Here is a 54660-nt window from a genome sequence, read left to right on the forward strand (position 1 = left end):
ATGGCCGGGTTCTTGGCGACGACCGTGTTGGGGCCGAAGTCGTCGTCGGTGAAGTTGGCCGGGTTCTTGGCGACGACCGTGTTGGGGCCGAAGTCGTCGTCGGTGAAGTTGGCCGGGTTCTTGGCGACGACCGTGTTGGGGCCGAAGTCGTCGTCGGTGAAGTTGGCCGGGTTCTTGGCGACGACCGTGCCCGGACCGAATGTGGTACTCATGGAAGAACCCCTCATTTGATTTCCGCTTTTGCGACTGACTGTCTGCCCGGCGTAGTCGACCGAGCTGTTGGCCTTCCCTCACGTGGCAGTCGGCGGTCACCTCCTGTAGTCAGGAATCTGCGGGTGTCCCCACCGGGTCGGCGAGGCCGTACCCCACCAGTTCGGCGGGAAGTATCAGGTGCACGATCTGACGGTCGTGCAGGCTTTCCACGAGTTCCTTGACGAAACCGTGGGTGAACTGGGGCAGCAGCGCACCGGCGTCCAGCACCGTGCGGGGGCCCTTAGTCAGTTCCGCCAGGAGCGGGTGCTCGCTCAGGTCGAAAGCCCTGGCGCGCTTGGGCTGCCGCCAGTCGCGCTGGAGTAGCAGGGTGGTGGGCCGGGGCGCCGGATCGACGCCGTAGTCGTCGTCCTCCTTCGCCAGACGCAGCATGTCGTAGCGGAAGTCGACGACCGCGTAGGGCTTGCGCAGCAGCATCGTGCTGCTGGCCCGCGCCGGCCCTTGCGGCTCCTGCGGCCACACCTTGGGCGTTTCGGCCAGCTCGCAGACGTAGGCGCAGAAGCGGAGGATGTCCACGAGGTGCTCCGGCAGCGACTTGTCGATAATGTATTCGAAGGCGAAGTCGCTGAACCGTCGCAGCTCTTCCATCCGCCCGAACTGACCTATCGACACCGCCTGGTGGTACGTCGCGAAGAAGCGGCCGCGCGGTGTGTAACGGAACAGCGCGTTGAGGAAGAGCCCGAATTCCGCTTCTCGGCGGACGATGCGCTGCTTGACGACGAGGGTGGCGACGCCCTCCAGGTAGTTTGGGTCGATGGCCGCGAACTGGGCCTTCTCCTCGCCGGTCAGGCCGAGTTCGGAGGCGGCCCGGTCCAGGCCCTCCGGCATTACGACGGCCCGGCGGAACTCGGCGTCGCGTACCGACCGGGTCAACAGTTGCTGCAGTCCGGCCAGGCTCATCGGACGGCCTCCTCTTCCGCTGCCCGGGATCCCATCAGGTCGCGGATCCACTCCAGCCGTTCCTTGGTGCGCTTGGGCGAAGGACGGGAGGGGGTGCCGCTGGCCTCGATTTCGAGGATGACGGCCGCAGGCCGGAAGTCCTTGTCCTTGAAGAGGCTCTCCAGGGCGGAGAAAACCCACTTCTCGTTCTCCCGGAAGCGGGCGTACTCGGGTTCGGCGAGCTCCTTCTCGTTGGGGAGCGGGAGGTGCACCTGCCAGACGTGGTCCAGCGGTATGCGGCTCAGTTCGCTGTCCCAGTCGACGGGGTGGTAGTCGTTGGAGATCACCAGGTTGGAGAGGCTGAGCAGGATGCCGGCGTCGGCCCCGACCGCGATGTCGGCCACCTGCTGGCACATGGTGCGCGGCCCGATCTGGTTGAACAGCATCGGCTGGTTCTCCACGATCAGCGGATACGGCGATGCTTCGTTGGCGGCGCGCAGATTGTCGATGAAAACCTGGGTCTGCTCGTCGGTCCCCAGCGGCTGCATGAACGTTCCCGAATAGGTGTCGCGGGTGCCCACCATGCCAACGTGCTCGCCGATCCAACGGCAGTTGGAGACTTCGGCCATCCGCTGGAGCCGCTGGACGGTGTCCGCCGGCGGCTCCTCGACCGAACCGAGCATGTACTCGTAGCTGTGCAGGGTCGAGGGCAGACCGGCGGTGGCGGCGTTGATCTCGCCGATGAAGTCGGGGTCGGTGGCGAAGTGGGCGGCGAGGTACTCGATCATGTCGACCGGGGCGTCGATCTCCATGAGGTGTTCGAAGTACTTCTGGTGGGCCGGTGTGCAGTGGTGTAGGTAGCCTGCCCCGATGGTCGCCGGCCGCCGGGGCCCTCGTACCTGGTCAGCGTTGGTCATGGTCCGCCTCCGGCAGAGCGTCGGTGAGGAGTAGGTGGTCGGTGATCCGGTCGCGGATCAGCTCGTTGGACGGGCCCATTAGGGCGGTGGCCCTGGCGTCCCTGAGCCGGCGTTCCAAGGGGAACGAGGCCAGGAATCCGCGCGATCCGACGGTGTGCAGCAGGCCGGCGGTGATCTCCTCGGCCGCCGCGGAGGCCTGCAACTTGAACTTGCTGGAGGTCACGGGGGACGCCCCGGGCCCGCTTGTTGCCACGGCGAGGGCCGCGTAGGCGTAGCTCGTCTCGACGCGCACCAGGGTGTCGGCCAGAGCGGCGCGAACGTGGTCGGCGCCGGTGCGGGGCTGTGTCTCCGGCAGCCGTCCAGTGGCCATCAGGCAGGCGTCCTCGAAGGCGCCGGCCGCCGCGCCCAGGGCAAGCAGCCCGGGGTTGAGGCACACCTCGTGGTTGCGGCCCATCAGCTCCTTGCCGCTACCCGGCTCGCCGACCAGGTCGGTCCTCGTGAGTCCGACTCCGCGCAGTTCCACAGAGGCCGTTCCGGACGCTCGCAGGCCGAGGAGCGGATAGGGAGCGGAGATCCGGAGGTTCGGGTCCTTGGGATCGACGCGGACGAACGTGGGGCCCTGGTGCTCGCCGTCGAGGTGGGTGTCCGCGAGGACGTGCACCACTCCGGCAGAGGCCAGGCCCGTGCAGAAGGTCTTGTCGCCGTACAGCTCCAGCGTCGACCCGTCGCCGACGGACACCAGCCGAGTCTGGAGGTTCCCCTTATTCTTGGTCGTCGCCTTCTCGGTCCAGGCGCTGGCACCGAGAAGGGAGCCGGTGGCGAACCCGTGCAGATCGTCGCCGCGCCACTCGTCGGCACCGAAGGCGAGGGTCCGGCGCACCACCTGGAAGTGGAACATCAGCACGGCGGCGGTGGACGCGCATGCCTGAGCCACCCTTTCGACGACGAGGCAGGCCGCCCCGTCGCCGTAACCGAGCCCGCCGTATTCCACGGGCACCTGGATTCCGAGTGCTCCGAGTTCGTCGAGCGCGGCAAGCGAGCGCAGGGGTGGATTTCCGGTGGTGTCCGCCTGGGCGGCCTCGGCGGCGATCACGCCGTCCGTGATGCCGTCCAGGAGACGGAACCAGTCCTTGGAGCTTTCCGGAAGTCCGCCTAGGCATGCCGCGACGAATGTATCCCGATATGTCTGGTGAGAAAATTTCACGCGACCCTCTCCAGGTGCAGAAAGTCCACAAATGAGCCGTGCCGGAAACATCCTGAGACGCCTTGGAAGATACCGCCTCTAAAACGGCCGCGTCTCGTAAGTAGCACAGGGTAGAGACATTTTAATATCGGCGCGTCCGGCCGCCTCGCCGACAGTCACAGTCAACTTTACAGAAGCACACAAAAGAGATTGCACGCTGAAATGAAACCCTCAGTAAACTCTTATCTTATCCACCCTCTCGGGCGCCGATTCTACCGATGTGCATTATGTTCACACTCCATCAATCCGTCCGTCAACCTCTAGCTGACACACAATCTGGGGGTGTAAGGCTGAAACTTGATCTTGGTCCGACCTTAAAATATCAGCCATGATAACCGCCTAGCCGTTCCTACACAGACCATCTTTTCAGGGAAATAAATAAAGCGGTTCCGGGTAAACGGCCTCGACCCTCCGGGGGCGCAGCTTCCCAGGGGTGTTGCAGAGTCTCGTGGTCTTGTAGATGTACTGGTCACGCGATGCCCGGGATGCGACGGGGCAAGTGAAGAGTAGTAGAGCGTAGTGAAGGCCGACGCCCTTGTCATGGCGCCGTCGGTGCGGAGTGTGTTGATTGCCAGGTTGCGCCGTATTGCCATGCCTACCGGGAACATGGCCGGTTCGGAGCTTTGAGGCGTCCTCGCGAAGCGTGTTCTCGCGGACGAAGCACAGGCAGTTTTCGACGGCCCCCTGTGACCTGGCGAGTTGCCGGAGGCGCTGGAGCGAGGCCTGTTGCTAGTGTCCTAAGTCGATAGTTCGCGGGCGGGCGTGGCCGCACGGCACCTGGGCGCTCATCCTGACGGCGAGTCGCGGCCATCGCGAAGAACATCGACTTGGTCGTGCTGCCAAAGCCTTCCCCAGCCCGTGAACAGCCCCTGACGGACGACTTGTAGGAGAACATCCGTGTCACACGTATACATCTCAGCCCTTCTAAAGCCGCAAGTCGACCGAAACCGCAGGTAGACGCGACCCTTGGAAGTGGAGACGGATCATCTCCGCCGCTGCGAACGTTACGGGGCGAGCGGTCGGTATTGCAATACCAATGGCCATGGCGCCGTTCCAGCGCACCATATGGCCGGTTCGCAACATTGAAAGGCAGACATAACGAGATGCACGGTAATCCACACACAGAGCCGACTCCGCGGGCACTGCAGAAGCGATCGATAGAGACACGAAACCGGATCATTCACGCAGCAGCGCAGATCTTTGACGAGAAGGGGTACGCCGCCGCGTCGATCAGCATGATTTTGGACCGCGCACAGCTCACAAAAGGTGCCCTTTACCACCATTTCAACGCAAAAGAACAGATTGCGGAAGCCCTGCTGGAAGTCCAGGTGCCGATGAGCAGGGTCAGGCCTCAAGAGTCCAAGTGGCAGGAGACGATTGATACCTCGTTCATCTACGCCCGGCTCCTGCAGACCCATCCGGAAGCCAGGGCGGGAGTCCGACTGTCCATCGATGGAGGCGTGCCATCTGACCTGGATGTTTACGGCCCTACGCGCCAGTGGATCGAGCTGGCGTCCTACCTGATGACACAGGTTGACGCCATGGGTCACTTGTCTGCTGACTGGACAGCAAGCTCCGCCGCCGAGCTGATTCAGTCCAGTTTCGTTGGGGCCCAGCTGACCTCTCTACAGATCACGGGGCCCCTTCGTAGCGACTTGACCGAACGGATCGAGAGTATGTGGAAGGCCCTGCTCCCTGGCATGGCGACGATGAGTGCACTGAAGAGGGGCCTCGATTACGAAGCGGACCGCTGGACCCGCATTCCCTGGGAGGAGCCGTCCGCTGGCTGAGAGCTCATGCACACAACTGAGGCCTCCCACGGCATCACTCAGCGGCGCAGGTGCTCGCGCTCTCCACATGAAACCCACACGGTCGCTAGCTCAACCAGTCCGAACACCCCGTTTAAAGTAGAACTCGGTAGTGTCAGCACCGCGTAGAAGGAGTGGCCGCGAGAGGCCCGCTAACAAACGAGCACCTTGCCCCTCTGGCCTGCCGGACAGGTACGGACACCGGGCCTAGTCCACGCTGACCAGGGAGACGTCCACCTCACCCCGCGCGGCCGCCTGCACGATCAGCCCTTCGAGCAGGGCCTCGAAGACGCCGGCGTCCCGCCACTGGCGGAAGCGGTTGTGCACGGTGGACTACGCACCGAACTCGGCCAGCATCTCAGACTACTGTGCTCCCTAGCGGAACTTCCAGATCACACCCCCGAACCGCTTCCGCAGCCGCGCAGGATACGGGCCGTACTCACCGACCGGCAGGTACGGCTCAACGTACTCCCACTCCAAGTCCGTCAGTTGCGCCCGTGTCATGCATTACGGACTACCGGACCCGCCCGCTCAACGAGGGCGAAACGCACATATTGATCACGACTCGATACACGCCCTAGCTCTTACGGGAACTTCACGGCCCGCAGTGGTCAAACAGGCCGTGCTCCCCGTTTAATGTAGAGCGCGGGAAGCGTGCGCGTCACATGGTGGAAGGGCGCGGCAAAGCGCTGACGACTGTCCCTGCGCCAGCAGAGCCTGTCCGCCGGCACGGGGCCGGCGGACAGAGTGTCAGGTCCCTGTACGCCTCGGTGTGCAGGCAGCACCAAACCCCGCCTCACAGGGACGCACGCGCTCCCCACCGCACGCACACCACGCTCAATCCGTACTCCACACACGCATCAGGAGTGAGAAGCCGTGATCTCGAACGCAGAAGCAATGGAAGCGGTCGACTCCGACCTCATCGCTTCCGGGATAGACGACCTGCTTTCAGGCAAGCCGCTGGACGGCACGCTGGCCATGAGCCAGCCCATATCCCCCGATCGCACCTACTTCACAGACATTGTGAACAAAGTCGAGTCGCAAGTCGGACCCCCCGACCTGTATGCCGGAGGAGCCGCAGGAGTCCTCGTCCGCTGGCGCCATGGGCCAAATACGCTCACGGTGACTCAGGAGCAGCAAGTGACGATGTCACTCCGGTCGTCTGCATCTCTCGACGCTGCCGAAGCCACTGCCTTCCGCAGCGGAGTAGGCACGAGGCCCGGCCAGTCGCCTAGCTACCTCGAGCTGCCCTACCTGTGGCAGGTTGTTCGACGAGGGCCTGCACTGGAGCAGCCCAGTGTTCCGCCTACGAGCGACTGGGACCAGCTTGAACAGTCACTGCGGTGCTTGTTGGAGCTCTGGGTTGAACAGACCAAGCTCTTGCACGAAGCAGGCTGGTGCGACGAAGTTGCGTTCGACGTGACCGAGCAGGTGAGCGGAGACCGTATTCTGGGCCTGCTGCAGAACGCAGAAGACGGGCTTGCTCTTTTCCTTCACGACGATCGGGCAACGACTGCCAAGCCTGAGCCGGACGCCGTGGAAGCCCGAGGGTGGCAGCACAGGGTCCATCAGCTCCAAGCATGGATTGCTTCCTTCGAACCCGGCCCGGACACAGCTGAAACCACAGCAGGCATCATCGTCCGTGAGCTGCGCCTGCGTGCTGCTGCTCCATTGAGTGTCTCCTTGACTGCCCTGAGCAGCAACGGCGAGAATCGGTTGCAGTTGCCTGGCGTACCGCTGAAGAACTGACCTCTCATCCGCTCCAGCGAGCGAGGGCCGGCCACCGAATCTAAGGTTTTCACGCACGAGCAACAGTGTGGGGCCAGCTCCACGGCGAAAGGCTCACCCCCAGGATCCATTAACAGGGACCACTCGTTCATCGTTCTGCCGGGCAGGTACTGGCATGGTCAGTCCCTCGACTGCCGCGTCAGGACGCGGCAGCAGCTGCCCTGTTCTGATCGAGGAGACGTTCAGCACGGTGTGGGGAGGTGTCCAGGCGAGACAGTACGCCGGACACTGCGATGTTGGGGAGAACCATCTCGAAGAGGGCCGAAATCTCGCGGACGAGGTCGGGAGGCTCGGCACTCGACTCCCGCACTACCTGGACTCCTGTCCAGGACCCGACCAGCAGCCGTGATATGGCGACCGGGTCAACGCTCGGAAGCAACTCGCCTCGCACCTTCGCCTCGGTGAGGAGATCGGCTCCATAGGCGATCCAGTCCGGCCAGCGAGTACCGAAGAGGCGGCGCGCCTGCACGTCGACCGACAGTCGTATCGAGGCGCTGAGCAGGGGTTCTCTCGGAAGTCGATAGGCCAGCAGGAGGGCCGTGTCCACCCATTCCTGCAGCTTGAAGGTTTGAGGGGTGACCCCGTCCGAGGTCACTGCCTCATCGAGGACCCCCCGTGCCAACGCTTCCTTCGACGTGAAATGGAAGTAGAGCGCACCCCGCGTATGCCCGGCTCGCTCAAGGATCGCAGAAATCGTGGCGGCGTCGTAACCGTGCTCGTCGAAGACTTCGGCAGCCGCTTCCAGGAATACCCAGCGTGTGCGGATCGCCCGTTGCTGCTGTACCAACTCGCGCTCCCCCTGACCTCACCCGACGGCCATTCTAAAAGATCGTGAATCGGTACCATATCAGCGCGCCACAGCCCAGCTTGAGCCATGTCCGGGGGGATCTGGCCCGAAGTACCCGTTATCCCACAGGGCCCGCACGTGGTCGGGACTGCTGCACGAGTAGGTGACCAGCTCGCCGGCCAGGCGCACGGCCACGTCACCGAAGTCGACCTCCGCTTCGTGGCCGGGCAGATGTGTCTGCGGGACGAATGCTTCCAGCGGCGCTTTGCCGGACTCGACCAAGATCTCGGGCTTCCGGCTGGCGACGTAGTAGCGCACCACCCCGTAGGGACATCCGCCCTGTGCTCCTCGACCAGCCGGTGGAAGATCCGGGTGACCGTGTGCCGCTGCTTGCGCGGCGCGTCCAGATCCGCCCGCAGGATCTCGTCGATCACCAGCTTGTACGAGTCCAACGTGGTGGCTCGTGGAGGCAGCTTCTTGCGGGGCTCCGGCCAGGACGAGTCCAACGCCTTCCGGACGGTCCGCCAGGTCACGCCGTGCTTGCGCTCAAGCTCCCGCATCGACATGCCGCCGCGATGGTCACGCCGGATCGCCGCGTACAGCTCGACCTTCGACATCTGCGGCATGACCAGGACCTTTCACCAGGAGCACCCCGATGCTGCCCTGGCAAGAACCCCAGTGCCTCCCAAACTCATCAACATCACCCGACCGTGGTTCTGGGCGCCTCCCAAGCCCGTCGACAAGTGACGTCCCTACTGCTCGATAAAGCCAAGCGCCGGTTGCCAACGTGCAGGTGTGCACGGCGTGGCATAGGTCCCGGTCGTCGGCCGTCTCGACGGTGCGCACCATGCCGGCGATGCCCTGAGCCCACGGGGACTGTGCCAGCAGGTCGGTCCCAGCGAGCTCAGCCTCTCGGTGCTCCTCACGGATGTGCTCAATCACCTCGGTGTGGTTTGGCATGGCCTGTTTCAGGGCTTCCAGCAACTCCTCGATCCCAAGGTCGGCGGCACCGCCGAGCAGCACCCGGGCGCCGGGGGCCATCAGGGCCGGGTGGAAGACGTTCGGAAGAGCGCCCGGCGAGCGGGGCAGTTCGAGCCCGGCTTCGGCAGCGTGGGCGCGCAGAGTCTCGTCCAGGTCCCGCCGCGGCAAACGTCGATTCCTCAGCATTCTCGTGGCCGCGGCCTGTCTGGCCTTGAACGCCCGGTCGGAGTTCCCGGTGGGGATCTTGTCGACGCCCGCTCGCGCCAGCGGCCGCTTCAGACTCACGTTCAGGGCTGACCGCAGCCGCTGGGCGCTGTCAGGGGTGGCATCGGCTGCCCACAAGTGCCACCCGATCCACCCCATGCCGCGGCCCTGCCGCGCGGTGATCGCCAAGCGCAGAGCCCGACGCAGGATGTGGGGCTGGATGGTGGAGGAGTCCGGCTCGAACCAGGCCGAGGGACTGGGAAGCCAGCTGTTTTGTTGCCAGCGCTCCACTTGCGTCGGGGTGGCCTTGAGCCCGTGTTCCTTGAGGGCTCGGACCAGGGCAAGGTGGGCGGTGGACGGCTTCGTGCGGGCCATGGTCAGTTCCTCCGGTCCTGGCTGCAGACGGTCAGGGCGGAGTACAGGGCGACGGCGGTTCCAATCGCACTCGCCCAGGCCTCGCTCTGCGCGGCTGCGACGGCCGCAACCGTCACCAAGAGCAGCATGGGCAAGCGCGGGCCGGCGCCTCCGCCGGCGTTGGTGTTCACGTACGTGGTCCCTTTCGCGAGGTCTGCTGCCGGGTATGCCCGGCAGTGCAGCCCGACCGTGTGGATCCGGGGCGGTGCCGCACCTCTAGGAGCTCACGACGCCTCTCGCGAGATGCAGGAAACTTCGCGGGGTTATCGTCAGTCACGGCGCTTCCGCGCCATTGAGCAGGGGTGACGCCAGCCAGGCCGGAGTGCTGCGGAAGCGCGAAAACTGCACGGAGATATAGCCCCACCCCCGAGTCCACTGCTACCTGGGGCGACAAAGGCCATGGTCCGTATCGCCCATCGCAGTATCAACTCCGCCGAACCGCCTCCGTCGGCACGACCGCCCATCGAGTGGACTGGGGCATAGCTGGGCCGCTTTCGCCAGCTCCGCTGCCGCTACGAACGCTGGAACCGTCTAGATCACCGAGCGCGAGTCACGCGGCGGGGCAGCAGATTCCGCAAGAGTTCGGCGGTTTCTGCCTCGAGGCCAAGCAGATGGGCGATGCGGGCCGGGCCTCAGCGGCGCAGGATGCGGACCTTGATGTTGCGGCGTTCGGTGCGGGTCGGGGTCCTGCGAGGGCTGTGGTGCGGGCGGGAGGAGAGGTCCGTCATCCCGGCCTCGCCCAGAGCCCGGCAGCGGCCGGCCCACGCCGGGTTGTCGTCTGTGCCTACGACGCCCCACGGATGGCTGTCCAACCGCCACGGTTGAAGGACTCGTCACCTGGGGCAACGATCGGTGGCTTCTCGTTGCTGCCCGCCTGTTGGTACGCACGCTGCGTGGCGGCGGACGACAGCTTCCAGTCGCTGTCCTCCCAGATCGCGGCAACCAGTGACCGCGTGTAGGTGCCGCGCTCCTTCGCCGTCTCCCCCGACTTCGTGGTCGCGCGCGACAGCAGCCAGGCGCTCACCTCGCTCCCCGACTCCTTCACGACCTGGAAGCCGATCACGTGGCTGCGTACGTAGGCCCCGCCCGGAAGGGCGCTTCCGGCGGGCAGGCCCATGTCTGTGCGGATCTTCTTGTCCGTCTGGATCGCCTGGAGCTCGATCTTCTCGGCGTTGACGTCACTGTGGTCGGCCTGGGCCATGTAGGACTCGTAGATGCCCAGCTGCACGTCCACCGCGGTGCGGCCCGCCTTGACCGTGGTGTTGCTCGTCGCGGCCAGCATCGCGACGGCGCCCTCGGTGCTCTGCGGGAAGCCCACCTGGTTGCCGCGCGTATCCATCCGCTCGTTGCGGGGCAGAGCCGCCCACCGCGAGGGCTCGGTCCAGTCGGACGGTGCTTTGGACGTAGGGGCGGCCGTGGTACTGGGGCGGGCGCTGTACTCAGCCCCGCCGTTCCCCTCCGGCCCGGCGTCGTCGGTGACGCCGCAAGCCGCCAGAGACAGCGTGAGAATGGCGAAGCTGCCAACCCCCCATGCCGAAGCCCAGCGCGGCCTTGTCCTGCTCATCGTTGCCATAAGAACGTCCTTAGCTCTCGTGCAGTTGTAAATGGTCAGTCGCCCGTTCACGAATCAACGCCTACCTCGCACAGCCCCGCAGTCTCCTCGGCCGCCACCCCATCGCACCCACCTCATGAGGTTTGTCAGCGAGCGCGAGTCACGGGGCGGGGCAGCAGATTCCGCAAGAGTTCGGCGGTTTCTGCTTCCATATCGACGCCGCCGAGCAGCTGCTCGTTGATGCGGGCGAGGTGAGTTGCAGCTTCACGCAGCGAGTCCAGGTCACCAGCGGCGTGGTGGGCGAGGAAGAGCTGACGGTGCAGCATCTCGCTTTCCTCGGCCGCGAGGAGGCCTCGGCGGGCGGCCCACAGGGCGCCAGGGATGTCGTTGGCTTCCCGCCGGCGGGTGGACAGCTCGTACGCGACGTCTACGAGTGCGGAGACCATCTCCTGGATGACGGGCTCGGCCCAGGCGTAGCGCTGGGGGGCGATGCCGGTGAAGGGGCGGCCGCGGACGAGTGCCAGTGCGCGGCGGAGCGCGAGGTCGCCGTCTTCGTCATGGCGGGCAAGGCCGGTGCGGGCGAAGTGCTGGAACTGGGTCCAGTCGCAGGTAACGGCAGGGCTGAGTCGGTATCGGCTGTCGCCGGTGTCCTGGACGCGCGGGAGGTGGGCGTTGCCGTCGTGGTCCTTGCCGAGCCACGAGCGGGTGCGGGAGATGACGGCGTTGCGCATCTGCTTGTTGACCAGGCGTCCGGGCCAGAGGGCGTCGTCCACTGCGTGGTGGTCGGCGGCGGGGTTGAGGGCGAGGTAGGCAACGAGTTCGGTGCCGATGCTGCGACGGTTGGAGTCGATTCGGCCGGTGGCGCCCTCGATGCCGATGGGGCCCAGGAGCAGCACGGCAGGCGCTGCGGGGTTGGGCGAAGGTTCGTCGATGTCCTCTGGAGCGGCGGGCTCGGTCGTGTCCTGGTGTTCGTGCGGCGGCGTGGGAGTGCTGTCCGGCTCGGCTTCAGCTGCCGGTGCGGGGATGGTGACGTGGACGGCGGCTGGGGTGGGGGCTGCGCATGGCGATGCGAGAGCGAGGGCGACGTTGCCTGGGTCAGCTGCTGGTCCGGTGTTCGGCTTCTGCTCGGCGGCAGGTTGGGGAGCTTCGCCGTCTTCAGCGAGGATCTCGGCAAGTGAGGGCCCGCTCTCCGCAGGAGCCGTCGCTGGGTCGGCCGTGCTGGGTGACCTCGGCTCGGCGGGGCCGCTCGGGGTGTCGGGTGCAGCGTTCGTGTGGTCGCTGTGGTCACCGAGGGCGTCCTCCTCTGCGTATTCCTGGGGGAGGCCGTCTTCGTCCGGCTGTGCGCCTGCGGTGCTGGTGGTGGTCCCTTCGGGATCGTCCTCGTGCTGCTTCTCTTCGCGCAGGTCGTCGATGGGTGTCCAGTCCTGGGCGGGGACGTCGGCGTCGCTCGCGGCGATCCGCAGCAGTTCGATCGCGTCGGCGAAGTGCTCGTCGCTCAGGCCCTGCAGTTTGATGGGGAGGTTGGATCCGGGCAGCACGATGGTTTGGTCTGTCCCGCCGCAGTCCATCGTCCAGGCGTGGTCCGGTGTTGTGGTGGTGCTGGAGGTGATGACCGCGCTGGCTGCTCGGGGAGCGTGGGTGAGGGTGTCGAAGAGTGAGGTGAGGGCTGGGTCATCGTCGGGGAGTTCTGTGGCCAGCAGGATGTGCGGGGTCCAGGCTCCGCCGGCGTCGTCCATCCGTCGGGCCGCGCGCAGGCTGCTCGCGCCTACGGCTGCCAGGGCGCGGCGCTGATCGGCGGTGTGGCTGACAAGTTCGGCGGTGGCGGCGGTGAGGTCGTGGATGCGGGCGACTCGTTCGGGGGCGGCGTGGTCCAGGCCGGGGGCGGTCTCGGCGAGGGCGGTGACTTCGATGTGGTCGGGCAAGGGGGTGCTGGCGAGCTCGACGGCGATGGCCTGCAGGACTTCGCGGGCGGCGTCCGGGTCGCCTGCCAGGTGCAGGATGCCGATGTGTTCGAGGTCGATCAGGACCAGGTGGCCGGAGACGTCCCAGCCGATGGAGACCAGGGCCGGGTACGGGGCGTCGGCATCTTTGAGGGTGTCCTCGTCTGCGAGGTCAGGGCTGCTCGCGGGGCAGATCCATAGGTCCTGGCGGCCGGCGGCTGCGTGGAAGGGCTTCATGGGGGCGGTGTCACCGCTCAGGTGTAGTTCGACCTTCGTTTCGTGCAGTACGACCGCTTCGAGGGTGGGGAGCTCACGGCCTGCTGCGGTCAGGTTGAGGGCGAGTGTGCGCAGGGTGGTGCTGAGGAGGTCGAAGCCGGTGGGGTGCTGGGCGGCGCGCAGTCCTTGTTCGGTCGCGGCGGCGCGGCCTTGTGGCATGGGGATGCGTCGGCCGGGGCGGCGGCGGCGCTGCTGGAGGATGCGGCGGGTGGTCAGGGTTCCGACCAGGGCGGCGGCCAGGGCGCCGGCGCCCATCCACACGGCGGCCGGGGCCAGGGCCTGGTCTCCGTTGTCGCGTTCTGGGGCGTGCTCGCTGCTGCTGTCCTGTGCCCCGGGTGCTGGTGCGGGGTTGCTTTGGGCCGGGGAGGGTGGCGTTGTGGCAGCGGGGGCCGGTGCGGGAGCTGAGGGGTGCGCCTCGAGGTTGCCGTCGGCTTCCTTGTCCGGTGTGTCGTCCGAGGGTGCTGCGGGGCTGTCGGCTCCGGGGTCCGTCGCTGTGTCCGGCGTGGTGCGGTCGTTGGTGCTCTTGTCGGGGGTTGTCGGCTTGTCCGGCTGGCCGGCGGCCTGGGGCAGGTCCAGTTCTTGGCCGGGGAAGATGAGGTTCGGGTTGTCGAACGTCTTTCCGTCCGGGGTGGATTCCCCCTTGTTCGCCGCGAAGATGGCCGGCCAGCTGTCCGGGTCGCCGTGGTCGTCGGCGATCGACCAGAGACTGTCACCTGAGCGGACCGTAACGCTCTTCTCCTGGACTTCGCCGGCCTTTGCCCCGGAGCGGGACTCGTCGGGGCCGTCGTTCTGTGCTGCGTGGTCGGTGCCGGCCGGGCTTTCGTTCGCTGTCGGTGTGGTGCTCGCCGCAGGTTCGATGGGCCGGGCGTCGGCTGGCAGCTTGACGACTGCGCCCTTGGGGAGGAACTGGTCGCCTGCGGCCAGCTGCGGGATGTCGGGGTTGAGGGCGGCGATGTCCTTCCAGCGTGTGCCATCGCCGAGGTACTCCTCGGCCAGGTCCCATGGCAGTTCGGTCGCTGTGGCGACCGTGTGCTCGGGCCAGTCCGCTGCCTCGGAGGCCTTGGTGCTCGGTGTCGCGGCCGAGGGCGTCTCGCCGGTCGTCTGTACGGCGGTGGCCGCGACGGCGGGCGCCACGGTGGCGGCTGATGCTGCGGTGGGGGCAAGCAGCACGATGCCGCCGATCAGGAAGCTGGCCAGGGACTGGAGTCCGCCCAGGCCTTTGATGCGTGGTGCGGAGCGTCGGCGCAGGACGGCGACGATTTCGAGCAGGGTGGAGAAGGTGAAGGCGGCCCAGCCGGCCCAGCCGAGGCAGGTGAGGACGACCAGGAACAGGGATCCGTCGTCCTGCTGCATCAGCAGCTCGGTTCCCCCGGTCAGCTCGGTGGGCTGGTGGCCCACGGCCAGCAGCAGGTACGGGACGCCAGCGACCAGGGCTACCAGGAGGGCCAGGCCGAGCAGAGCGCCGAGGGCGCGCAGGGGGGCGGGGGTGCGGTGGGCCATGGGGTGGCTCAGCCTCCAGCTTGGGTCTGCAGGTGTGCTTGCGCGGTGCCGTTGACGGTGATGGTGCTTTTCCCGATGAACTGCGCAAAGTAGGTCTGGTAGGTGTCGGTCACGGTGACGGTGAGCGTTTGTCCGCCGTCGGTGATCTGAACGTCGCCCTGGACGCCGGCTGCGGTGAGGTAGTCCTGGGCCGCGCCGACTGCGGCTGCGGGGTCGATGGTGATGGCGGTGCCTTCGATGGCTTGGGCGGGGTCGATCTGCTGGCCGGCGGTGCGGGCGGCTTCTTGTGCCACGGAGGTGCTGCGGTTGGCCGTGTTGAGTGCCCCGCCGCCGTCGACGAGCAGGCCCATGACCATGAGGATCGCGATGCAGGACAGTGCGAAGAAGAGGGACATCGAGCCCCTGTCATCGTCTGTTCGGCGCCGGGCGATGAAGGTGCGCAGTCGTGTCACTGTCGGCCCCGGTAGGTGTCGAGCGGGCTGGTCCAGGAGGCGCGGAGGGTCTTCGCTCCGGGCAGTCCTGGCAGGCCGATGTCGGAGAGGTCCGCGGTGCACGCGATGGAGGCTTGGACGTTGGCCTCCACGCCGATGTCGAGGGAGTAGCCGGCCGTGTCGATGGTGACGTTGGAGGCCCGGCAGGTGATGCCTTCGCCTTGGAGGCTGCGTTCTGCGGCGGCTCGGGCGGCGGACTGTGCGCTGCCGGCGTCTCGCTCGAGCGACGCTGCGCGGGCGGCTGCGCGGGCGGCGGAGTCGACGGCGCCTTCCGCGTCGGTCACCCGGCCGAAGGCAAGCATGAGCAGGAGCAGGGCAATGCCGACGGGGGCGAGCACGGCGGTCTCGATGGAGTAGCTTCCGCGGTCTCGTCGCCGGGCTTTCGTGGTACGTGGTGGGGTCATGGGGTGGTCCAGCGTTCGATGGGTGCTTCGGCGTGCTGGGTCACGGACAGTTCCAGGCCGGGGACGAGGGTGGCGACGCTGCCGCGGACGGTAATCCGGACTTCGTCGGCGCTGCTGCCGGAGGAGGAGACGCTGGCCCCGTGGACGCTGCCGCCGAAGCGGGCGAGGTAGTCCTGGGCCTGGGCGACTCCGTCGCTGGGGCTGGAGGCGAATTGCCGTCCTGATTCGACGCCTTGCCGGGCGGCTGACTGGGCGACTTTGCGTGCGTGGAAGTACAGGCCGACCTGCAGGGCGGTGAAGACGAGGGCGAGGATGACGACGGCGAGGACCGCGAACTCCACGCTGGCGAACCCGCGGTCGTGCCGCCGTGTACGGCGTCGCCATACCGTGCGGAGGTTCACTGTCGTTTCCTCATTTCGAACGTCCTGAAGGCGTGGGTGGCCGAGGTTCAGCGAGCCGAAGCGGTCGGCGGCTCGCCGTTCTGCGCTTGCTGGATGCGCTGGACGACCATGTTCGCCAGTTTCTGCATGCGCTCGGCGGGGATGTTGGTGCCTTCCGCCCACGTGTATTCGATCTTGGCGGTGACGGATCCTTCGCGAACGTTGATGCCCTTGCCGCTCCACGTCGGCGTCTGCTCGGAGGCCTCGATCTCGAACCCGTCAATCTCGTCGCCCGGCGGGTTCTCGCCGACTTCGTCCGGGGTCCCCTCTCCTTCGAAGAGCTGTGCCGCGGTGTCGCTGTCGGGGAAGGAGATGAGCCGGATCGTCAGTTCCTGGTCTTCGAGGTTCGTGAAGCCGGCCAGCCCGACAGCCACTGCCTTCGCGCACCAGGGGTCCGGCCATCGTTCGGACTGGCAGATCGTGGCGTCCAGGGTGTCCCAGGCCTTCCTGGTGCGGGGCTCGTTCAGGTCGGCGGGGACGCTGAGCTGGTTGGGCAGGGCGGCCTCGAGATCGGCGGTGTGCAGCGGGGCGTGCTGCGAGGCCGGTCCGCCACCCGCCTGCGTCGACGGGGCCGGCTCTGCTCCTAAGCTCACGGGAGCACTGCCGCTGCCGCACCCGGTGGCCGCTGTGGCGGTCAGCGCGGCCGCGGCGAGAGGGCCGGCCAGTCGTGCGGCGCCGGATCGTGCGGTGCGAGGCATCTGAGGTGTCCTGTTCGTGGGTTCATCGGCGGGCTGGATGAGGTCGGGGTCAGCCGCCCTTGATGATGCCGATCTTCTCGTCGAGCTTGCTGCGCATGGCGACGACCAGGAGGCCGGCGCCGACGAGGAGGGCACCGGTGATGACGGCGATCTCCGTGCTGGTGGCGCCGGCGTCGCGGCGTGCCTGCAGGTGGGCGTAGCGGGCGCGGATCCACACGGTCAGGGTCTGGATGTCCATGGGTGTCTCCTGGTGTCTTTCAGCTGCCGAGGATGGTGGCGGTGATGGGGATCATGACGAAGGTGAGCATGAGGACCACGCCGAAGGTGACGGGCAGGACCATCGCCTCGCTGGCTTCGTTGGCTTTGGCTTTGGCGTCGCTGAGCATGGCGATGCGCAGCTGGCGAGCCTGGGCCTGCAGGGTGGTGTAGACGGCGGCGCCGTCCCCGGCCAGGGCCAGGGTGTCGGCGGGCCGGCCGAGTTCGGGAATGTCGAGCTCTTCGCCGAGTTGGCGCAGGGCGTCCCAGACGGTGACGCCGGCGAGGTCGGCCTGGTGGAAGACCTGGCGCATACGGACGAAGATCCAGCCGTCGCCGACGTCGGCGGTCTGGGTGAGGGCCTGGGCGGCGCCGGAGTTGGCGACGCGGGCCAGTGCGACGCGCTCCAGATATGAGGCGGCGGCGTGGCGCACGATGAGGCGGGCTGCGGCTGCGTCCCGGGCGACGTCCTTGCCAGGCCAGAACCAGAACACGGCGGCCAGCGCGAGCGAGAGGAGGGCCGGGACGGTGTACGGGAAGGCGACGCCGGCCAGGGCGAGCAGGCCTTGGACCAGCTGGGGCAGGAGCAGTCCGTACAGGGCGAGCAGGACGCGTTTGCCGAGATGTTCGGCCGGGCTGATGCGCAGAAGGTTGAGGTCTTTGACGGGCAGGGTGATGCGGCTACCGAACTCGCCGAGCAGGCGGGCACCGACGCGTTCCTGCAGCGACCCCGTTGTCGCCGGGGTGCCGGTCGCGGAGAAGGCGGGGGCGGCTGTGGTGGTGTCGAGGCGGTCAAGGGCGCTGGCCAGGTCTGGTTTCGCGGGCCAGGCTGCCCGGACGCCGAGACCGATGAGGGCGCCGGCGGCCGCGGCGGGCAGCACGGCCTCCATGGGGATCATCGGGGGTCTCCGAGGGGGGTGAGGTGGGCGGGCAGCGGGTCCAGGAGCCGCGGGTCCGGTTGGGTGCGGGCGATGTTGCGCAGCCACATCAGGGTCCGGGCGAACAGGGCTCCGATGCCGGCGAGGACGAGCTGGCCGATCCCGGACTGGTACCAGCCGGACCAGGCGTCGTTGAGCATGCAGCCGATGACGACGACGCAGATGACCATGGACACCATGCGGGAGGACTTGCGGACCTTGGCCCGGTCGGCCTCGATGTCGCGGGCGTCAGCGGCCTGCTGGTGGATGGTGATGGCGAGGGCTTCCAGGGCGTCGGCGAGGCCGGGCCCCTTGTAGACGGCGTGGCTCTGGAAGAGGAGCACGACGTGGTCGGAGACTCCGTCGGCGAGTTCGTCCGCGAACAGGGCGAACGCGTCGTGGGCTTCTGTGCCGTCGCTGAGCCGGTCGGCCAGGGCCCGGACGTTCGCCGCGATGGGGGCGGGGGCGTGCTTGGCTGATGCGCGGATCGTCTGGGCGAGGCTGATGCCGGCGGTGTGGACGCCGGCCAGGTGGTTGAGCCACTGGGCGAGCGCTTCGAGGCGCTCGATTCGCAGGGACGCGGCTGTTCCCGGGTTGAGGATGTAGGGGACGCCGATGACGGCAGCTCCGGCGAGGAGGCCGTGCACGGGCCACCCGGTCCATGCCCAGACCAGAAGGGTGACGATGCCTGCGGTTGCGACCAGGTAGCGCCAGCGCTCGCGCCATTTGGCCGGCAGCTCGGCCTGGGCCCGTCGGATACGGGCCGTGATCCGCGAGGGCGGTTTGGTGGCATCGCGGACCCGGCCGCGCAGTTCGCGGACTGCGCTGAGGACGGCGAGGATCGCGAGGATGGTGCAGCAGGCGGCGACCAGGGCCAGTTGGGAGGTGGTCATGTGGTGCTCACTGTCTGCAGGGGCGGCCCCCACCAGCCGTGCGGGTTGTCGGTCAGCCATGAGCGGTGGAAGTGGCCGGTGCGCTCGAGGTCGTCGATGAAGCCCGGCATGTTCTTGTAGATGGCGCGCGGCTCTCCGCTGTGCGGGCCGAAGATCTCGGTGGTGACGGGGCGGCCGCCTTCGCCGACGACGTCGTGGACCTCGTAGATGTGGGAGGTGTAGCGGTGCTTGCGGCCGCCGCGGCCGGACTCGTTGAGGTAGGTGATGTAGACGACGACGTCGATGCTGGAGGCGATGAGGTGGTTGGCCGCTTCGGTGGCCATGCCTGCCTCCGTGCACAGCTGGACCAGGCGGGAGATGATCCCGTGCGCGCGCCTCACGTGGAGGGTGCACATGGATCCGGAGCCGCCGGCGGACATGGCCTGCAGCATGGGGAGGATCTCGGTGGAGCGGACCTCGCCGACGATGACGCGCGAGGCGTTGTAGCGCAGCGCGGTGGGGAACATGTCGCTGATGGTGACTTCGCCGGCGAGCTTGTCGCCGTGGCGTTCGCCGTTGGACTGCCGGGCTTCGAACCCGAAGGTGAGGGGCCCGGGCTTGGGTCCGGGCTCGTCCAGGTAGAGCTCCCGGTCGGATTCGAGGGTGACGAGCCGCTCGTCGGTCGGGATCTCCCGCCCGAGGGCCCGGAGCAGGGTCGTCTTCCCGGATCCCATGTCGCCGACGACCAGGATGTTCATGCGGGCGCGAACGCACGCGATAAGGAAGGGCTCCAGGAGCGGGTTGAGGGTGCCCCACTGCACGAGTTCCTTGATACCGGTGTCCCTCACCCGGTGCTTTCGGATGACGACGGAGGGCCTGCTGGTCAGTGTGGACGCGGTGACGCGGGATCCGTCGGGCATGCGGAAGCCGACCATGGGGGTGGCCTGGGTCAGGGCGCGTTCGCCGTGCCCGGAGAGCCGGGCCATCCGGTTGACCCAGGCGACGAGGTCCTCGTGGGAGTCGGCGACGCGGTCGACGGTGCGCCGGGGCCGGTCGTAGTACTCCACGTGGGCGGTGAGCCCGTCGACCATGACGTCCTCGACGCCGTCCTCGTCCAGCAGGGCCTGCAGCCGGCCGCCGCGGTACATCGCGTTGAAGACGGCGCCGCCGATCGCGGCTTCCTGCTCGGCGGTGAGCGGGGTGTTGCCGTGGGCGTGCTTCGCCGACCACTCCGCAACGGCTGCGGTGACCAGGGACCGGGCGAGGGCCCGGCGGTCGCTCTCCTCCATGAGTTTGTCGGGGTCACGGGTGCTGAGCGTCCGGGACACCTCGGCCTGGAGGGCTTCGATCACCTCCCATTCGACGGGGAGGTCGCCGGGCAGACCGGCCAGGCGTGGCACGGCCGTGGGGCTTGCGACGGCTGACGGCGCCGCCGGGCGTTCGGGCTCGGCCGGTGCGCCGGGTCGCTGAGCGAGGCGTCCGGCCAGCAGGGTGGTGAGCTCCTCGCGGCCCAGGGCGGGGTGTCCGTTCGCACCGGGCCGCTGGTGGGTGTCAGCCACGGTTTCCCCCTCCGCGCTGTTCGGCCAGCCGTTGCAGCACCCCGGCCAGCTGAGGGTTGGCCTGCCGGGCCGGGAACTCCTGCTGGATGCGCCGGCGTGAGGAGGCCGCCTCGATCTGCTCAGTGCCTGTACGGGCATGGCGCAGCAGAGGGCTGCGCCCGTATCCGCGCGGCGGGCGGCCCCCGTGTGCGAGGTAGCCAGCTGTGTCCGGGTCCCAGGGCAGCGCCGCCAAGACGGGCACCTTGAGTGCCTCGGCGACCTGGTGGGCCCGGTAGGAGCCGTCCTCGATGAGGAGGAGCCCCAGGGCGTCGGCCCCGGATCCTCGTTCCTGCAGTTCGGTGCGCAGGGGGTCGATGACGTGCCGGGCCAGGGTGAGGGACTGCTCGGTGCTGCGGACGACGAGGAGGACCAGGTCGGCACGGTGGATCAGCGGCGCGGGAGTGAGGGTGGGGTGCAGGTGTCCGGATTCCAGGGCCAGGCGGCCGGCGTCGATGAGGACGTCGTATCCGGCGTCGGCGGACAGGACGTGCAGGACCTCGGACAGGGAGGGCCAGGTCCGGCTGAGTGCCGCGGCCTGGGCTGGATCGGTCAGGCCGGGCAGCAGCTTGCGGTGCCCGGCCTTGTCCATCGGCCACAGGTGGTTGGCGAAGGCGTTGGCCAGGGCGTCCGGTCCGGTGCGCTCGGCGGCAGCGAGGTGGTAGAGGCCGTAGCCGGCTCCGACCTCGCCGTTGAGGAATCCGGCGCGGACGGTGCCGCCGGCCGGATCACATTCGGCGAGCAGTGAGGGCCGCTTCGAGGCGAGAGCGAGGGCCAGGGCCGAGGCGGTGACGCCGCAGGACTTGGCGGACAGGAGTGCGGTGACGGGCATGGTCAGCTGCTCCGTGGTTCCCGGACCAGCGCAATGCGTCCGATGGACGCACGCGTCGCCAGCAGAGGGCCGTCGGTGGGGGCGACGGCGAGGTTGACGACGACCGTTCCGGAGGCGTCCGGCCGGGACACCGAGACGACCGCGCCCTTGATCGTGGACGGGGGTGCCTCGGCATCGGTTGGGTCGGTCTGCTCTCCCTGCGCGGGTGTGGTGACGGCGAGGACCTTGTCTCCGGCGGAGAGGGTGCCGGCCGGGGCCTGGCCGCGTTTCACCTGTACTCCGACCTGCTGCTTGTCGTCACCAAGGCCGGTGCCTGCGGCGAGCTGGGAGGAGGTCAGCAGCCCGCCCTGGCGCAGGTCGACGGCGGTCCGTTTGCCGACCATCGCGGACCGGTCCGCAGCGGGTACCGGCGTCAGCCGTGCGTCGGCGGAGACTTCGGCGACGGTGAGGTCTGCGGGGGTCAGGGCCTGTCCGGCTGGCACGTCCCGGGCGATGGCGAGCACTTTGGTTCGATCGCCTGCGGAGGTGACTGCGGCGGCGGCCGCGAGTCCGGCGACCGCGGCCAGCACGATGCACAGAGCTGCGACAGACCAGCGGCGCTCACGCTTGACGGGGGGTGCCGTCGTGATGGGAATGTCGGGGCGAGAGGGGCTGGTGGGGCGGGGCACCGTCGGCGCGGCGGCTGGAGACTCCATGGGGTGGTGTTGCCTCTCGAATCACTTCGGGTGGATCGGTGACGCGTCAGTTGAGGACCTGGACCTCGGCGACGGTGATGTCTACTGCACCGTCCCGGATTTCGGTGAGCTGACCGGTCGGACCGCTGGTGGCCTCCCAGTCGATCGTCCAGGTCGACGTCGCGGTGACGTGGAACTTGCCGGACGGCGTAGCCGATGAAGGCCGTTCGTAGCGGTGACCGCAGTCCGGGGACGGCTTCTTCCCGAACTCGGCGCGGTAGGGCGTGCCTGCTGTCGTACAGGTGACGGTCTTGCCATCGCCCATGGTCCATACGATCCTGCTGACCTTGGCGGTAGCTGTGACGGTGACGCCCCCGGCGGAAGCACTGGCCACGTTCGGGCCGTACGTCTCGGGGCCCTTCTCGGTCCACATGTAGACCGGCATCCCGACGACGCCTTTGCCACCTGGTTTGGGTGTGATTCCGATCGCCGGGGCGCGCAGCAGCATCTTGTCGACGGCCTGCTGGGCCAGAACGGCAGGGTCGACAACTGGAGCCGTGGGCGGGTCGGCCGCCCAGACCATGCGGCTGAAGGCGGCGTCGCTGGTTGCTGGGTCTTCTTCGAAAGAGCAGATCTCCTCGTAGACGGCGCCGTCTCCGGGCTCATGTCCCTCCCAGTCCAAGCTGCCTGCAGGCGGCTGCGGGTCGGCGAGCTTGTAGACGCAGTGCCACGGGTTCTCCGTGTCGCCTTCGGCGCCGGAATCTGCACCGCCGGCTTCGCCTCCCGATCCGTTCCCGTCTCCTTTGGCGGGCTCTGCAGATCCAGGCGCTTGCGGAACACCGACACCGGCGCAGGTCCACTTTCCGCAGGGCTTCACTCCCGTACTGGGCTCAGAATCGGCGTAAGCAGGGACGGAAGTGAGCAGCGCGAGAGCAGCGAGGCCGAGCGGCCAGGCGAAGGCATGTCGGACGGTCAGCATGCCTTGTCCGTGGGATCGTCGCGGATGACCTTCCACCCGTCAGGCCAACGCTCGACCGTGGTGCTGACCACGAACTTCGTCAGACGGCCCGCGGGCAGATCGGCAGGCTTCTTAGTCTCGACGTTGATCACGTTCCACCGGCTGATGTCCAAGCAGCTCGACAAACTCGCGTTAGGGATCTTGCGGTCCATGTCGAGTTTGGTGACCGTCGGGCTCCCCACCGACACCTCGCCAGTATGAATCAGCTTCCGCGCATGGGTGCTCTTCGCGTCAGCTTCAGCCGAGCTCAGTGCCTGGGACGCGGCAAACGACTTGAGGTTGGCTGACTTGCCGCTGCTGTCGGCGTACAGCCTCTCCATCTCCTGCCAGTAGCTCAGGTATACGGCAACGGCTTCCTTCTTAGCGGCCTCCGCAGGGTCTGCCGGCGTGGCCGACTGGCTAACCGACGGCGTCAAAGAGGGCTTTGGATCGGCCGCATCCGAATCACCGGAACCACAGGCAGAGAGTCCCACCATCGTGCAGGCTGCGAGCAGCAGAAGAACTTGCCGGGAAGGATTCCGGTCGCGAAGCCTCGCCTGGTTCGGTCGTACTCGTGATGCCACCTGGTCTCCCCCTGCATATGCCACAGTGCCTCCCGGCCTGCCCGCTGCCAGGTACACCGTGAGGAGTCAGACCCGCTCCCCCAAAACAAACCTGGCGGTCCGCTCCCATACATTACGCAAAGCTTCGCCAACAACCCAGCCCGTTAGGGGCGTTCAATATGACCAAACGGAACGCATAGCAGACGTTCCTGGGCATATTAGGGAACGCGTAGCCTTGGATTCTTCACTGAAACTGATGACTGCACGGCCTACATGCTGCGGCGGTTTCATATTGTCGACTCATCGGCACTCTAAGTTGACGGCGAATCAGGCGGCGGGCTCTGCCTTCTATCAAAAGTCTGAGCGGCCGCTTATTCCCGGGTCAGATCAGCGCAGAACCGCTGAGGCCCCCGGTACGGCCACCAGCCACCGATCGGCGCCCTGGCGCCGGCTGTACAACCGCCGCCGCCAGCTGCTGTTCTCTGGGGCGAGAGAGTGGGACAAGGTGCAGATGCTCCTGGGCCAGTCCCATCCGTCTTCCGCTGTGCCGTACCTGATCCCGAACCGCGACCGACGGCGTGAAGCGATCCAGCGGGTGCCCTCACCGCGCGCCATGCGCGGGCAAAGGGAGCAGTGATGGGCCTCCGCTCTGGTTGCCCCCGTGCAGGTGGAGGACGCCCGCACCCGGCAGATCATCGATGCCCTGGACCCCGAGTTCCTCCAGCTCGTGCGGTGGGACTGGGACCTGCGGGCGATCTTCTACCCGAAGAGCCACCCGGTGCTGGGCGTGCCGGACTGCGTCGTGAACGGCTGCGTGCGCGGCGCCCGGTTCGGCCAGCCTCGGTGCATGGGATGCGAGGCGACCTGGAAGCAGTCGGGGCTGAGCGTCGAGGACTTCATCAAGGTCGTCAAAGGGCGCATGCTCGGCGCGTGCCAGCAGCCATGCCAAGTGCCCGAGTGCCCGAGTGCCAACGCCCATGGAAGTCATCGAGCGTGGCGCTGTGCGAGGCGCACCACCGCCAGCCGGTGGACACGCTCAAGCTGCCGCTGGAGGAGTTCGTGCGCCACCCCGCCATCAAGCCCCGCGAGAGCCTGGGCGAGTGCGAGTGCGAGTGCGAGGTCGAGGTCTGTTACCGGCAGCGCAGCGGCCGGCGTTGGCAACGGCTCCGCCACAGGAGCCGCGGCAACCTGGACATGTGCCATCCTCGGTCTCTTCGACGGGAAACGCCTCGGCCGCTCGAACGCAGACGGCCTGCGCCCGGCAGGTGGAGCAGCGCACCCGCCGTGGGTCCGGCGGGGTGCACGTTCACCGATTCGCCCATCACTGAGGGATGATGTCGTCGATGGTGCCTAGGCGGTCCTGTGTGGCCCATCCCCTCAGCAGCTTCTGGATGATGTACCGCGCGAGCAGCTGGTACTCCTGTGGACAGCGCTCCGTCTCGCCCAGGGCCAGTAGCGCAGTGGCGTGGGAGTGCAGGGCGAGCAGCTCTGCGACCACCGGCGGGAACGGGGCGACGATGTCATCGACCTCCCGACAGGCGCGATTTTCCGGGAAGGCGGCCGAAGCGCCGGATCGTGGCTGTTGGCTTCCGCTGCTGATAGGCAGGGTCATGCCGCTTCCTCCCGTTCAGGCCGCGACGCTGACGGGCCGCAGCCACGCGTCGGTTGTCTGGGGCGATCCGAGGACCGGCGTGAAGATCTTCGCGAAGGGTCCCTGTTCCTGGAGCTGGGACAGGGTCGTCGCCCCTGCCCGCAGACCCGTGTTGGTGAGTGTCGGGTCATTGGCGGCAAGACTGCGCAGGTCCGCGATACGCCTGTCCAACCGTGCCGGGGATGCGCCCGTGAAGACCATCAGCAGTCGCGGGAAGGCCGGATAGCGGTACCGCCACGCCGGGACGCTGGGCCTGTGTCCTCGGATTCCTCGGCCGGCAGCCGGCTGTGGCGTGTAGGCGTGGTAGGCCGCGTAGGCGTGGAGCTTCTGTGCCACGCGCGCGATGGTCATCTGGGTGCGGTCGACCTCGATGAAGAATGTGAGCAGCGCGCGCTGCTTCGCTTTGCTGTCGGTGTGGACGTAGCTGAGGACGGCGTCGGGAATGAGGCAGAGTTCCTCGCCCGGCCGGGCCTCGGCGCGGTAGTAGTGGGCGGTCTCCGGTGACCAGTCCAGGGGTCCGCACTCGTGGTCCTGGCGGCGGGCCCAGTCGACGAACGCCAGGCCGGTTTCGACGGTTGCCAGGGTGTGCTCCTGGAGGGGGCCGAGGGCTGCTTCCGGGCTCATGCGGTAGGGGCGCTGCGGGAGCAGGCCTGCTGATTCGACGGCTGTGGCTCCCTTCTCGGTGAGCCACCAGAGCAGTTCGGTCTGTCCGGACTGCCGTCGGCCGACCATCTCGGCGAGGCCCGCGGACCGCAGGCTGTGCAGCTGGCGCCGGAGGTACTCCGTACGCGTGTGGTGGGGGGTGATGAGGTGATGCAGCTGCCGGGTTGAGACCAGGCGGTGCTGGTAGAGCACTTGTGCGGCCTGCTGGGCGATCGGTCCCAGCCCGGTGGGCGCGGTCTGCGGGTACGGCATCAGTGGCCCTTCTGGTCAGTCGATGACAGTGGTGGGGTCGGTGTCGCCGGAGACGGCCAGGGGGCGCCCGGTGTGATGGGCGAGCACCTGGGCGTCCAGTTCCTCGAGCGCGGCGAGGATCTCGGCGACGGGGCGGCGCTGCAGGTTCTCGTCGATCGCCGCGTCGAGTTCGGGCACGCCTGCCGGGTTGTCGTAGTGGGAGAAGAGCTCTTCGACCGGCAGGCCTCGGACGCGGAAGGGTTTGGTCGGGGTGCCGTGGAGGTTGATCGACATCACGTAGTGGTACTTCGGGAGCTCGGTGATGGTCTCCGGGGTGACGTTGCCGTTCCACCGGCGCGCGACAAAGGCGGCCTCGTCGTAGTCGGCCGCGCAGGTGGAGAGCATCGACTGGTTCTGCAGCAGGGCCTGGCGCGTGATGGCGGAGAGGCGCAGCGCCATCTGCGTCATGCCGATGAAGCGGACTTCGTACTTGCGCAGCTGCTCGGCGATGGCGGCCAGGAAGCCTTTGCTGGAGGAATCCAGGGCGGTGAGTTCGTCACCCCAGGCCCAGAAGGTGGCGCGCTGCTCGCGTGCGGTGTCCTGGCGGGAGAGGCCTGCGCGGTGTAGGTCGTGGATGAGCAGGCAGGAGACGAGGGCGTCGGACTCCGATCCGGACGGGCAGACGAAGACGATTCGGTTGGTGTCCATCGCGGTGCGGATGTCGTAGGCGGAGCGGGGGCTGCCGAAAAACGCCTGCAGCGATGGGGAGGTGTCGAGCCGGTCGATGGCGTAGGTGACGGTCGGCACGGCGTCCTTGGCAAGCCTGGGAAACGTCGTCTCCCAGTAATCGCGCACCCGTCGTGGCAGCTGCGGGAGCAGCTGCTCCCGCCACTCGTCGTCCGTCAGCCACGTGCGGAGCTGGAACAGGGTGCACTGGGAGTCCGGCTGGCCGGCTCTGACCGCCTGGTAGTTGAGCAGGGCCAGGGCCTGGGCTCCGCGGGCCAGGATGGTGCGGGCGCGCGGGGCATTGTCGCCCCAGTCCTGCGCCGCGGCGATGCCTTCGGTGACGGAGCGCACGATGTTCTGAATCGCGCTTTCCTTGCGGCCTTCCATGGACAGTGGGTTCCAGGACACCACCATCTGGTCGGGTTCGGACTGTGCCAGGTTGATCTCCCACACGCGGGAGGCGATGTCGGGGTGGGCGAGGTAGGGCTTGGCTCGCATCCACGCCTCACCATGAGGGTCCAGGAACCACGTGCCATATCCGGAGTGGGCCAGCGCGATGCACTGCACCAGGGCAGCCTCGGTCTTTCCGTGGCCGGACTTCCCCAGCTGGAGTCCGAAGAGCAGGTCCTTGACGCGGGCGGCGCCGATGCGCTCGCGGCCGTCGGAGTAGGTGACGGCGCCGAGCGGGACCAGATCGCGCTGGCCGGTGTAGACCGGCAGGTCAGCCGGCGCGGGCGGGACGAGTCCGCCGGACCGCACCACGTTGGAGGCGCGGCACTTCACCGTGGGCGGCTTGAGGAAGCCGGCCAGTTCCGGAACGGTGAGCCACTGGCGCCGGCGGGGGGCGAACGCGCCGGTGAAGAAGCGGCGGTCGAAGTGGGCCTTGCGCCACGGTGTGCGCGGCCGTCGGGCTTTGAGGTAGTTCTCACCGGTGGTGACCGAGAACGCGGCCAGCAGCTGGTTCATGCGTGCCAGCGCCAGCTGGGGGTGGGCCGCCTCCGTACGCAGGAGCAGCTGCACGGCGAAGACGGCACCGGCGGCCGGATCGAACTTGCCGACTCCCTCGCGCAGGTCGGTCATGCGGGGAATCCGTTCCCCGCGGCCGCCGCCGGCGGTCTTCCCGCCGGACCAGGCGGCGGAGACGGAAGTGAACGCTCCTCCCCCGCCGAGCCCGCCGGTGAGCCGCTCGCCGTAGGCGGAGGGGCCTCGCCGCTTGGAGCGCGCGAGGAGACGGCGCCGGCGCCGGGCGAGTTGCCGTTCGCGGACCGGCACCAGGTCCAGGACAACGTCGGCACGCTCTCCCGCCTCGGTGCGTACCGACCCCATGGCGGCGGCGAGCTGCTGCAGCGGGTCGGGATTGAGCCCGAGGGCCGATAGGGACTTCTGATCGCTCATCGCCAGGGCAAGTTCGACCCGCTGCACGTATCGGCCCGGTGACGGCGCCGGTTCAGTGATGGAGGGCTCGTGCTTGGTCAGGACCGCGGTGACGCTCATGTTTCTCCTCATAGGGTGAGGCTCATGCCTGCTGCTCACGCGGGGCGTCGAACCGGACCGGCTGGATGTCGGGCCGGGCCCGGTAGGCGCGGACCTCCACCTCGGCGAAGCCGGGCATGCCCAGCACGGCGGCCGCGGTGGTCGGGCCCTCGAGGAAGCAGCGCATCCGGCCTGCCTCCGCGCTGTAACGCAGCCGCGCGGCCGAGCCGCGGGCGGGGACTCCTTGGGCGGAGTGGTGTACTCGTCCCAGGTGTCGCGCCCAGCGGCCCACTTCACCTTCGCTCGGGTCGAAAGTAGTGGTGGGCACCACTTCCACGGTGACCCTGTCCGCAAGGGCTCTGCGTACGCGGTGGTCACGCCGCAGTGCCCAGGCGGCCCAGGCGGCCAGTGCGATCAGAGAGCAAGCGAGGACGTAGGGAGTCGCTTCGTCGGCCCGGGCCGCCATGTCAGCGAAGAGCTGAGCGGCATCCGCCGAAACGGCCGACCCTTCTGGCAGACGGAACGCTGCATGGTCTTGCACGGCCGCCTCCTGGTCTGGGTGAAGGGAACCTCCCTCCACCCAGGCCAAGTCCTGCCGGTGGTCCGGTTCAGACACTCACGCGGGGCCTTTGCCTGCTCTTTACCTTACCTAAATGGCGGACCTCCAGCTCCCCGCTGGTCACGTCTCCCCGCACTGGCTGGACGGTGAAGCGGCCACCCGCACTCGGTGGCGGACCTTGGTGGTCGTGCGACGTGAAAGTCTGATGTGACGTCGCTGGTAGGGCCGGTCGTATTGCAGAGACCTCTATGTGCAAGTTCCGTCCGGTACGCGCGCGCGACTACAGGCCTGGGGACGGCCCCAGACGCCGCCAGCGCCTAGGGCGCGCTGGACCGCCCTTTCTGGGGGGCCGCTTTGGCGGCGCCCCCCAGACCCCCCTTGCGCCCCTGCGCCTGTCCTGCGCAACCTTCCGCTTCGCTCCAGGCCGCGCACCAGTCGGGCGCAGGGCGCCCTCCTTGAACAGTTGCAACAGCTTGAGGTGCCCGAGCTGAGAACGCGCTTGGCGCAAGAGGTACTCAAGAGCGGACAGTGCACCCCAGTGGGACTTGCCCAGTACTTGATGCGGTCGTGAGTGCGGAGATGTGGGTTCCGGCAGCAGTGGAGGGGCCGTTTGACGTGCCGTCCTGATGGCAGTAACTCACTGCCTACTGCTTCACCTGACGGTACTGGTCAGCTACCTCAGAGCCTGACGTGTGTGTAGCCACCGGACACCCAAAGCGTTTGGTGGGGACTGTCGCCAACTTTTTTTGTACTTAGAGGAACGCGCGAGCTTTGCGCCTCTGACCTGCGGAAATGTTCGAAATTTGATGCAACATGAGACGACTCATGATGCAACAGGGGCCCGCTCATCATGCAATTGGAGACGCTTCATAGTGCAACAGCAGACACCTCACTGTTCCCTACAGTGACAGTAAATGGAGGCGTGAGGGGCGGCGCGGACTGTTGCCCTGGGGAACAGTGACATGCAAAGATCGACACGTCACTGTTCCCCAGGGAAAAGGTCAGGGCTTGCTGCAATGCCAGCAAAACCCGCAACCGTGCGACGCTTCGCCGACAGTGCGACGGGAGAAGTCAAGGAGTACGTCGACCTAGACGACGACCGTCGCCCCGCCTACAACTTTCCGGGAGGCTTCACTGCCATAAGCAACCGCATCGGCCTGCAAATCCTGTCGAAGGAGTCAGGCCTGACACCGTCCGACCGGGACGTCCTGGCACTACATGTGCACGGCCCAGAAAAACGGGGCGACGTGCTCCGTTGGCCCCGCGCGAAGATGGCCGAGTACGTCGGTATCAGCGCTCGAACCGTCGCGACCGCGATCAAGCGCCTGACCAAGGCCGGCCTGTTGATCGAGGCCGAGCGGCACGGGCGGGTCATCTACTACAAGGTCAGTCCGCACCACGCCTCGCGCGGGGGCGGCGACCAGCAGCGTGAAGACGCGGCAGGATACCGACTGCCTGTTGTCCCAGGTCTACCCGAACGGAAAGGTCGAACGGCATGAGCGTTCCAGTCGTTCCTGACGGTATTGACCCCAAGGTGTTGGGCAAGATGTTGAGCCTCCCTCATCCGCAGATGCGGATAGTGCTCTTCTACCTCATGACCAAGAAGGACCCGGACTTCAACGATGCCGTGGTCATGACCGGGGAGAAGATCGCAGCGGCGATCGGTATGAACCGTCCGCTGCTGTCGAGGACGATCCCCCGCCTTCTGGAAGCGGGCTGGCTTCGAGAAGCCTCCCGCCACGGAAATGTCCGGTATTACGGCCTTGGTCCCGAAGCTGAGGGACCGAGGCGGAGCAACGTGGTACCGCTGAGGCGGTCCGCGTAGCGGCCTGGGGCACGGTCTGATGGAGGACTGTGCCCCAGGGCAACAGCTTGATGCAGAGTGCTGCAGGCCAGCTTGCGCGTGGGAAACAGCACTCTTCGTCCTTGATCCGCGCTCAGCATCTGATCACCCTCGGTGGCTGGCGAGCGATGTAGTGGACTGCCTTCTCCACAGTTGCTTCGATCAAGGGCAGTGGGTCTTCTTCTTTGAAGTCGAACCATTCGCCGCGGACTCTCTTGGCTGCGAAGGCGTGATGGAGGTAGTTCTCCACGAGGGACCCGCCCCACCAGTTTCCCAGCAATCGCAGTTCCAGCGGGCAGCCGATCTGGAAGGCGGCGACCCTGCCAGCCGGGTTGGAGCTGGCTCCGATCTTGACCATGCAGGTGCCGATCGCGGTGATGGCGTAGACGTTGGTGGCGACACCTACCGCGATACGAGGAAGGTCGGGGTTGGGGCCGGCGGTCTTCAAGGTCAGGCCCTTCTTCTAACTTGGCAGGACGGCACACCATATTGCGTGTCGCGCAGCGTATGGACTAGGTCCCGGACGGTCGCCCCACCCAGGCGACGTGGTCGGCGGCGACAACCAGCTGCTCGTGGAGGCGACCGCGTAGAACGCCGACGCGGGTGCGGCCCTCCAGGACCTGAAGGCCGCTGTCCGGCGGATTCAACAGCTGGCGGTCGACGAGGAGCGGCGCGCGCAGCCACGTCCCGTGCTCTTCCCAGTGTCGGCCCACGTCCGAGGGCTGCTGCCCGACCCAAAGCACAGGGTCGGCGGCCTTCTCCTCGATGCAACCTGCGTCGGACTCGCCGGTCGGCATGATGCGGAAATCCCCAGACGGGACCGACTCCAACTGCCAGGTGATGCCGCACAGATCGAGGTCGCTGTAGTCGGCCAGAAAATGGGCACCGTGGTCGAAGAGGAATTGCTCAATAACGTCGTCCGGCCAGTTCAGTGGGGCCAGCGCCGGGTCGGCACGGAACTGGCCGTAGGTGTAGCTGAGGCCGCCAGCCCGACGGCGGGCAAACAGCGGGCTGAGGTTGCTGAGCTTCATACCGTCAGGTCTACAGGAGATCCCCGGCACGGTTTCCCCGCTTTCCGCCTCGCGACGTTGAAGGTAGTGGCGGAGAGGACCGCAGCATCGGGCGGCCACGCGGGGGGTTCACAGGTGGAGGGCCTCGTCGTGAACGCTTCGCAGCCGCTGTCGCAGAGTGAGGTCGGTGACGAGGGCAAGCGCGCGGGTGTGGTCCTCGGTCGTGGTGGCGAGCAGACCGCGCTGCTGTTCCAAGTAGGCGGTCAGGAAGTCGTGGGTGGGTCCGTCGGTGTCCGGGAGAATGCGGGCGGTATAGATCATGGTGAGGGGGAAGGCCCAGCAGGCGTGGAGGAAGCCGAAGGCCGGGCGTGAGGTCTTCCTCCACGGGGAGTAGAACATCGTCTTCTCGCTGATCTTGCAGGCGGTGGCGTTCAGAGCGTCGTTGAGCCAGTTGTGCCCGGCTTCGTGGATGAGGTCGCGAGCCAGAACTGCTGGGTCGCCGACGTGGTCGCAGAAGACGGTGCCGGGAAGTCTGGTGATCGACCAGCTGATGAGGGTGTCGCCGAGGTTCTTGCGCCGCAACAGGCAGGCGACCACGGCGTGGTCGGCCAAGAGGCTAGCGAACCCGGCCCGGGCGCCCGCGGCGTACGCGATGGCGGCCAGTTCCTGCTCGTCGCTGGAGGCGACGGCGGTGGCGGGGCCCAGGAGGTAGTACGGGGTCTCCGACAGCGGGGAGCGGAGCATGCCGTCCGGGTCCGGGGAGACCACGATACGCGGCCCCACGACGGTGGGAATGGTCAGCACCGAGGCGTTCGCATCGGGGTGGGCGCGGTACCAGTCGAAGGCGGCGGTGTCTCCCGCGCGCGCGGCGGTCTCGGCGCCCTCGAGGGCGTGGTGGGCCAGGCAGTAGACGGTGGCTGTACTTCGCGCGGGCGCGCTGCCGGCCTCCAGGACGGTATGGATCCGGCTGGCCCGGTCCCGGTGCAGTTCCTGGGTTGGGGCGAGGGTGAAGTCGATGACGGGCACGAGCACGGGGAGGTCCTTCCGACGGAGCTGGGCCTGGGGCCGGGCCCGTCGGGCCCGGCCCCAGGTGGTGCTCACCAGCGGTTCACCGCCGGTGCGTTGGCGACGCTCAGGCGTCGTTGCCCGTGGCGGGCTCGGCCGCCTCGGTGGTGGTCCAGCCCTCGGCGGAGACGCTGGAGGTGTGGGCGGTGGCGCGGACGGTCTCGTCCTCGCCGCGCAGCTCGTCTACGGCGTCGAGGAACTTGTCGATCCGGGTTTCGTCCATGGTGCTTGTCCTTTCCGATCGCGGATGGTGGGCCGTGCACGTGTGGGGCTTGGGGGTGCGGGGGTGATCGAGCACTGGGCACCGGCCTCTCCCTCCTCACGGGGTGGTGTCGGCGGCCGCGCGGTGGGGCGCGGTGGTCGGTGCGGCCGCGCGCTGCAGGCCGTCGCGCAGCTCGCTCATCTCGGGCCGGTCCTTTGGCTCGGGGGCGAGGGCCGCGGACAGCAGGGGGCGCAGTACGGCCGGGGCGGTCTGCAGGTGGGAGTGGCCGTGCCGGGGGATGTCCGCGCAGAGGTAGCGGTAGGTGAGGACCGCGAGGCTGAAGACGTCGGCGGCCGGGGTGGCCGTGCTGTAGGAGGTCGCGTATTCGGGGGGCCAGTGGACCTCGGGGCCGCGGGCGGTCGGCCCGCGGGGGGTGTCGAGGCGGCGTGCGGCGCCAAGGTCGGTGATCAGGCCGCGGCCGTCGTGGATGAGGACGTTCTCCTGGTAGACGTCGCGGTGCGCGATACCGCGCTCATGCAGGGCTACCAGGCCGTCGGCGACGTCGGCCAGCACCCGCAGGCCGGCCGCCTGGCTGCCGCCGGCCGTCAGGAGAGGGCGGAAGCTGCCGCCGACGCAGTGGGGCATCGTGTACCAGTCGAACCGGTCGGTGCTGCCCTCTTCCAGCAACGGCACGATGTGGGCGGCGCCGGTAGCGGTGCGCGCGACAGCGATCTCGTGCCGGAAGTCCTCTCGCGTGAGGGCGCGTTCGGCCTCGGTCATCTCCGCGTACCAGTAGAAGCCATAGGCGGCCGACCGGGCCTCCTCGTCGAGTTCGGCCAGGACGTGGTTGCTGCCGAACCCGGCCTTGAGGACCACCGGGGCGGCGCCGTCGCGGTGGGCGAGGGCCAGGGTGCTGGCGCGGGTGAAGGCGAGCAGGTCCTGGACGTGCCAGCCGGCGTCGCCGAGCTGGTCTAGGGCCCAGGCGGCGGGGTGCATCGGGTGCAGGTGCATGACGGGGACGCTCCTTACGTTCACGCCGCTGTCCGGGCGGCTTCGCGCAGCCGTTCCAGGCACGCCGCGGCGAGCAGATCGAGGTCGGTTTCGGTGGCGCACGGGTGGCGCAGTACGGGCAGACCGGTGATATCCGTCCAGGCCGTGGCGGCCTGTTCGTAGAGGCCGGCGAGACGGACGGCGGTCGCCGGGTCTTCCACGAACCGGCGCGCTGTCGGGCGGCGGGCCAGCCTGGCCTGGCACAGGTCGGGCCCAGTGGTCACCAGGACGGTGAGGTTCGCCTGGGCGGGGCGTACCTCGGCCAGGGAGCGCACGTAGTGGTCGACGGGCCGGTGGTGCAGCAGGGCGAGCAGGCAGGCGGTCGACAGGGTGAGCCGGTCGGCGACAAGCGTGCCCGCGCTCAGTGCCTGTTTCTGATCCCCGCTTCTGAGTAGCCTTGGGCCCTACGCTGGCGTGGTGTCCGAGGGCGCCGGGCGGGCCGAGGAGAGGAACTGTCGGGCTTGTGGCGAACGGCTGAGGCCGGGTGCCCGGCCTGACGCCTTGTTCTGTTCCTCAGCATGTCGCGCCAGGCAGTGGCGTACGGACCGGCAGTTGCGCAAGCGCCTGGCGGCCGTGCAGGACGGGGTCGGCGAGGCCGAGTGTCCCGAGTGCGGGGCCCGGTGGGTGGCCGGCGTCGACCGAAAGGCGACCGCCCTGTTCTGCTCGGGCCGGTGCAAGGTGAGGGCCTGGCGGCGCCGGAAGGAAACGTTCGGCGAACGGTCACAGTGACCGCATCGCGAACGCATCCTGAGCCCAATTTCGGTCAGCAAACGGTCATTTGCGGTCGTTCATTGTGATCAGCACATTTATGGTCTGACTCTCGGAGTTGAGCGGGTCGTGTTCACGTCACGGACGTCAGCTCCGTGCCCTGGCCCGCATGGATGGTGAAGAACGCCATGCCCGAGGAGATCGACAACGTCGGAAATGTAAGCCAGTCCCGCTACGAGCAGATCGTGGCCGAGCTGCGGCAAGTCGTCGAACAGCAGACCCAGGGCCAGTTCACGATCGGTGATCGCGCTCTGGAGATCGAGCCGGTCAGGCCCCGCGGTGGCATCGCGGATGCGGAGTGGACGGTGAGGGAGTCCCTGATCCGGCTGGCCGAGGACATCGGCTTGACGTTCAACACGGTGAAGAACGCCAGGTGGATCGCGTCGCGCTGGCCGAAGGAACGTCGTCAGGCAGGTGTCTCGTTCACGGTTCACCGCATTCTGGGAAAGATCGAGGGCGAGGAAGAGCGGTTCGCTGCGATCGAGAGCCCTCCGGCAGGCAAGACGCGGTGGTCGCCGGATGAGGCCAAGCGGCGGGTGGGGTGGACGGTCGACAGCCCGGAGACCTCGCAGGAGAAGATCACCGCGATCCACCATCTGGCCCGGGATGAGGAGGTCGCCGCGTCGGTGACCACCGAATTCCTCAAGCGTCCGCAGGTGGCGGCCAAAGTCTCCCAGGAGAACAAGGTCCGGGTGGTGGAGGAGTTCACCCGTGACGAGACGGTCGCGGCGAGTGCGGCGACCAGTCTGCTGAGGCGGCCTGACGTCGCGTTCAAGGCGATGAGCGACGACACCGCCCGTCTCCAGGTCAACCATGCCCAGGTCGAGCGTTCCCGGCAAGCCCGAGACCAGTTCGAGGACACCAGTCCGGTCGCTCCGGCGGTCCGTCATATCGACCGGACGGTGGAGTTCCTGGACCTGGTCACCGCCTGCCACTCGTTCGTCGCCGCGGCTGGCCGGGCAGTCCCGGGCCTGCGTGATCGCACGCTCGGCGAGGACGAGCGCACGATCGTGCACGAGAACGTCGCGAAGGTACGGGCGACGCTGGACTGGATCGAGACCGCGGTCGACACGGGCAAGGTCGACATGGACGGCGAGCTGGCCCGTCTGCTGAAGGGCGAGTAGGCATGCCCCGCGCCTCACGGCGCCGGGGCGACGCCGCCAAGCGGCATGCGGACACCCTGCGGTTCGTGCTGTTCGAGGCCCGGCCCGCCGGGTTGCTGTTCCACCAGCTGACACGGGCTTCCGGACTGTCTGACAGCCAGGTCAGATCCGGTCTGGCCTGCCTGCGCGACATCATCGCGGAGAACGGCTGGCCGCCGCTGATCTGGACCAGGGCCGACGGCTACCAGCTCGGCGCAGAACCAGCCGCCCTCCAGGCATACGAGCGGGCCGTGCTCAGCGGGAAACTCACCGAGTTCCGCCGGTTCCTCACCGGCACCGTCGCTCCGCACGCCGCTGCCCACCCGGGCGACAAATGGGTCAAGCACATCATCGCCCAGCTCAACTCCATCGAATCCACCCTCGATCTCGTCATCGCGTCCTGACCCATCGCGAGCGGTCCGCCTGGCCGGAGGCCGGGCGGACCGCTCCCTCAACGGACGGAGGGAAGGCCACCGCCATGCGCCAGCGCCGCTATCCCTCCGACACGACTCACGCCGAATGGGCCCTGCTCGAACCGCTGTTGCCCGAGCCGGCCTGCGAGACGCGAGCCGGAGGACGGCCGGAGAAGCACCCTCGTCGCGAGATCGTCGACGCGATCCGGTATGTGGTGGACACCGGCTGCAAATGGAGGGCTCTACCTGCGGACTTTCCGCCTTGGCGGACCGTTTGGGGCTTCATGGCCCGCTGGGCCGCCTGCGGGGTGATCGGGCAGATCCGCGACCACCTCTCCGGGCGGATCCGCCGCGAGATGGGCAAGGGGCCCCGGGCGGTCGCGACCGTGATCGACTCTCAGAGCGTTCGTGCCGCCGAGACTGTCGGCAGGGACTCGCGTGGTTACGACGCGGGCAAGAGAATCAACGGGCGTAAACGGCACATGGTGGTCGACACCCGTGGCCTGCCCCTGCTGGTCATGGTCACCCCGGCTTCGCTCACCGACCGCGACGCAGCCAAGGAACTCCTCTTCCGGCTCCGCCTCATGCACCCCGAGATCACCATCGTCTGGGCAGACTCCGCCTACGCCGGAAAGCTCGTGACCTGGGCAAAGAGTTATCTGAGCCTTACGATCAAGACCGTGAGCCGTCCCAAGGACGCCTCCGGGTTCATCGTGCTGCCCCGCCGCTGGGTCGTGGAACGAACATGGGCCTGGATGATGCACGCCCGCCGGCACGCGCGGGACTACGAACGGCTCGTCCAGCACTCAGAAACCTTGATCACTTGGGCAGCCATCACCCTCATGACCAGGCGACTCACCCGCAAAGGCCCTCGGACCAGTTGGTCCAAGAAGGCCACGGTCAAGCAGTGAGTTGCGACGGCGGAACTCGGCCGATCAACACTGAATCGCTACCGGAGTGATGGCTCTACATCGCCTGCCAGCCTTGCGTGCAGCTCGACGTCATAGCGCACACCGTCGTATTCAAGCTTTTGCCGTTGAAGACCTTCTACCGCGAAACCCGCGGCAGCAGCGACCCGGCAGGACGCAGGATTGTTGACGCGGTGTCCCAGCTCAAGGCGGAACAGCCCAGCGTCGTCGAACGCCCACCGCGCCAGAACTCGGCATGCCTGCGAGGCGACACCCCGCCCACGCGCCGCGGCCGTCGTCCAGTACGAGACCCAACCAATGCCATGGCGTCGGTCGACTGCACCAACAGCGGCGTTCCCGACTACAACGCCGTCACCATCAACCACGGCAAAGGCGAAGGCAGAGCCCCTATCCCATCGCTCCACCCATCCCGAGATCCACTGTTCTGCAGCGCTTTCCGAGTCGATGGCCTCCTCGGACTGTCCGCGCATCAAGGGATCTGCAAACGCGCTCATCACCGGGCGGACATCCAACCCGGTCCATCGACGCAGCAGCAGGCCGGAGGAGGTCTCTATGTGATCACGCACTGCCGGAGTCTCGCCTATCGCCGGACCCCTGTCACCCCAGTTTTTCCAGAGCGCAGGTTCGAAAACACGCACTCAGGGCGGGGGCGAGGTTGTGCTGGGCGTGGAGTTGAAGGTCGGTGCGGGCGGCGGCGAGGGCCTGGTCGCTGGTGGCGGCGGGGCGGCCGGCCCGCAGGCCGACGAGGGTGTGGGTGGCGGGCAGGGACAGCCAGGAGAACTGGCCGATGTGGCCCAGGGCGATGTGCGCGGCGTGGGCGTCGGCCAGGAGCCGGTCGCGCAGCGTGCTCTTGCCCGCGCCGGCGATGCCTTCCAGAGCCAGCAGCATGCCGTCCCCTCCCCTACTGCTTCTCGGCGATGAGCCAGCTGATGAACTTCGCGACGCGGCCGCCGGTGACCGGCTCGGTGCCGTGCGCGAGCTGGGAGCCGTAGAGCAGGGCGCTCCCGGGGGCGGGGTCGACGGTCCATCGGGTGCGGGGCAGGGAGGCGAACCAGTGGGCGGAGTGGTCGGCGCCGTCGTGGGCGAGCCACATGCCGTCCGCGTAGCCGCTGCCGGGGTCGTGGTCCAGCCGGGTGTTCCACAGGCGGTCGCTGGAGGAACTCTCGACGTAGAAGCCGCCTCCGGCCTGCGCCTGGCTGATGACCACGCTGATCCCCGCGATCTGCCGCGGCCAGGCGAGCGGGTCGGGGGCGATGCCGTCGAGGTGGGCGGTGATGTGCTGCCCGGGCCCGTACTCGACGTAGGTCCAGGGCCGGCAGGTGGTGATGGACGGCATGACGCGGGACAGCGCCGGGCGGGCCCGGTCGAAGGCGACCTGCAGCACACCCTCGGCCTCGGCGGGAATCGTCGGGATCTCCACCCGCCCGGCCGGCTCGTACACGGCCATCGCCTGCTGCGGCGAGTGGCCGGGGATCTCGTGGATGGAGCGAGTGCGCTGCTCGCCGAAGCGTCCCCGCTCCTCGGGGGTGAGGAAGGTGCGCATCACGGCGGTGAGCCGGTCCCGCTCCTCGGGGCTGAGGAAGGATTCGATGCTGCCGATGGCGACGGTTTCAGCGATGTGGATCACGTGGTGCTCCTTCGCGAGTCGAGCACGCGGCGGACGTCGGCGAGGCCGGTGCAGTGGTTGAGCCAACTGGCCACGGGAGTGCGGGTGGTGGCGGCCGGGTCCGCCCACAGGGCCAGCAGCTCGGCGGTGAGCGGCAGCGTGTCCAAGCTGGGCAGGGCGTGCGGGCCGGGGGCGGTCAGGCCGTCGAGCGCCGGGCAGGCCGTGTGGTGCTGGGCGGAGAAGACGCGGGCGATCCGGTCCGCGGTCGCTGTCCGGCAGTCCTCCACGAGCCAGGCGGCCGGGTCGCCCTGCCGGTAGGCGCGGTGCTCGGTCAGCGCCCACCCCCCGGCCACCGCCGAGGCGGCGGCGGCGATCCGGCAGGTTGCGCAGCACGCCCCGGCGGGGTGCGGGCACGGCCGGTGATGGGACGGCAGAGCGGTCGCGACGTCGACGAGCGCGTGCCAGGCGGAGCCGGCGGGGAGAGCGGGGGCCGGGCGCCGGCCGGGGCCCGGTGCGTGGTTGCAGCACGCCGGGCCGGGCCGCGCCGGGGGCCCGGCGGGCAGGGCAGGCGCGATGTGCAAGGCGTGGAAGTACACAATCCGCCCAAGCAGCTGGTGAATCGTCAGCACGTCCGGCGCGGCGCTCACACCCCGACCCCCTGGGCCGCGGCCTCGGCCGGCCGGGGCACCCGGCAGGCGCAGTCGTGGCCGGCGGCGGGGTCCTCGTCGGCGAGCGCGCGGGCGAGGACGTCGGTGGCGGTGTCGAGAGCGGCGAAGTACGCGGTCCAGTCGTGCCCGGGGGCGGGCAGCAGGATCAGGTCAAGGACTGGGACGGTGCGCCCGCTGCTCTCGCACTCAAGTTGCGCCCGCCCCACGGTCGCCCGCACGGCGGGCGGCAGGGTGGGGGCGGCCGCGGCGACCGTGCGGCACAGGGCCGCCGCCGCCCGGGCGTACTGGGTGCGGTCGCGCGGCAGGATCCCGACTCGTCGCTCGGCCGGTGCCAGGTCGAGGCCGGTGTAGGGGTGGCCCTGGCAGCTGTCGTAGGTGATCAGGCCCCATCCGGTGGTGACGGCGTCGACCAGGGGGCGGATGCCGGGCTCGATCGCCGCGCGCCACTGGGGGTGGGCCGGGTCGAGGTCGTCGGCCTCGTGGATGCCGGGCCGGCCGACGGTGTTGATGTTGCCGTGCGCGCTGGTGTGCAGCCGCACCGGAGGGCGGGGCGCGTCGGTGCTGTTCCAGCGGGCGAGGAAGGCGTCGAGGTCGCGCATGCTGTTTGGCGTGCGGGGCCGCCAGCGGGTGGTGGTGCACCAGGCGCCGGCCGGGTGGGCGGGCTGCGCGAGGAGGGCGGCGATGCCGTCGATCATCCGCATTCGGTAGTCGCAGTAGGCGTCCTGGTCGCCGGCCGCCTCGTATCGCACGCGGGTGGCGATGCAGCCGCCGCCGCACGCCGAGCGGTAGTCGCAGGTGGTGCACCGGTTCATCAGGGACTTCCCCTGGTTCAGCAGGGGAAGCCGGCGCTGCGCGGCGATGATTCCCGGCTGGTCGACCGCCTGGTCGAGGCGGGCTAATTGGGCCTGCGGCCAGGGAAGTTCGTCGCAGCTCCCGAACCGGCCGTCGGGGTAGAGCGTGAAGACGTGGTCGCACTTGAGGTCGGAGAAGTGGCAGAAGCCGGATCCCAGACCGCGCAGGCGGCGGATGGTGGAGACCGTCGGCTCCAGCTTCATGCGCGCGAAGTACCCGGCGTGGATCCAGCGGGCGGTGGCGGCGAGCACGAACTCGGCGTACGAGTAAGGGCTGATCGCCCAGGCCGGGCCGCCCGCCCCGTCGACGGCCGCCTGCTGGAGCTGGCGGCTTGCCGGGACGCGCGGCCCGGACGCCGCGGTGGGCCGGCGCACGGCGGTGTCGAAGCACGGCGCGAAGCTGATCGCGTTCACGGCCTCGAAGTCGGCCAGGTGGTCCAGGACGGCCTCGGCGCGGCCCAGGAGAGCGGGGGTGACCGCCGCGATCACCCCGACCCGGCGGCCGCGCTCGGCCAGGAGCCGCAGGGCCGCGGTGACGCGCGGGTAGACGGGCTTGCCGTCGTAGCCGACCCGCCACGCGTTGCCCTTCGCGTCCCCGTCGAGGGAGATGCCGATCTGAAGGCCCGGGTACTCGGCGTCGAAGAGGTCCAGCCATGCCTCGTTGAGCAGCACGCCGTTGGTCTGCATCGAGACCCGCACGACGCTCGGCTGGGCGGCCAGCTCGCGCAGCACCTCGGTGATGCGCTCCCGGCCGGCCGTCAACGGCTCGCCGCCGTGGAGCTCCACCGCCAGGGGCCGCCCCGCGAAAAGCTCGGCGAGCCGGCGCACCTGGCCGGGGTCGATACGGGCGCCCCCCGGGGCCTCCTTGCGCTTCTCGTAGCAGTAGAGGCAGTCGATGTCGCAGGTCTCCCCGCGCAGCTTCAGGATCACCGACACGGCGCTGGTGGTGTCCTCGATGTCCAGGCCGCGGTACAGCTGCTCGATCTGACTCGGTCCGTGCTGTGCGGTGGTGCGGTACATCGGCTGCCTCCTGCTGTGGGCCGGGACCGGACGGAATTTCAGTCGAACAGGCGCCCCAACAGGGCGCCCTGGCCGGACTGCAGCACGTGGGCGGCCTCCAGCGGGATCCAGAAGCACTCGAACCGTGTCGGTTCGCCGACCCCGTCGTGGTCCTCCTGGCTGTCCCACCGTTCCGGCGTGGGCTCGGTCAGCTCGAGGTGGAAGACGTGCCGGCGCTGGAGCTCGAACCGGTAGGGGCTCATGTCATACTCGGCCTCGCCGAGCTTCCGCACGATCTTGAAGTCGCTGAGGCCGGTCTCCTCCCCCGCCTCCCGCAGCGCCGCTGCCTCCGGCGTCTCCCCCGGGCGGATACTGCCGGCCGGGGCCTGGATGCCGACCTCCTCGTAGCTGTAGTCGGTGTGCCGGAAGACCAGCAGCTTCCCGTCGCGCACGACGTAGCAGAGGACCTTGTTCTTGGTGACTTTCTGAGGAGGCATGGAAAACCCTTCTTCGATTGAGTTACTTAGGGTCCGACGGCGGGACGGCTATCCGGGCGGCCGCGGCTCAGGACGACAGACCGCTGAGTTTCCCAGGCCTGCCACAGGGAGGCGATCTGCATGTGCAGCTGTGGCAGCGCCTTGTGCGGGAAGGTGTCCGCACGAGCCCAGTGGTAGCGGTGTGGGTCGACGCTCCTCGCCAGGGTGGTGCTGTCGAGGCGGGCGCAGAGGAGGATCGAGTGGCGTGCGTCCGGCTGTCGGTCCGTAGCGAGCAGCCCGACGGGGATGACGAGCACTCCTACCTGGGCCTGCACGTGCGCGACGAGCGCCCCCGGGTCGGTGTCCGTGATGTCGGCGGGACCGCCGGGCAGCTCCATGTGCGACGTGCCGTGGGGTACCAGTAGTACTTCGCCGTGTTCGTTGGGGATCCAGGCGCGAACGTGGACTCCTCCGGGGGAGCCGACTGCGGTCACCTCTGTCCGCTGGGCTGTCGGTGTGGTCACAAGGACTCCTGCGAGAGAGCGGGTTGGGAGCCGTGCCCTGCCTAGGGGACAGGGGACCCCGACAAGGCACGGCGTTCAGGGGTGCGCTGTGAACCAGCTGGGAGGGCGAGGGGCACCGTCCCAGGGCTCGGCTGACGCGGCGGCAATGATGGTCAGGAGGGCGAGTAGGAAAGTTGCTGCTTGCTGGGAGCGACGGCTGATGAGGCTCTCCGAATGAGAGGGGTGGGACCGGCCGCCCTCGGATAGGTGGGCGGCCGGGGCTCGAACTGCGCGTGGGGCGCGTGAGCCGAACTCCTGCCTGGGAAGTCGGGCAGAGAGCCCATCGGAAGTTGTCCCCGCGCGCTACGCGGCCGGGAGACAACCAGGTGTGGGATGTCCGGAAGGGGGGTGGGCGTCGTCGAGGAGGTCCGCCGGTTCGAGCAGGCCGACCGCGCCCAAGGCGTCGAGGAGGTCGCTGACGACGCGCGCCAGCTGCACCAGGACGACCCTCGGCGTGATGCTGTTCCGCGGAGAAGGATTTTCCCTGTTGAGGTGGGTACGAGCCGCGTGGATCGCCTTGGCTAAGGCAACGGCGTCTGCGGCCTCGAGGCAGAGGCGTGGGTCGCTGGCTGCGCCGGTCAGTCGCATGAGGGAGCCGTGCAGGCGCAACGTGAGGTCCGCGACCTGGCGCTCGTCGGGGATGGCACGTTCGTCGAAGACCATGCTGAGGTCGTTGCACAGGCCGTCGATCTCGGAGTCCGAGAATGCCAACCGCAGCGGTCCGGCTACGACGCGCCGCATCGTGTGATGGGAAGTGCTCGAAGCCACGTAAGCCTGCTGGGCGTCGGGGGGCGCAGGCTCTGCTTGAGTACCTAAGGAGGTTCGCATCATGCGCTCCTGGTGGAGTGGCAGGGGAGGGTGCACCAGACACGGCCATCTCGGACGCCCCAGTCCGTGGCGACTGCATCGACGAGCACCAGGCCGCGACCGCATTCGTCGAGCTCCGCTCCGGGGCGTGCGGCCAGATCGGGGACGGACTCGTCCGTCGCCACCGACAGCTCCACGATCCGGCCACGGTGCACCATCCGGAAGCTGACCGGGCCGCGGCCGTGCAAGAGGGCGTTGGTAACCAGTTCCGAGACAAGAAGACAGACATTGTCCTGGCAGTCAGCGACCCCCCACTTCCGCAGAAAGGCCCTGGCGATCCTCCGGAAGATGCTCGGCTGGCGCAGGTCGCGATCCGTCAATCCGGCCAGTCCACATTCACGTTCTACGCATAGCTCGAAGGACTGAGACGGACCGGGTGTGCACCTCAGGCTGGATGCGGCAGTTTTGCCGAGCGCCTGCCGGTCGGTTGCAGCGAGTGTCATAGCCCAGTCCTCCGCGCGAGACAGGGGCACCCAGCTCTCGGGCACCAACAGCCAGGCAGAGCAGCTGAGGTAGCGCCCTGCAACAACAACTAGCTTGTTGTAGTCGAGGGTTAGGATTCAAGCGAGTCTTCACTGAATCCTCAATGAGGACTAAATTGGCAAGTGCCAGAGCGCGCACATGGACTGTTCGGGCGCGCACGTCGAGTGAAACACTGCGCACATCGCAGCGGGACGCGCGCACATCGGGCTGGAGGGCGCGCACATGCGCCGGGGAGGGAAGCACATTGGCAGCTCGACCACGACCGACCGCACGCAAGATCGTTCTCGGACAGGAGCTGCGCAAGCTCCGAACGGCCGCCCGCTTCACCATGGCGGAAGCCACGGAAGGGCTCGGGTTCTCTGAAGCGCACCTTCAGCGGATCGAGACAGGTACGTCCTCGCTGCGACGAGCTCAGCATCTGCGCGAGCTCCTCGACCGCTACTCGGTCACCGACCCTTCGATGATCGACGAGCTGCTAAAGATCCAGCGAGAAGCCTCTAGCGAAGAGTGGGTGACGGCGTTTACCGACGCCATGACGCCGACCCAGATGTCGAAGTTCGTCGGCATCGAGGAGGTCGCACGCACGATTCGTGCCTACCACCCCCTGCTTCCCTGGGGCAGTCTTCAGACTGAGGGGTACGCGAGAGCCCTCTTCGCCATGCAGCAGCCGGTCCTGGAAGTCCCCACCGAATCCGTGGACAAGGCCGTGCGACTCCGGATGCAACGACGAGAGTTCATCACCCGGGAAGACGACCCGGTCCAGCTCGTCGCCGTCATTGGCGAGGCAGCCCTGCGGCACATCGTGGGCGACACCGAAGTCATGCAGGAACAGTGCGAGGACCTGATAAGGCTCTCGCAACTCGAGAACGTGACGATCCAAATCCTCCCCACAAACGGCAAGCGGTACCGCTTCGCCGCCGACTTCAGCATCCTGGACATGGGCGATGAACTGCCGCCTCAGGTCCAGGCAGACAACGCGTGGGGAGCCCTGGCCATGTCAGGCAAGCCCCGCGATGTAGGGGTCTTCTCACGGCGCTTCGAGCGGTTGTCAGCATCCGCTTTGCCGCCGGAAGAGACCGTCGACTATGTCCGGACACTAGCCCGAGAGATCTCATGACAAATGCACAGCAGGATCAGTCCATCGCAACATGGTTCAAGTCGTCCTATTCCGAGGGCAGCGGCAACGCCTGCGTCGAGGTCGCAGATATGCACGGGCTGATCGCAGTTCGTGACTCCAAGGACACGTCCATCCCCGGACTTCGTGTTTCAGGCTCGGCGTGGGCCGCCTTCACTGCGGACATCAGCAACTGATCAACGATCGCGAGCTGGAGTAGACAGTGGCCCCCTCTGGTAAGGAGAGGGGGCCACTGCCGTATTCTGCTCCGCCAATCTATGGCCTCTCCCTCAATATCGTCTTCAGCTTGTGATTAGTCCGGTTCTCCGAACTTCGCCACTTGAATCGGATGCATCTCGGTCCGAATCCGTAGGTAGCGTAGGGGGTGGCGGTACACGCCGTGGTCCTGTGATGTGTCGGCGCTGATCTCCGCGACGAGGACGGGGTCGACCAGGGCCGGCTTCAGGGGGATGCGGCTAGTCCAGGACGCGGTGAAGCGGACTCCGGTCCAGGGGTGGCTGGGGCCGGCTGCGGTGAGGTGGTCGGCGATGTCACGGGCCGGGCCGGGTTTCAGCGGGGTTGTCTTTCCCACCAGTCGTAGGCGGCCGGTGGTGTCGTATCGGCCCAGCAGCAGGACCTGGGGGCGGTGCAGGGAGCCGGTGACGCCGCCGATGAGCGCTTCGGTGGAGTTCCTGCGGCGGACCTTGGTCCAGCCGCGCACGCCCGGCCGGTACCGGCCCGTCAGGCTCTTGAGCACCACACCTTCGACGCCAGGGACGTCGGTCCACTCGTACAGCCACTCGTCCGCGATCGCTGGATCTGTGGTCGAAGGGCAGAGCGTCCACGGCGGTGCCAGCCGGTGGTCGGCGAACAGTGCCTCCAGGATCTCGCGGCGGTGCTCGAAGGGCTCGTCCAGCAGCTCCTGGCCGTCGCTTTGCAGGACGTCGAACGCGATGAAGTGGGCGGGGAGCTCGGCGGCCAGGGCGCGTGCGTTGCGGCCGGCGGTCGCGCGGCGTTGCAGGGCCATGAAGCTGAGCTGGCCGTGGTGGTCGAGGACGGCGAGCTCGCCGTCGAGAACGAGACCGTTCGGGAGGCTGCGGGCGGCGGCGGTCAGGTCTGGGAAGCGGTCCTGGACCAGGCCCCCACGCCGAGTCTGCAGCAGCACAGGGGCCCCCTCACGGAGCGGGGTGTAGAGCAGCGCCCTAAAGCCGTCGAATTTGGGCTGCACCGCCATCCGGCCGGCGCCGGTGCCGAGCGGCGGGAGCATCTCGCGGGCCTGCGCGAGCATCGGCTCCACCGGGGGTCTCTCCGGCGCGACCTCGCCCGGATGCCATGTCTGCTCGCTCATGTTCCCTGTGTACGACGCCCCGGCAGGGGGCGCGACTCAGGGACGGTGGCGCGCCCGCTTCTCCCCCGGGCGGGGCTTCACTACCCGGATGTCAGCCCGGTGTCCGGCCGGCAGATCTCGCACGGCTCGATGTCCGGCTCGGCCAGCGCGATCATCGCGTCCTCGCGGCTGATATACCCAGCGTCCGTCGGATACAGGGTGCAGTCCCCACGGTGCAGCAGGGCCGTCGCGTGCGACCGCTGGGGCTGGATCTTCCACCGCTGTGCGGCATGCGCGGCCGCCTTGCGCCGGCGCTCCTGCTCCTCCTGGACCTCGAGTTCGCGGATCCGGTTCTTCACCTGCCCCACCTGGTACTCCAGCCACTCCAGGAGCGCCCTGTTTTTCTCCAGCGGGGTCGGCTCACGGCTCCGGTCGTCGTGCTCGGACACGGCTACGCCTCGGTGTCAACTGGCTCGTGGGCGTGCTTCAACGCCATACGGGCCGCCACCAGGTTCCCGCGCTCCACGGTTTCCCAGAACGGGTGCGTGGAGACCACCGTCGACAGGCGCAGCAGCTCGGTCCGGAACCGTGCGACTTCCGCGTGCTGCTCTTCGGTGTATCCGGGGCTGTCATCTCTGCCCGGCCGGAACGTGTGGAGCTGCTTTTCGCCCTCCCATCCGGGCGTCGGCTCGGCCGACCACGGCAAGGTGCGCGCGTGCTTCTCGGACGCGGCACGCGTCTCGTGGAGGGCCACCTGGGCGTCGAGGAGGTCTTGGGGGAACGCGAAGGAAGGGGATATCTTGGGCACGACCTAATGCTATGCCTGTTCGATTTCCGGGCGCGACTGCCGCACCGGCCCAGTGAGTAGGAGCACCCGAACGCAGCGGGGCCGTCCGGGCTGTCAGCGTTCCGCGCCCGGCATGCTGTGACCGGCCTGGAGTCGCACCCTGGAGAGATGAGCGCCCCGATAGTCATTCACCGCCTCTCCCCCACCGGCGGCCGGCGGGTCACCATCCGTGGGCAGATCGCCGGGCTCGCCTACGAGGATCACGACGTCGTGGAGTTTTTGCGGCGGGCGGGGTTGCCGGACGCGGAGCAGCTGCTGGACCAGCCGGAGTGGGTGGAGTGGCGGGGCGGACGCGCGCATACGTACGCGGCCGCGTAGGCGCGCCGACGACACTTACCCTGCGAACGTCCCGCCTGTCGCCTCCCGGGCCGACGCGACGGACTGCTTCCCAGCGGCGGCGGCGAGTCCACAGGTAAGGGACTGGTGCTTCAGGTCTCGGCGAGAGTGGTGATCATGTGTTCTTGTGCCAGCATCACGCCCCGCCGGGAGCTGGGCGGGCTGTCGCGCCAGCCCTGCAGCCGATAAGTCGTGCAACCGGAAGCGGTGTTGGGCTGCCTTGGCGCGTCCTCACCGCTTGATCGTGACGCACGGCATTCGGTCATGCCCCTTGAACTCCACGCAGAGCCGGGAGCGGTGCGGGAAGCTCTTGTTGATTTTCCACGTGGTGACCTCGAACTTGTGCCCTGAGAGCTCCTTGGCGGAGGCGTACTTCCATCCCCGGATCTGACGGATGTAGGTGCGGCCTTTCCAGAGGCTGACTCGGGCCTGGGCGCCGGCCTCCCATCCGGTCAGAATCGCCCGCACCTCCTTCACTCTGAGACCGTCGCCGATGACTCCGATGCTGACGGGCCCATCATCGGCACCTCCGCTGGCCTGGGCAGGTGCTTGACCGAGGCAGCCGAACACCATCGCAGACGCCGCAATACACATGATCTTTCGCATGATGTACTCAACGCGCCCCACTGCTGAGAGTCATCGCCGGAGGCGGCTTCTCACCCATGCGGGGTGTCTGTCGGTGCTGTGCTGCCGAGCCTTCGCCTCTGGGGCCGCGGGAGGTCGTCACATGCACCTCGTACTTAAGAACGTTGTTTGAACCGGTGACAGACGAGCCAGGGCTGGCTACGATCCTCACCCGTAAGAACACCTTTCAACTCGTCTTATGTAAGGGGAGCATCGTGATCATCACGGTCCGGGTAGAGAATCCGACGCCCGAGTTCCAGGAGAGGCTCCTCAAGCTACTCGCAGAGCATGCCTCGGACGTCCAGGCTGATGCTTTTTGGACGGCAGAGCGAGCTGAACAGTACTACCGGTCTTTGCCTGGTCGAGCCCGACGGATTGTGAAGCTGGCGGTCGCTGGTGACGGATATGTGGCCTCTGATGATCTACGCGAGGACGCGACGACGAGCCTGCGCGGGCACAGCGCAGCACTGAAGCGACTGCTTACGCGAGGCGCCTTGCTCGGCCGCTGGCCCGAGACGATTCAGCCCCCGATCACGCCGCAGGGGCCTGGCTTTGGAAAGGTCGTCGGCTACGCCATGGACGAAGAGTTGCTGTCTGTCTTCTTCGCCGCGATCCGGGCTGTCGAGGAGACTCCGGAGGAGTGGGCTGAGCAGCGAATGACCCAGGCAGCGTCCCTGGAGAAGGCGATCCGCTCTCGACAGGGCTCTTGGGACACGCGTGGGGCTGTCGCAGCGCTCTCGGCTGCTGGGCACGACGTTACGGACAAGCGAGCGCGTCAGCTTCTGCGTGACCTCGCGGAGACCGGCTTGCTGACCAAGACGGACCCCGTTCGCGCGGCCTACGACACCGTCGTGCCGTAACGGGTCCACCGGGGCGGGAACGGCTCGGGCCAGCCGCGCTATCGTGACGAGCGCGGTTACGCGATTCGACGAGCCACCAGGATGCTCCCGTGGGTGGAGAGCTTCGCGACCTCAACGTCCCGTCCGGGCTTGGGCGCGTGAACGACGAGACCGTCTCCGATGACCATGGCCACGTGCTCCGGCCGCGCCGCGCTGCCCACGGTGAAGACGAGGTCCCCGGGCTGGAGCGCGTCCAGTGGTGCCGGGCGGCCGTCGTGGATCTGCTCGTATGTCGTGCGGGCGATCGTAATGCCGGCCGTGCCGTAGGCGCGCTGCATGAGTGAGGAGCAGTCGCACCGGTCGCGGGCGACGGCGCCGTGGGGGTTGGTGCAGGTTCCGCCCCACTGGTAGGGCGTGCCAAGCTGGCCAAGGGCCCAGCGGATCGCGTTGCGTGCCTGCGGGGGGATGTTGACGGGGATCTGGTAGCTCTTGGGGAGCGTGCCAGCGGGGATGTCTCCGTAGTCGGTGCCGGCCGCGGAAGAACACCTACCGCCGAAACCGACGTCGACCGAGCTGGCGCCGGGGCCGGAAGACTGGCCCAGTGCTGGGGAGATGGCCTGTTGCAGGGCGGTCGCCAGCGGTTCGTGTTTGGCGTACGCGTCAGGGAAGGCCGACTTCTGCACCTTCTGCGCAGCGACGGTGATGGGCATGCCCTCCCAGTTCTTCAGGGACTTGAGCGCCTTGTAGAACTTCGTGGATGCGTAGACAGGGTCCATGATCTGTTCCCGGGTGCCCCAGCCCTGTGAGGGACGTTGCTGGAACAAACCGAGGCTGTCACGGTCACCGCCGTCCAGATTCCGCAGTGCTGATTCCTGGAGGGCTGTGGCAAGCGCGATGACCTGACCGCGCGCGGAGACGCCCATCTGTGCTCCGGTGGCCACGATGATCTTCGCGTTGGGCAGCTGCTCCTTAGGAGCAGTGAGGCCGGGGACCTGGACGGTGCCGCTGCCGGCGAGTGCCGCTTTCACCTGCTGGGTGATCTGCACGGTGTCCGCGTCGGCACCGTCTGCGGCGCATTGGGTCTGAGCAGCCGCGGCCTGGCTCTGCTGAATGCCAACGACGTGCGCGGCGATCGCTCCTGCCAGGACGGTCGCCAGCACGACCAGGGCTGCGGTGCCGGCCAGCCACTTCTTCCCCTTCTTCGTCACGAGGTGCCTCGCAGGCGCCTGCGCCGGCGGGCGAGTTCTTGCTCCTCCCGCTGGGCGAGTTGGTCCTCGAAGCTGCCCGGTCCGCTCCGGCGGCTCGCCGCGTTGGTTGCCTGCTGGGTACGGCGGGCCACAGCGCGGTGCGCCTGGACGTGCCGGCGGGGGCTTCCTGCCGGGGAAGCCGGGGTTCCCCCGGTGGAGGGGTGGTTGACCGGTGCGGCGGCCGGCGTGCGCTGGCGGGCGGTCGGGGTGGCGGGGCCGCCCCGCCGAGGCGCACCGGCCGGACGGTTCGTGCCGGCAGGGCGCGATCGTGCGGGTGGCAGGCCGGGCTGGGCAGGTACGCCCGCCTGAGGGGGCGGTCCGGGGTGGGCCGGAATGCCTGGCTGAGGGGACTGGCCGGGCTGAGGGCGGGGCACTGACGGGCGGGGGTGTGTTCGGCCGGCTGGCCGGGGCCGGGGGCCTTGGCCACGGCGGCCGCCGCTTTGGAGCCGGGACATCAGGGCGGTGGCTCCGATGGTCCGTGGCATGGCGTAGCCGATTGCGGCGAGGGGGTTGCCGTGGGCGAGTGCGACACCGGCGATGGCTCCGCGGACGAGGCCGCGGGTGGTCGTGCGGACGATGTGGCGGTTCTTGGGGACGGTGGAGGTGGCCGGCGGTGTGAAGACCGAGCCGTGGGTGCCGCCGACTCGTGCGTTGGACATCTTGGCGCGCCAGTTGGAGGCGACCTGCTTGGAGCGGGCGGCGAGCGCCTTGCGCTTTTTGATCGCTCCGAGGCACACGATGTCGACGACGAGGAACCGCAGGGTCAGCTCCCTGCCCCAGTCCTCCTGTGCGGGGTCCAGGACAGCCTGGATGATCAGGATGAGTACGGCGAGGCCGATGACGGAGGCGAGCATCTGGCCGAGACGGTGCAGGACTGAGGCGGCCCAGTCCCACAGGAAGGCCCGGCCGGCACCGGGGATGGTTCCGGCGATCAGCGCGGGTTCGCCTCGTACGGCGTCCCAGGCGATGCGGCACTGGGCGAGGAGGAAGCTGCCGGCCAGAGCGGAGATGAGGATGGTGACGATGAACGCGGCGACGAGAAGGAAGACGCTGCCGCCGAGCTTGTCGAGCGAGGCTTTCTTCGCGGCGTCGACGTCGCCGGGCACGCACTTTTCCTCGAAGCGGCCCATCGGCGGGTCCCCGAAGTGGTCGACGCCCCAGCGAGTGCCGAGCTCCAGGCCGTTGTTGAGCACGGATGAGGCGCCGGGGAGGCCGACCCAGGAGCTGGGGCTGAGGTAGTCGGCGTAGCCGTTGACCTTCTTGAGCTTGTTGACGCGGGATTGGACTGCGCGGTCGTAGGCGAGCTGTTCCAGGCGGGTGTCGGCGTAGGCGGTCGCGCACTCGCCTTCGAAGACGCGGCCGTACTGCAGGAGCATGGCCGGCTTGGTGATGAAGGCGTCGGTGAGTGCGTCGGTCAGCGGCCGGGACAGTGACGTGGCTGTGGCGGGGGTGGTGACGTCGTTGTCTTGTGGGTCGGATGGGTTGGCGTCCAGGATGACGTCGGCGACTTCGAGGGCCAGGCCCCTGGTGAGGGCGATCGCCCCGGTCTCTTCCCCTAGGAGCACCTGTGGCGGGGAGGACAGCAGGGTGGCCGTGAGCGCGGCCAGGAGGAGCGACAGGGCTGCGTCGCCCCACCCGCGGGCTCGGTCGCCGAAGAAGATCCGGGCGACGCAGACCAGGGCGCAGACGGACAGGAACAGCGACGGCAGGCCCATTTCCAGGATCACGCGGGTGTGGAGTGAGTTGGCGACCGCCAGCACGGGGGCCAGAAGCAGTTTCGCGAGGCCGAAGGACAGGGCCCAGGCGATGAGCCAGCAGCAGAAGGCGATCGCCCATTTAGTGATCATGAAGCAGAGTTCGGTGAGCAGGTTCTGGATGCCCAGGTCCCAGTCGAGCAGGTCTCCGGTGTCGGATTTGACGGTGTAGACACTGATGGGCAGGCCGTTCTTGTCCGTCACGTTGAAGACACCCAGGACGCCTCCCTCGTCGGGCAGCATCTTGCGCAGCCGCTCCTTCTCCGCCTCGAGCATGGCTTCCTGCGCCCCTTTGCTGAGGCGCTCCCCCTGCTCCTTGAGGAGCTGCTCCATCTCCTCCATCTCCTCTGCAGAGGGGGCCCGCTGTTCCGGTGCGGCTGGGGCCGATGTGGTGGGGGCAGGGGTGGGCTCGGCGTGGGCCGGGAGCGAGGTGAGCAGTGTGAGCGTGGTGGCGGCCAGCGCGGCGAAGAGCAGGGCCATGCGCAGGCGGAAGGAGCCCAGTGTCCGCATGCGCATGCGCCACGTCAGGAGTGTGGTCATGCTGCGGTCCGGTAGTCGCTGGGGGTGGTGTGGATGACGCGCATGATGGCGGGGTCCATCGGGATGAGGACCTTCATCAGCCCGATGCGGCCGGGCAGGTCGCGGTAGAGGCATTCACCGGCGCGGGCCAGTTTCTCCTCATCGGGCAGGTCCAGGGGGGACAGGCCGGCGGTGACGAGGTCCAGCAGCTCGGCGTCGGTGGCATCGACGCCGAGGAACTCCAGGCCGCGGGAAGCGAGCGCGCGGGTCGTCTGCCGGAACAGGAGCCGGTGTGGGATGAGACCGCGGATGATGGCGCCCTTCTCGCTGTTGGCGGGGCCGATGTCGTCGGGGTCGTGTGATCCGACGTAGGCGGCGGCGTTGTGCTTGCGTCCGTCGCGCATGAGTTCCAGCAGTAGCTCCAGGCCTTCGTCGCTGGAGGTGAGCCACCAGCACTCGTCGAAGACGGCGACGCCGAACTCGTCCTTGTGCCGCATGACGGTCTCGCGCGCGACGGCAGCGATCAGGTACATCAGGGAGCGGCCCAGGACCTTCTCGAACTCCAGGCGCTCGATGCGGTGGTCGGAGGCCAGTTCACTCTTCTTCGGAAGGGCGAGGGAGTTGACGAGGAAGACGACGGAGTCGGCCCGGGTCGTGTCGACGACCGGCAGGGTGTCGTCGAAGACGACGGCGGCGAGGTCTTTGCGGGCAACGGCGTTGAGCTTGCGGGCCAGGTCACGAGCGGAGGTGTCCTCTCCTCCACGCCGGGTGAGTTCGGCGATCAGGGCCCGCATCGACGGATCGGGCCGCTCCAGCACCGCCTGGACCGCTTCGGACAGGGCGACGCCTTCGAGGTCCATCGGCTTCACGCCGAGCAGCAGGGTGAGAAACGACTCGCAGAAGCGGGCCGCGACTTTCGGGCTGTCCTTCACGTACAGGCGGAGCGGGTCGAGGGAGACCTCGGCGCTCTGGTCAATGCGGATGAGCTGGGTGCTGCCGGGGCACGCCTTGGCGAACCGAGCCCACTCCTCTTCCTTGGTGCGGTCGACGATGACGGCGCGGCCGCGGGAGTGGGGTTTGCCGGGCTGGTGGCCGCGGGCGAGGACGTTGTAGACGGCCGACTTCATGGCGACCGACTTGCCGGCACCGAGCTCGCCGATGAATGCCATGGACGCGGAGGCGTTCTCTCGGGGGCCGCGGGCTGGGTCGATCATGACGGGGCGGGCGCCGCCGGAAGCGAGCTGGAGGCCGAACAGGCCGCCGCGCTCGTCGCCGAGTTGGGAGCCGCACCAGGGCATCGCCATGGCGAAGTCGCGGGCGAGGAGGTACTGGGCGTAGCCGGTCATGACCCTGGGGGTCCGGCAGCCGGGCAGCATGGCATGCCAGAGGTTGGTCTGCTCCCCCACCGGGCGGGCGAAGGTGTAGTCGGTGGCTCCGAAGTCACTGGCGAGGGCGGCGGCACGGTCTTGGGCTTCATCGGCGGTGGCGCCCCACACGGCGAGGGTGACCATGGCGCGGATCTCGACCTCGCGTGCTGAGGCGGAGAGCCGGTCGCGGAATTCGTCGTTGTCGGCTTCGTGCTTGGCGATGGTGGCCGGCGGGCCTGCCGGGTCTCCCTGGTATTCGGCTGACTGCGCCTTCAGGTGCCGGGCCCGCTTACGGGTTTTGGCTTCGGCCTTCGTCCCCGGGGTGACGACCAGGCGGGCTGTCCAGTCCACCGGGTAGGCGAGATCGTCGAGCTGCTGCAGGTAGGCCGCCCCGGGCAGGGCGAAGGCCTCCGGCATCTCGGACAGAGCGAGCATCGCCTGGTAGGAGTCGCCCCACTCGGAGGAGACCTGCAGGAAGCGCCGCTCGAAGGGATTGCCGGGCACCGCCTTTCGGCCGGTGAAGTCGGCGCCGCCCTCGGCCAGCAGGACCTCTCCGAGCGAGGCGACAGTGCGGCCGCGGCCGCGCACACCCGGTTCGGTGCCATCGGGCAGGAACGGCTCGGCCAGACCGCGGCGGGCGCTGTGGCCGTAGATCCACAGGATCTCTGCCTCGCTGGCCGGCCGCATGGACACCCCGGTAGGCCACTGCGCCTGCATGCGCTTCGCCTGCTCGGTACGCCGCTCGACCTCCACGCTGGTGATGGGCGCGGGCATCACGCCGAGCTGCACGGCGACTTCGGCCTTGGCCGCACCGAAGGCTGCCAGGGCGGCATCCTTGCGGGAGAGCGGCGGCAGGGGGATCGCGAGCCAGTCGGTACGGCCGGTGAGTTCCATGGTCTCGAGCTGGTCCAGGACGGCGAGCCCGAGCTGCTCGTAGCGGGGCGACTTCTTCAGGTCGACGTCAGCGACCATCGCGCGGACCACGGCGATCGGATCGACCTGCGGGCACAGCGACATCAGCATCGGCTCGCCGGTGAGGGTCTTGAACAGCGACTCCAGGGCCTTCAGCCGGCGCTTCTTGGCGCCCGCCGGCGCGTGGGAGTAGTTCGCGGCGGCCACCCGCCAGATCGCCCAGGTCGTGCCGTGGGTGG

The 54660-nt window shown here is 68.2% G+C and carries 60 protein-coding genes and 2 pseudogenes (1 of these 62 only partly in view); 11 read left to right on the forward strand and 51 right to left on the reverse strand.

The genetic code is table 11. From position 1 onward, the window contains the following. From AB0C75_RS26320 to AB0C75_RS26335, 4 genes are all read right to left on the reverse strand, one after another. Positions 1-212 (reverse strand): hypothetical protein (locus tag AB0C75_RS26320; RefSeq protein ID WP_362894179.1); only part of this gene is annotated, 212 nt, incomplete at its 3' end. Positions 213-321: 109 nt separating this feature from the next. Further along, positions 322-1170 carry a hypothetical protein gene (locus AB0C75_RS26325; RefSeq protein ID WP_362894180.1) on the reverse strand — a complete coding sequence of 283 codons (849 nt, stop codon included), beginning with the start codon at positions 1168-1170 and terminating at the stop codon, positions 322-324. Continuing rightward, positions 1167-2066, reverse strand: a complete 900-nt coding sequence (locus tag AB0C75_RS26330; RefSeq protein ID WP_362894181.1) for a DUF692 family multinuclear iron-containing protein — start codon at positions 2064-2066, stop codon at positions 1167-1169. The genes AB0C75_RS26325 and AB0C75_RS26330 overlap by 4 nt, the downstream gene beginning before the upstream one ends. Continuing rightward, positions 2053-3270 (reverse strand): acyl-CoA dehydrogenase family protein, encoded by a 1218-nt coding sequence (locus AB0C75_RS26335; protein WP_362894182.1) that lies wholly within the window; start codon positions 3268-3270, stop codon positions 2053-2055. The genes AB0C75_RS26330 and AB0C75_RS26335 overlap by 14 nt, the downstream gene beginning before the upstream one ends. 1142 nt (positions 3271-4412) lie before the next feature. Here AB0C75_RS26335 and AB0C75_RS26340 point away from each other — a divergent pair. Then, positions 4413-5099 carry a ScbR family autoregulator-binding transcription factor gene (locus AB0C75_RS26340; protein WP_362894183.1) on the forward strand — a complete coding sequence of 229 codons (687 nt, stop codon included), beginning with the start codon at positions 4413-4415 and terminating at the stop codon, positions 5097-5099. A gap of 228 nt (positions 5100-5327) precedes the next feature. Here the strand turns inward: AB0C75_RS26340 and AB0C75_RS26345 are convergent. Then, positions 5328-5621: pseudogene (locus AB0C75_RS26345) on the reverse strand (transposase); the annotation flags it as partial. A 372-nt stretch (positions 5622-5993) separates the two neighbouring features. Here AB0C75_RS26345 and AB0C75_RS26350 point away from each other — a divergent pair. Next, on the forward strand, positions 5994-6866 hold the full coding sequence (locus AB0C75_RS26350; RefSeq protein ID WP_362894184.1) for a hypothetical protein: 873 nt from the start codon (positions 5994-5996) through the stop codon (positions 6864-6866). Positions 6867-7044: 178 nt separating this feature from the next. Here AB0C75_RS26350 and AB0C75_RS26355 read toward each other — a convergent pair whose 3' ends face one another. The 24 genes and pseudogenes from AB0C75_RS26355 to AB0C75_RS26470 all read right to left on the reverse strand — a co-directional run bounded on the left by AB0C75_RS26355 (position 7045) and on the right by AB0C75_RS26470 (position 28582). Then, the gene (locus AB0C75_RS26355; RefSeq protein ID WP_362894185.1) at positions 7045-7692 is read right to left on the reverse strand and encodes a ScbR family autoregulator-binding transcription factor; all 648 of its coding nucleotides are present in this window, start codon (positions 7690-7692) and stop codon (positions 7045-7047) included. Positions 7693-7752: 60 nt separating this feature from the next. After that, positions 7753-8013 carry a hypothetical protein gene (locus AB0C75_RS26360; RefSeq protein WP_362894186.1) on the reverse strand — a complete coding sequence of 87 codons (261 nt, stop codon included), beginning with the start codon at positions 8011-8013 and terminating at the stop codon, positions 7753-7755. A 258-nt stretch (positions 8014-8271) separates the two neighbouring features. Beyond that, the gene (locus AB0C75_RS26365) at positions 8272-9252 is read right to left on the reverse strand and encodes a hypothetical protein (protein WP_362894187.1); all 981 of its coding nucleotides are present in this window, start codon (positions 9250-9252) and stop codon (positions 8272-8274) included. A 2-nt stretch (positions 9253-9254) separates the two neighbouring features. Beyond that, complete coding sequence (locus AB0C75_RS26370) at positions 9255-9422, reverse strand: hypothetical protein (protein WP_362894188.1); 168 nt, start codon at positions 9420-9422, stop codon at positions 9255-9257. Positions 9423-9926: 504 nt separating this feature from the next. Further along, positions 9927-10055: pseudogene (locus tag AB0C75_RS26375) on the reverse strand (leucine zipper domain-containing protein); the annotation flags it as partial. A gap of 20 nt (positions 10056-10075) precedes the next feature. Then, positions 10076-10630, reverse strand: coding sequence for a hypothetical protein (locus AB0C75_RS26380; protein ID WP_362894189.1), 555 nt, complete (start codon positions 10628-10630; stop codon positions 10076-10078). A 359-nt stretch (positions 10631-10989) separates the two neighbouring features. Then, complete coding sequence (locus tag AB0C75_RS26385; protein WP_362894190.1) at positions 10990-14559, reverse strand: LysM peptidoglycan-binding domain-containing protein; 3570 nt, start codon at positions 14557-14559, stop codon at positions 10990-10992. Positions 14560-14567: 8 nt separating this feature from the next. Then, entirely contained in the window at positions 14568-14954 is a 387-nt protein-coding gene (locus tag AB0C75_RS26390) for a pilus assembly protein TadG-related protein (protein WP_362894191.1), read from the reverse strand. 53 nt (positions 14955-15007) lie between these two features. Next, on the reverse strand, positions 15008-15454 hold the full coding sequence (locus AB0C75_RS26395) for a TadE/TadG family type IV pilus assembly protein (protein WP_362894192.1): 447 nt from the start codon (positions 15452-15454) through the stop codon (positions 15008-15010). Beyond that, a complete protein-coding gene (locus AB0C75_RS26400; protein WP_329046807.1) occupies positions 15451-15855 on the reverse strand; it encodes a TadE family protein in 405 nt (134 codons plus the stop codon). The genes AB0C75_RS26395 and AB0C75_RS26400 overlap by 4 nt, the downstream gene beginning before the upstream one ends. Positions 15856-15902: 47 nt before the next feature. Continuing rightward, on the reverse strand, positions 15903-16592 hold the full coding sequence (locus AB0C75_RS26405; protein ID WP_362894193.1) for a hypothetical protein: 690 nt from the start codon (positions 16590-16592) through the stop codon (positions 15903-15905). A gap of 49 nt (positions 16593-16641) precedes the next feature. Further along, a complete protein-coding gene (locus tag AB0C75_RS26410) occupies positions 16642-16830 on the reverse strand; it encodes a hypothetical protein (RefSeq protein WP_362894194.1) in 189 nt (62 codons plus the stop codon). Positions 16831-16849: 19 nt separating this feature from the next. After that, complete coding sequence (locus AB0C75_RS26415) at positions 16850-17746, reverse strand: hypothetical protein (protein ID WP_362894195.1); 897 nt, start codon at positions 17744-17746, stop codon at positions 16850-16852. After that, entirely contained in the window at positions 17743-18657 is a 915-nt protein-coding gene (locus AB0C75_RS26420; protein ID WP_362894196.1) for a type II secretion system F family protein, read from the reverse strand. The genes AB0C75_RS26415 and AB0C75_RS26420 overlap by 4 nt, the downstream gene beginning before the upstream one ends. After that, positions 18654-20195 carry a CpaF/VirB11 family protein gene (locus AB0C75_RS26425; protein ID WP_362894197.1) on the reverse strand — a complete coding sequence of 514 codons (1542 nt, stop codon included), beginning with the start codon at positions 20193-20195 and terminating at the stop codon, positions 18654-18656. The genes AB0C75_RS26420 and AB0C75_RS26425 overlap by 4 nt, the downstream gene beginning before the upstream one ends. After that, positions 20188-21063, reverse strand: a complete 876-nt coding sequence (locus AB0C75_RS26430; protein ID WP_362894198.1) for a hypothetical protein — start codon at positions 21061-21063, stop codon at positions 20188-20190. The genes AB0C75_RS26425 and AB0C75_RS26430 overlap by 8 nt, the downstream gene beginning before the upstream one ends. Before the next feature lie 2 nt (positions 21064-21065). Next, entirely contained in the window at positions 21066-21758 is a 693-nt protein-coding gene (locus AB0C75_RS26435) for an SAF domain-containing protein (RefSeq protein WP_362894199.1), read from the reverse strand. Positions 21759-21804: 46 nt separating this feature from the next. Next, the gene (locus tag AB0C75_RS26440; protein ID WP_362894200.1) at positions 21805-22419 is read right to left on the reverse strand and encodes an ATP/GTP-binding protein; all 615 of its coding nucleotides are present in this window, start codon (positions 22417-22419) and stop codon (positions 21805-21807) included. A 290-nt stretch (positions 22420-22709) separates the two neighbouring features. After that, positions 22710-23318, reverse strand: a complete 609-nt coding sequence (locus tag AB0C75_RS26445; RefSeq protein WP_362894201.1) for a hypothetical protein — start codon at positions 23316-23318, stop codon at positions 22710-22712. A 963-nt stretch (positions 23319-24281) separates the two neighbouring features. Then, positions 24282-24500: a hypothetical protein gene (locus tag AB0C75_RS26450; protein ID WP_362894202.1), complete on the reverse strand. Its 219-nt coding sequence runs from the start codon at positions 24498-24500 to the stop codon at positions 24282-24284. Positions 24501-24618: 118 nt separating this feature from the next. Beyond that, entirely contained in the window at positions 24619-24909 is a 291-nt protein-coding gene (locus AB0C75_RS26455) for a hypothetical protein (protein WP_362894203.1), read from the reverse strand. A 15-nt stretch (positions 24910-24924) separates the two neighbouring features. After that, positions 24925-25863 (reverse strand): replication-relaxation family protein, encoded by a 939-nt coding sequence (locus tag AB0C75_RS26460; RefSeq protein WP_362894204.1) that lies wholly within the window; start codon positions 25861-25863, stop codon positions 24925-24927. A gap of 15 nt (positions 25864-25878) precedes the next feature. Continuing rightward, on the reverse strand, positions 25879-28062 hold the full coding sequence (locus AB0C75_RS26465; RefSeq protein WP_362894205.1) for an ATP/GTP-binding protein: 2184 nt from the start codon (positions 28060-28062) through the stop codon (positions 25879-25881). 22 nt (positions 28063-28084) lie between these two features. Continuing rightward, positions 28085-28582: a hypothetical protein gene (locus AB0C75_RS26470; protein ID WP_362894206.1), complete on the reverse strand. Its 498-nt coding sequence runs from the start codon at positions 28580-28582 to the stop codon at positions 28085-28087. Positions 28583-29637: 1055 nt separating this feature from the next. On the opposite strand from AB0C75_RS26470, the gene AB0C75_RS26475 reads away from it, so the two are divergent. Together AB0C75_RS26475 and AB0C75_RS26480 are read left to right on the forward strand one after the other, a co-directional pair. Further along, the gene (locus AB0C75_RS26475; protein ID WP_362894207.1) at positions 29638-30099 is read left to right on the forward strand and encodes a helix-turn-helix domain-containing protein; all 462 of its coding nucleotides are present in this window, start codon (positions 29638-29640) and stop codon (positions 30097-30099) included. Beyond that, complete coding sequence (locus AB0C75_RS26480; protein WP_362894208.1) at positions 30096-30425, forward strand: helix-turn-helix transcriptional regulator; 330 nt, start codon at positions 30096-30098, stop codon at positions 30423-30425. Before AB0C75_RS26475 ends, AB0C75_RS26480 begins: the two co-directional genes overlap by 4 nt. A gap of 112 nt (positions 30426-30537) precedes the next feature. Here AB0C75_RS26480 and AB0C75_RS26485 read toward each other — a convergent pair whose 3' ends face one another. The 6 genes from AB0C75_RS26485 to AB0C75_RS26510 all read right to left on the reverse strand — a co-directional run bounded on the left by AB0C75_RS26485 (position 30538) and on the right by AB0C75_RS26510 (position 34045). Next, positions 30538-30891 (reverse strand): GIY-YIG nuclease family protein, encoded by a 354-nt coding sequence (locus AB0C75_RS26485; protein WP_362894209.1) that lies wholly within the window; start codon positions 30889-30891, stop codon positions 30538-30540. Between the two features lie 64 nt (positions 30892-30955). Beyond that, positions 30956-31474: a hypothetical protein gene (locus tag AB0C75_RS26490; RefSeq protein ID WP_362894210.1), complete on the reverse strand. Its 519-nt coding sequence runs from the start codon at positions 31472-31474 to the stop codon at positions 30956-30958. 108 nt (positions 31475-31582) lie between these two features. Further along, positions 31583-32554, reverse strand: coding sequence for an HEXXH motif-containing putative peptide modification protein (locus tag AB0C75_RS26495; RefSeq protein WP_362894211.1), 972 nt, complete (start codon positions 32552-32554; stop codon positions 31583-31585). 31 nt (positions 32555-32585) lie between these two features. After that, a complete protein-coding gene (locus tag AB0C75_RS26500; RefSeq protein ID WP_362894212.1) occupies positions 32586-32741 on the reverse strand; it encodes a hypothetical protein in 156 nt (51 codons plus the stop codon). A 96-nt stretch (positions 32742-32837) separates the two neighbouring features. Next, positions 32838-33731: a protein kinase gene (locus AB0C75_RS26505; RefSeq protein WP_362894213.1), complete on the reverse strand. Its 894-nt coding sequence runs from the start codon at positions 33729-33731 to the stop codon at positions 32838-32840. Positions 33732-33751: 20 nt separating this feature from the next. Continuing rightward, complete coding sequence (locus AB0C75_RS26510; protein WP_362894214.1) at positions 33752-34045, reverse strand: hypothetical protein; 294 nt, start codon at positions 34043-34045, stop codon at positions 33752-33754. Positions 34046-34666: 621 nt separating this feature from the next. On the opposite strand from AB0C75_RS26510, the gene AB0C75_RS26515 reads away from it, so the two are divergent. The 3 genes from AB0C75_RS26515 (at position 34667) to AB0C75_RS26525 (ending at position 37004) form a co-directional block, all read left to right on the forward strand. Then, on the forward strand, positions 34667-35662 hold the full coding sequence (locus AB0C75_RS26515) for a DUF6192 family protein (protein WP_362894297.1): 996 nt from the start codon (positions 34667-34669) through the stop codon (positions 35660-35662). Between the two features lie 2 nt (positions 35663-35664). Then, positions 35665-36084 carry a RacP protein gene (locus AB0C75_RS26520; RefSeq protein WP_362894215.1) on the forward strand — a complete coding sequence of 140 codons (420 nt, stop codon included), beginning with the start codon at positions 35665-35667 and terminating at the stop codon, positions 36082-36084. 74 nt (positions 36085-36158) lie between these two features. Beyond that, positions 36159-37004 (forward strand): IS5 family transposase, encoded by an 846-nt coding sequence (locus AB0C75_RS26525; RefSeq protein ID WP_362894216.1) that lies wholly within the window; start codon positions 36159-36161, stop codon positions 37002-37004. Between the two features lie 38 nt (positions 37005-37042). On the opposite strand, the gene AB0C75_RS26530 is transcribed toward AB0C75_RS26525, so the two are convergent. From AB0C75_RS26530 to AB0C75_RS26570, 9 genes are all read right to left on the reverse strand, one after another. After that, positions 37043-37588 (reverse strand): GNAT family protein, encoded by a 546-nt coding sequence (locus AB0C75_RS26530; protein ID WP_362894217.1) that lies wholly within the window; start codon positions 37586-37588, stop codon positions 37043-37045. A gap of 31 nt (positions 37589-37619) precedes the next feature. Then, positions 37620-37910, reverse strand: coding sequence for a hypothetical protein (locus AB0C75_RS26535; protein WP_362894218.1), 291 nt, complete (start codon positions 37908-37910; stop codon positions 37620-37622). A gap of 13 nt (positions 37911-37923) precedes the next feature. Further along, a complete protein-coding gene (locus AB0C75_RS26540) occupies positions 37924-38649 on the reverse strand; it encodes a hypothetical protein (RefSeq protein ID WP_362894219.1) in 726 nt (241 codons plus the stop codon). After that, positions 38646-39275: a hypothetical protein gene (locus tag AB0C75_RS26545; protein ID WP_362894220.1), complete on the reverse strand. Its 630-nt coding sequence runs from the start codon at positions 39273-39275 to the stop codon at positions 38646-38648. The genes AB0C75_RS26540 and AB0C75_RS26545 overlap by 4 nt, the downstream gene beginning before the upstream one ends. Further along, positions 39272-41167, reverse strand: a complete 1896-nt coding sequence (locus AB0C75_RS26550; RefSeq protein ID WP_362894221.1) for a radical SAM protein — start codon at positions 41165-41167, stop codon at positions 39272-39274. Before AB0C75_RS26550 ends, AB0C75_RS26545 begins: the two co-directional genes overlap by 4 nt. Positions 41168-41205: 38 nt before the next feature. Then, on the reverse strand, positions 41206-41643 hold the full coding sequence (locus AB0C75_RS26555; RefSeq protein ID WP_362894222.1) for an NUDIX domain-containing protein: 438 nt from the start codon (positions 41641-41643) through the stop codon (positions 41206-41208). Between the two features lie 26 nt (positions 41644-41669). Continuing rightward, on the reverse strand, positions 41670-42146 hold the full coding sequence (locus AB0C75_RS26560; protein ID WP_362894223.1) for a hypothetical protein: 477 nt from the start codon (positions 42144-42146) through the stop codon (positions 41670-41672). Positions 42147-42488: 342 nt separating this feature from the next. After that, the gene (locus AB0C75_RS26565; RefSeq protein ID WP_362894224.1) at positions 42489-42926 is read right to left on the reverse strand and encodes a DUF6415 family natural product biosynthesis protein; all 438 of its coding nucleotides are present in this window, start codon (positions 42924-42926) and stop codon (positions 42489-42491) included. A gap of 86 nt (positions 42927-43012) precedes the next feature. Further along, positions 43013-43495 (reverse strand): ATP-binding protein, encoded by a 483-nt coding sequence (locus AB0C75_RS26570; RefSeq protein ID WP_362894225.1) that lies wholly within the window; start codon positions 43493-43495, stop codon positions 43013-43015. Between the two features lie 284 nt (positions 43496-43779). Here AB0C75_RS26570 and AB0C75_RS26575 point away from each other — a divergent pair, with 284 nt between their 5' ends. After that, positions 43780-44652 (forward strand): helix-turn-helix transcriptional regulator, encoded by an 873-nt coding sequence (locus tag AB0C75_RS26575; protein WP_362894226.1) that lies wholly within the window; start codon positions 43780-43782, stop codon positions 44650-44652. Next, complete coding sequence (locus tag AB0C75_RS26580) at positions 44649-44846, forward strand: DUF397 domain-containing protein (RefSeq protein ID WP_362894227.1); 198 nt, start codon at positions 44649-44651, stop codon at positions 44844-44846. The genes AB0C75_RS26575 and AB0C75_RS26580 overlap by 4 nt, the downstream gene beginning before the upstream one ends. A gap of 116 nt (positions 44847-44962) precedes the next feature. On the opposite strand, the gene AB0C75_RS26585 is transcribed toward AB0C75_RS26580, so the two are convergent. From AB0C75_RS26585 to AB0C75_RS26595, 3 genes are all read right to left on the reverse strand, one after another. Then, positions 44963-45997 carry an ATP-dependent DNA ligase gene (locus AB0C75_RS26585; RefSeq protein WP_362894228.1) on the reverse strand — a complete coding sequence of 345 codons (1035 nt, stop codon included), beginning with the start codon at positions 45995-45997 and terminating at the stop codon, positions 44963-44965. A gap of 80 nt (positions 45998-46077) precedes the next feature. Beyond that, positions 46078-46425, reverse strand: a complete 348-nt coding sequence (locus tag AB0C75_RS26590) for a DUF6233 domain-containing protein (protein WP_362894229.1) — start codon at positions 46423-46425, stop codon at positions 46078-46080. A gap of 2 nt (positions 46426-46427) precedes the next feature. Then, the gene (locus AB0C75_RS26595) at positions 46428-46784 is read right to left on the reverse strand and encodes a hypothetical protein (protein ID WP_362894230.1); all 357 of its coding nucleotides are present in this window, start codon (positions 46782-46784) and stop codon (positions 46428-46430) included. A 147-nt stretch (positions 46785-46931) separates the two neighbouring features. Between AB0C75_RS26595 and AB0C75_RS26600 the strand changes: the two genes are divergently transcribed. Beyond that, on the forward strand, positions 46932-47141 hold the full coding sequence (locus AB0C75_RS26600; protein ID WP_362894231.1) for a hypothetical protein: 210 nt from the start codon (positions 46932-46934) through the stop codon (positions 47139-47141). A gap of 249 nt (positions 47142-47390) precedes the next feature. Here the strand turns inward: AB0C75_RS26600 and AB0C75_RS26605 are convergent, their stop codons facing one another. Continuing rightward, positions 47391-47765: a hypothetical protein gene (locus AB0C75_RS26605; protein ID WP_362894232.1), complete on the reverse strand. Its 375-nt coding sequence runs from the start codon at positions 47763-47765 to the stop codon at positions 47391-47393. A 233-nt stretch (positions 47766-47998) separates the two neighbouring features. Here AB0C75_RS26605 and AB0C75_RS26610 point away from each other — a divergent pair, with 233 nt between their 5' ends. Further along, positions 47999-48643 carry a hypothetical protein gene (locus tag AB0C75_RS26610; protein ID WP_362894233.1) on the forward strand — a complete coding sequence of 215 codons (645 nt, stop codon included), beginning with the start codon at positions 47999-48001 and terminating at the stop codon, positions 48641-48643. Between the two features lie 56 nt (positions 48644-48699). Here AB0C75_RS26610 and AB0C75_RS26615 read toward each other — a convergent pair whose 3' ends face one another. The 3 genes in view from AB0C75_RS26615 to AB0C75_RS26625 are tightly spaced (each overlapping or abutting the next) and all read right to left on the reverse strand, a layout consistent with a single transcriptional unit that may run on beyond the window. Next, positions 48700-49830 (reverse strand): C40 family peptidase, encoded by a 1131-nt coding sequence (locus AB0C75_RS26615; RefSeq protein ID WP_362894234.1) that lies wholly within the window; start codon positions 49828-49830, stop codon positions 48700-48702. After that, positions 49827-52163, reverse strand: a complete 2337-nt coding sequence (locus tag AB0C75_RS26620) for a proline-rich domain-containing protein (RefSeq protein ID WP_362894235.1) — start codon at positions 52161-52163, stop codon at positions 49827-49829. Before AB0C75_RS26620 ends, AB0C75_RS26615 begins: the two co-directional genes overlap by 4 nt. Continuing rightward, on the reverse strand, positions 52160-54660 hold the 3' portion of the coding sequence (locus AB0C75_RS26625; protein ID WP_362894236.1) for an ATP-binding protein. Its footprint extends 43 nt past the window's final position; the window shows 2501 of its 2544 coding nt (coding positions 44-2544); its start codon lies off the right edge, out of view; it ends in the stop codon at positions 52160-52162. Before AB0C75_RS26625 ends, AB0C75_RS26620 begins: the two co-directional genes overlap by 4 nt.

Source organism: Streptomyces sp. NPDC048565 (assembly GCF_040650935.1).
Taxonomy (GTDB): Bacteria; Actinomycetota; Actinomycetes; order Streptomycetales; family Streptomycetaceae; genus Streptomyces.

Excerpts from the sequence above, each read along its gene's own strand:
- AB0C75_RS26325 (WP_362894180.1), bottom strand. The coding sequence starts at position 1,170 with ATGAGCCTGGCCGGACTGCAGCAACTGTTGACCCGGTCGGTACGCGAC.
- AB0C75_RS26330 (WP_362894181.1), bottom strand. The coding sequence starts at position 2,066 with ATGACCAACGCTGACCAGGTACGAGGGCCCCGGCGGCCGGCGACCATC.
- AB0C75_RS26340 (WP_362894183.1), top strand. The coding sequence starts at position 4,413 with ATGCACGGTAATCCACACACAGAGCCGACTCCGCGGGCACTGCAGAAG.
- AB0C75_RS26365 (WP_362894187.1), bottom strand. The coding sequence starts at position 9,252 with ATGGCCCGCACGAAGCCGTCCACCGCCCACCTTGCCCTGGTCCGAGCC.
- AB0C75_RS26380 (WP_362894189.1), bottom strand. The coding sequence starts at position 10,630 with ATGGATACGCGCGGCAACCAGGTGGGCTTCCCGCAGAGCACCGAGGGC.
- AB0C75_RS26385 (WP_362894190.1), bottom strand. The coding sequence starts at position 14,559 with ATGGCCCACCGCACCCCCGCCCCCCTGCGCGCCCTCGGCGCTCTGCTC.
- AB0C75_RS26390 (WP_362894191.1), bottom strand. The coding sequence starts at position 14,954 with ATGTCCCTCTTCTTCGCACTGTCCTGCATCGCGATCCTCATGGTCATG.
- AB0C75_RS26395 (WP_362894192.1), bottom strand. The coding sequence starts at position 15,454 with ATGACCCCACCACGTACCACGAAAGCCCGGCGACGAGACCGCGGAAGC.
- AB0C75_RS26405 (WP_362894193.1), bottom strand. The coding sequence starts at position 16,592 with ATGCCTCGCACCGCACGATCCGGCGCCGCACGACTGGCCGGCCCTCTC.
- AB0C75_RS26410 (WP_362894194.1), bottom strand. The coding sequence starts at position 16,830 with ATGGACATCCAGACCCTGACCGTGTGGATCCGCGCCCGCTACGCCCAC.
- AB0C75_RS26415 (WP_362894195.1), bottom strand. The coding sequence starts at position 17,746 with ATGATCCCCATGGAGGCCGTGCTGCCCGCCGCGGCCGCCGGCGCCCTC.
- AB0C75_RS26420 (WP_362894196.1), bottom strand. The coding sequence starts at position 18,657 with ATGACCACCTCCCAACTGGCCCTGGTCGCCGCCTGCTGCACCATCCTC.
- AB0C75_RS26430 (WP_362894198.1), bottom strand. The coding sequence starts at position 21,063 with ATGCCCGTCACCGCACTCCTGTCCGCCAAGTCCTGCGGCGTCACCGCC.
- AB0C75_RS26435 (WP_362894199.1), bottom strand. The coding sequence starts at position 21,758 with ATGGAGTCTCCAGCCGCCGCGCCGACGGTGCCCCGCCCCACCAGCCCC.
- AB0C75_RS26450 (WP_362894202.1), bottom strand. The coding sequence starts at position 24,500 with ATGGCACATGTCCAGGTTGCCGCGGCTCCTGTGGCGGAGCCGTTGCCA.
- AB0C75_RS26455 (WP_362894203.1), bottom strand. The coding sequence starts at position 24,909 with ATGACCCTGCCTATCAGCAGCGGAAGCCAACAGCCACGATCCGGCGCT.
- AB0C75_RS26460 (WP_362894204.1), bottom strand. The coding sequence starts at position 25,863 with ATGCCGTACCCGCAGACCGCGCCCACCGGGCTGGGACCGATCGCCCAG.
- AB0C75_RS26465 (WP_362894205.1), bottom strand. The coding sequence starts at position 28,062 with ATGAGCGTCACCGCGGTCCTGACCAAGCACGAGCCCTCCATCACTGAA.
- AB0C75_RS26480 (WP_362894208.1), top strand. The coding sequence starts at position 30,096 with ATGAGCGTTCCAGTCGTTCCTGACGGTATTGACCCCAAGGTGTTGGGC.
- AB0C75_RS26490 (WP_362894210.1), bottom strand. The coding sequence starts at position 31,474 with ATGAAGCTCAGCAACCTCAGCCCGCTGTTTGCCCGCCGTCGGGCTGGC.
- AB0C75_RS26500 (WP_362894212.1), bottom strand. The coding sequence starts at position 32,741 with ATGGACGAAACCCGGATCGACAAGTTCCTCGACGCCGTAGACGAGCTG.
- AB0C75_RS26505 (WP_362894213.1), bottom strand. The coding sequence starts at position 33,731 with ATGCACCTGCACCCGATGCACCCCGCCGCCTGGGCCCTAGACCAGCTC.
- AB0C75_RS26515 (WP_362894297.1), top strand. The coding sequence starts at position 34,667 with ATGCCCGAGGAGATCGACAACGTCGGAAATGTAAGCCAGTCCCGCTAC.
- AB0C75_RS26520 (WP_362894215.1), top strand. The coding sequence starts at position 35,665 with ATGCCCCGCGCCTCACGGCGCCGGGGCGACGCCGCCAAGCGGCATGCG.
- AB0C75_RS26525 (WP_362894216.1), top strand. The coding sequence starts at position 36,159 with ATGCGCCAGCGCCGCTATCCCTCCGACACGACTCACGCCGAATGGGCC.
- AB0C75_RS26535 (WP_362894218.1), bottom strand. The coding sequence starts at position 37,910 with ATGCTGCTGGCTCTGGAAGGCATCGCCGGCGCGGGCAAGAGCACGCTG.
- AB0C75_RS26550 (WP_362894221.1), bottom strand. The coding sequence starts at position 41,167 with ATGTACCGCACCACCGCACAGCACGGACCGAGTCAGATCGAGCAGCTG.
- AB0C75_RS26555 (WP_362894222.1), bottom strand. The coding sequence starts at position 41,643 with ATGCCTCCTCAGAAAGTCACCAAGAACAAGGTCCTCTGCTACGTCGTG.
- AB0C75_RS26565 (WP_362894224.1), bottom strand. The coding sequence starts at position 42,926 with ATGCGGCGCGTCGTAGCCGGACCGCTGCGGTTGGCATTCTCGGACTCC.
- AB0C75_RS26570 (WP_362894225.1), bottom strand. The coding sequence starts at position 43,495 with ATGACACTCGCTGCAACCGACCGGCAGGCGCTCGGCAAAACTGCCGCA.
- AB0C75_RS26580 (WP_362894227.1), top strand. The coding sequence starts at position 44,649 with ATGACAAATGCACAGCAGGATCAGTCCATCGCAACATGGTTCAAGTCG.
- AB0C75_RS26585 (WP_362894228.1), bottom strand. The coding sequence starts at position 45,997 with ATGAGCGAGCAGACATGGCATCCGGGCGAGGTCGCGCCGGAGAGACCC.
- AB0C75_RS26600 (WP_362894231.1), top strand. The coding sequence starts at position 46,932 with ATGAGCGCCCCGATAGTCATTCACCGCCTCTCCCCCACCGGCGGCCGG.
- AB0C75_RS26605 (WP_362894232.1), bottom strand. The coding sequence starts at position 47,765 with ATGCGAAAGATCATGTGTATTGCGGCGTCTGCGATGGTGTTCGGCTGC.
- AB0C75_RS26620 (WP_362894235.1), bottom strand. The coding sequence starts at position 52,163 with ATGACCACACTCCTGACGTGGCGCATGCGCATGCGGACACTGGGCTCC.